Here is a 56,385-nt window from a genome sequence, read left to right as displayed (position 1 = left end):
CGACGGCACCACGTAGTCGGTCATCCGGGGGAACTTGTCCACCCCGTACACGGACAGGTGGCGGCCGGCGGCCCGCTCGATGACGCGCAGCTCGTCCACCCGCTCCGGCGGGCACGGCCCGGCCGAGGTCCAGGCCACGTTCGCCAGCTTGCCGAAGATGCCGTCGAGGTTCAGCTCGTTGGGCCGCACCAGGCGGTGGGAGAGCAGGTGCAACCGCAGGTACGCGTCGGCGGCGTCCTTGATCGGGTCGTCCAGCGAGCCGATCAGCGTGGTCACCTCGACGGTGCGCAGGCCGGGCAGTGCCCGCTCACCGATCGCGCCCGGCGGCAGGTCGAGCACGTCGGCCTGGTCCTCGCCGGGCACCAGCGGCAGCTCGCCCAGGCCCAGCTTGCCGGTCGGGTACCAGGCGTCGAGCATCTGGTCCTCGGCGGTGACGGTGGCCAGGCCGATGCCCCAGGCGGATGGTGCGGACGTCACGATGTCACCTTTCTCCTCCGGCAACGGCGTCCGCCGCTGCTCGCGGCCGCGGGCCTCGCCGAACGTGTTCCCTGGCCCGCCGAGGTTGACGGTACCGTGCGAGACATGCAGAACCCGTTGACCCCCGAGGTCCTGGCCGATCCGGTGGCGCTGACCCGTGCCCTGGTCGACATCGAGTCGGTATCCCTCAACGAGAAGGCGATCGCCGACTGCGTCGAGGAGGTGCTGCGCGGTGTGCCGCACCTGACCACCTACCGGCACTCGAACACCGTCATGGCTCGTACCGATCTGGGACGGGCGCAGCGCGTGGTGCTCGCCGGCCACCTGGACACCGTCCCGCTCAACGGCAACTTCCCCTCCTCCATGCGCGGCGACCTGATGTACGGCTGCGGCACCTCCGACATGAAGTCCGGGGTGGCCTTCGCGCTGCATCTGGCGGTCACGCTGCCCGACCCGCGCTACGACGTCACGTACTTCTTCTACGAGGCCGAGGAGATCGAGTCGAAGTACAACGGGCTCACCCTGGTCGCGCAGAGCCACCCCGAGTGGCTGGAGGCAGACTTCGCGGTGCTGCTGGAGCCGACGTACGGGATCGTCGAGGCGGGTTGCCAGGGCACCATGCGGGCGGTCGTCACCACGCACGGCGAGCGGGCCCACGCGGCGCGCTCCTGGCACGGCGTGAACGCCATCCACGGCGCGAGCGAGGTGCTGCGCCGGCTGACCACGTACGAGGCCCGCCGGGTGACCATCGAGGGCTGCGACTACCGCGAGGGCCTCAACGCGGTACGGATCACCGGCGGGGTGGCCGGCAACGTCATCCCCGACCGCTGCGACATCGAGATCAACTACCGGTACGCCCCGGACCGCGACCCGGCGGGCGCCGAGGCGCACCTGCGCGAGGTCTTCGCCGGCTTCGAGCTGGCGGTCACCGACGCGGCGGCCGGTGCGCCGCCCGGGCTGGACAACCCGGCGGCGCAGGAGTTCCTGGCGGCGGTCGGCGCCGCGCCGATCGGCAAGCTGGGCTGGACGGACGTGGCGCGGTTCGCGGCCATGGGCATCCCGGCGCTGAACTTCGGCCCCGGCGACCCGAACCTGGCGCACCACAAGGACGAGCACGTCGAACTGACCAAGATCCGGGACGGCGCGGCCACCCTGCACCGCTGGCTGGCCCCGGCCTGACGAGCTGAGATCCCGGGGGCCCGCTCCCACCGTGCGGGCCCCCGGGATCGTCAGACGCTCGTCGTCAGAGGCGCGTCCGCCTCGCCGGTCTCACCGGTGAGGTCGGACCGGTGGGTCTCCATCATCCGGGCGCGACGGCGCTCGGCCACCACGTCGCGGATCCGCCGCTGCATCTGACGGCGTATCCGGATCATCTCGCTGTTATTGATCAACGCAGGCTCCTCCCCCGAAGGCGCGTCGCCCGGGCATACCGGGTATGTGAATAGTAAGACGTACGTGCGACCGAATTAGTTGCCCGGATCCCAAAGATTTCTCCGGCTCCCGGGCCCGCGCGCCGCGCCGGTGCCGCTCTACTACGGTGGCCCCATGGGCGAGAGCAGGGGAATGTCGGCCGGGCGAGGCCAGTCGGGGGAGCGGAACCGGGGAGAACGGCACCGCGGCGCGGTCACGCTGCGAAACCGGGCGATTCCGACGAGTACGGCGGATCAGCGGCTCCTCGACTCCCGGGGCCGCAGCGACTGGAAGACCAAGGACGCCTGGCGCGCGCTGCGGATCCTCTCCGAGTTCGTGGAGGGCTTCGACACCCTCGCCGACCTGCCCCCGGCGGTGAGCGTCTTCGGCTCCGCCCGCAGCAAGCCGGACAGCCCGGAGTGCCGGATGGCCGAGGAACTGGGCGGCGCCCTGGCCCGGGCCGGCTACGCGGTGATCACCGGCGGCGGCCCCGGCGTGATGGAGGCCGCCAACCGGGGCGCCGGTGAGGCCGGCGGCCTCTCCGTCGGGCTCGGCATCGAGTTGCCGTTCGAGCAGGGCCTCAACGACTGGGTCGACCTGGCCATCGACTTCCGCTACTTCTTCGTCCGCAAGACCATGTTCGTCAAGTACGCCCAGGCGTTCGTGGTGCTGCCCGGCGGCTTCGGCACCCTGGACGAGCTGTTCGAGGCGCTCACCCTGGTGCAGACCCGCAAGGTGACCCGCTTCCCGGTCGTGCTGATGGGCACCGACTACTGGCGAGGGCTGCTCGACTGGCTGCGCGCCACAATGGCCGCCGAGGGCAAGATCGGCCCGGCCGACCTCGACCTGATCCGGCTCACCGACGACGTCAACGAGGCGGTCCGGCACATCGTGGAGGCCGAGGCGGTGCTCTCCGCCGAGCAGGAGGCGGTCCGCGAGGAGGCGGTCGCCCGGCTGACCGACGACCAGCGCGCCGCCGCCGAGGCTGCCCCCGAGGGCCCGGCGGGACGGAGCTGACCCGTGGCGAACGTCTGTGTCTTCTGCGCGTCCTCCCGTACCCTCGACGCCCGCTGGCTGGCACTCGCCACCGAGACCGGTGAGGAGCTGGCCCGGCGCGGGCACACGCTGGTCAGCGGCGGCGGCTGCGTCGGGATGATGGGCGCCGTGGTGCAGGGCGCGCGGGCGGCCGGCGGGCGCACCGTCGGCGTCATCCCGCAGTCCCTGGTCGACCTGGAGGTCGCCGACCTGGACTCCGACGAGCTGCTGGTCACCGACAGCCTGGCCAGCCGCAAGACGCTGATGGACGAGAAGTCCGACGCGTTCGTCGCGCTGCCCGGCGGCCTCGGCACGCTCGACGAGCTGTTCGAGGTCTGGACCACGGCCACGCTCGCCCTGCACGCCAAGCCGATGGTGATCGTCGACGTGGACGGGTTCTACCGGCCGCTGCTCGACTGGATCCGCGGGCTCGGCGAGCAGCGGTTCCTCAAGCCGGCCGCGCTGGACCTGCTGCTGGTCGCCGACAGCGTGCCCGCCGCCCTGGACCTGATCGACGCCCGCCTGACCTGACCGCCTCGCGCCCGCCTCCCGCCCCGCCTTCGCCTCCCGCTGGCCTTTCGCCTCGCCGATCGGTGTCAGCGGGGGTGGCGGTTGTCGCGCGACCTGGGATGAGCTGCGGCGCGCGGAGTGGACGTCGGTTTCCGGGTGTCGTACCGGCGTGGTGGGATGTCGGTGATGCAGGCGTACCGGTTGGTGCGCCGGCCCGGCGGCGCGGGGGCGGGGGTCACCCACGACGCCGGGGCGGGGCAGGGGGTGGGTCGGTCCGACGGGCCGGCCGAGGCGGAGCCGCGATCCGGGGGGTCGGCGGGCGATGCCGCGCACCCGGAAACCGCCCCGCCGCACCAGCCCGGGAGCACCTCGCCGAAAGCCGTGGCCGGACAGGGCACGAACGCTGATCCGGTGCAGGCCCAGGTGATCGCGCACACGGACGGGCCGATGCTGGTGGTGGGCGGTCCCGGCACCGGCAAGACGACGACGCTCGTCGAGGCGGTGGCCGCCCGGGTGGCCGAGGGCGTCGACCCGGAGCGGATCCTCGTGCTCACCTTCGGCCGGCGCGGCGCCACCGAGCTGCGCCACCGGATCGAGGCGCGGATCGCCGGGGGCGGACACCGGGTGATCCGGGAGCCGCTGGTACGGACGTTCCCGGCGTACGCGTTCGGGCTGCTGCGCCGCGCGGCGGCCGAACGTGGTGAGCCGTCGCCCCGGCTGCTCACCGGTCCGGAACAGGATCTGATCATCCGGGAACTGCTCGACGTGGTGGGGGAGGAGCCCGGCGACGACCCGGTCGGCTGGCCGGAGGACATGCGTCCCGCGCTGCGTACCCGGGCGTTCGCGCAGCAGCTCCGCGACCTGCTGATGCGTGCCGCGGAGCGTGGCGTCGGCCCGGTCGAGCTGGCCCGGCTGGGCGAGAGGCTGGGCCGCGCGGACTGGCCGGCCGCCGCGCGCTTCCTGCGGGAGTACGTGGCCGTGCTCGCCCTGCGCGACGTGAGCAACCGGGGTTCGGTGGCGTACGACCCGGCGGAGCTGGTGCGCGCCGCCACCGGCATGCTGCTCGACGATCCCGAGCTGCTCGCCGCCGAGCGCCGCCGTCTGTCCCACGTGTACGTCGACGAGCTGGCCGACACCGACCCGGCCCAGCTCGACCTGCTCGCCGTGGTGGCCGGAGGTGGACGGTCAGTCGTGGCGTTCGCCGACCCGGACTCGTCCACGTACGCGTTCCGCGGCGCAGACCCGGCGGGTGTGACCACGTTCCCGCACCGCTTCCGCACCGCCTCCGGTGCGCCGGCCGCACAGGTCACGCTCACCACCTCGTACCGGGCCGGGCCGGAGCTGCTGGCGGCCACCGCCCGGCTGGCCCGGCGGCTGCGCGGCCCGGCGGCGCACCGGCGGCTGCGCCCGCTGCCCGGCGCCCGGGCCGGGGCGGTGGAGGTGCGGACGTTCCGGTCCGCCACCAGCGAGTCGGCGTGGCTGGCGCACGCGTTGCGCGAGGCGCACCTGCTCGACGGTGTGCCCTGGGCCCGGATGGCGGTGCTGGTCCGCTCCACCGGCCGGCAACTGCCGTCGCTGCGGCGCGCGCTGCACACCGCCGGCGTGCCGACCGTCGTGCACGGCGAGGACCTGCCGCTGCACCTCCAGTCGGCGGTCGCCCCGCTGCTGCTCCTGCTGCGCTGCGCGCTCGAACCCGACCGGCTGGACGAGGAGGCGGCCGTCGCGTTGCTGCACTCGCCACTCGGTGGCGCCGACCCGCTGGCCGAGCGGCGGCTGCGCCAGGGCCTGCGGGCGCTGGCGCTGGCCGCCGGTGACCGCCGTCCCTCCGGTGACCTGCTGGTGGAGGCGTTGCGCGACAGGGCCGAACTGGCCACCATCGAGCGTCGCTGGGCCGCGCCCGCGCAGACCGTGGCGCACCTGCTCGCGACCGCCCGGGAAACGGCCGGTCGGCCCGGCGCCACAGTCGAGGACGTGCTCTGGGCGGTGTGGCGGGAGAGCGGGCTGGCCGAGCGCTGGGCCGGGGCGATCACCCGGGGGCGGGCGGCCACCGGCGAGCACGAGACCGCCCAGCGCTGGCGGGCCGAGGCCGCCGACCGGGACCTGGACGCGGTGCTCGTGCTCTTCGACGCGGCGGCCCGGTTCACCGACCGGTTGCCCGGCGCGCGTACCGAGGTGTTCCTCGACCACGTCCTCGGGCAGGAGCTGCCCGCCGACACGCTCGCCGCCGCCGCCGACCGGGGCGACGCGGTACGCCTGCTCACCGCACACGCCGCCAAGGGCCTGGAATGGGATCTGGTCGTGGTGGCAGGGGTGCAGGAGGGCGTCTGGCCGGACCTGCGCCTGCGCGGCAGCCTGCTCGGCTCGGAGCGGCTCGTCGACGTGCTCGCCGGTCGCGCCGACGGGGCCGGGCTGCGGGCCAGCCTGGTCGGGCAGACGTCCGCGCTCCTGGACGAGGAGCGGCGGCTGTTCCACGTCGCCATCAGCCGGGCGCGGCGGCGGCTGCTGGTCACCGCCGTCGCGTCCGCCGCGGTCGGCGGCGACGACCACGAGGAGCAGCCGAGCCGCTTCCTGCACGAACTGGCCGCCGCCGACCCACCCGCCACCGGCGGAACCGGCCCGAACCCGACCGGCCCGACCGGCCCGGCCACCCGAGGGCAAGCTTCGGACGGGCCGGTGCCGCACGGGGACGAGCATCCGCAGGACGGGTCGCCCGCCGCGCTCCCGGTCACCCTCCCGCCGCGTGGGCTCACCCTGTCCGCGCTGGTGGCGGAGCTGCGTACCGCAGTCACCGACCCGGCGACGCCGGTCATCCGGCAGCACGCGGCGGCGGGTGAGCTGGCGCGGCTGGCCGCCGCCGGGGTGCCCGGCGCGCACCCGGACGACTGGTGGGGGTTGCGCGGCCTGTCCGACGACCGGCCGCTTGTCGACGAGGGCGAGCCGGTGCGGGTCACCCCGTCGGCGATGGAGAGCGCGCTGCGGTGCAGCCTGCGCTGGCTGCTGGAACGGCACGGCGGCAGCGGCCCGGCGAGCGCTGCGCAGGGCGTCGGCAACCTGGTGCACGCCGCCGCCATGCTCGCGGAGGACGCGAGCGTCGACCGGGAGGCGTTGCTGGAGTACGTGGCCGCGCGGTTCGACGCGATCGAGCTGGCCGCCCGGTGGATGGCCGGTCCGGAGCGGCAGCGCGCCGAGGCGATGGTGGACAAGCTGCTGCGCTGGCTGGCCGGCAACCCGCGCCGGCTGCTCGCGATCGAGCACGAGTTCGCGGTCCGCCTCGACGATCCGTCCCGCCCGATCGAGCTGACCGGCCGGGTCGACCGGCTGGAGGTCGACGCCGAGGGGCGGCTCGTGGTGATCGACCTGAAGACCGGCAAGTCGACGGCGGTCACCGAGCGGGAGGTGGCCGAGCATCCGCAGCTCGGTGCGTACCAGGCGGCGGTGGAGGCGGGCGGGTTCGCCGAGTTCGGCGAGGAGCCGGGCGGCGCCGCGCTGGTGCAGCTCGGCACCGGCGCGCGTGACGCCAGGGAGCAGACCCAGGCGGCGGCCGGGGAGGGCCCGGAGGCCGGGTGGGCCACCGCGCTCGTGCGCCGTACCGCCGACACGATGGCCGCCTCGACGTTCGCCGCCGTGGCCAACTCCAAGTGCCGGGTCTGCCCGGTACGCACCAGCTGCCCGGTCTCCGGCCAGGGCCGCCAGGTGGTCGAGCCACCACCGGACAACCAGCCGTGAGCGCGAGGAGTGAGCCGGTTTTGCCAGCCCCGCAGTCGCGAACAAGGACCGGGCCATGACTGTTCAGCCGGCGCTGTTCGGCGCCTCCGCCACGCCCGCGCCGCGCGCCGCCGACGCCGGGCCCCGCTACACGCCTGTGGAGCTGGCCAAGCTGCTGCGGCTGCCCGCGCCGACCCGGGAGCAGGCCGCGATCATCGCCGCGCCGGTGGAGCCGCTGCTGGTGGTCGCGGGCGCGGGCTCGGGCAAGACCGAGACGATGGCCGCGCGGGTGGTCTGGCTGGTCGCCAACTCCTACGTACGTCCCGAGCACATCCTCGGCCTCACCTTCACCCGCAAGGCGGCGGGCGAGCTGGCGCACCGGGTCCGGACCCGCCTCGACCAGCTCATCCGGCGGCTCGGCCGGCAGGGGCGGGACCCGCACGACGACCCGCTGGCGGGCGAGCCGACGGTGTCCACCTACCACTCGTACGCCGGGCGGATCGTCACCGAGCACGGGTTGCGGGCCGGGTACGAGCCGACCACCCGGCTGCTCACCGAGGCGTCTCGCTGGCAGCTTGTCGATCTGCTGGTGCGCAACTACGACGGCGACATGTCCGAGGTGGACCGGATGCCGTCGACCATCACCGACGCCGTGCTGGCGCTCGCCGGTGAGCTGGACGAGCACCTGGTCGACCCGGACGAGCTGGCCGCCTGGACCGGCCGGTTCTTCGCCGACGTGCAGTCCCGGCCCGGCCGGGTCTACGCCGACGTCCGCAAGGCGCTCCAGCTCCAGCGGACCCGGCTGAAGCTGCTGCCGCTGGTGCGCGCGTACGCCCGGCGCAAGGACGACTTCGAGGCGATGGACTTCGCCGACCAGTTGGCCCGCGCGGCCCGGGTGGCCCGCGACCACCCCGGCGTCGGCGTGATCGAGCGGGACCGGTTCCGGGTGGTGCTGCTCGACGAGTACCAGGACACCAGCCACGCCCAGGTGGTGCTGCTCAACGCGCTGTTCGGCGGCGGCCACCCGGTCACCGCGGTCGGCGACCCGTGCCAGTCCATCTACGGCTGGCGCGGGGCCAGCGCGGGCACGCTCGACCGGTTCCCGGCCGAGTTCGCCCGCACCGACGGCAGCCCCGCCGACGTGCTCAGCCTGACCACGAGCTGGCGCAACCGGCCGGAGATCCTCGGCGTCGCCAACACGCTGTCGGTGCCGCTGCGGGCCGCCGGCGCGCGCGTGCCGGAACTGCACGCCGCGCTCAGCGTCCGCGACCCGATCCCGCACCGCACGCCGGGCGGGCAGGCCGGTGGCACCGTGCACTGCGCGCTGCTGGAGACGTACGCCGACGAGGCCGACTGGATCGCGGACAGCGTGCTGGCGGCCTGGCGGGGCGCGGCCGGAATGTCGGGTGCGCTGCCCGAGCACATCCCCGCCGACCGCCGCCCGACCACAGCGGTGCTGGTGCGGGTGCGCAGCCAGATCCCGGCGATCGAGGCGGCGTTGCGCGCCCGCGGGCTGCCGGTCGACGTGGTCGGCCTGGGTGGGCTGCTGGACACCCCTGAGGTACGGGACGTGGTGTGCACGCTGCGCGTGCTCGCCGACCCGACCGACGGGGCGGCGCTGCTGCGGCTGCTCACCGGCGCGCGCTGGCGGATCGGCCCGCGTGACCTGGTCGCCCTGCACCGCCGGGCCCGCGCGATCGCCCGCAGCCGCCGGGAGGTCACCGGCGACGAGGGCCCGGAGATCATCGTGGACGCGCTGGACGAGGCGACGCTCGTCGAGGCGCTGGCCGACCTGGGCCCGGCGCAGGCGTACTCGGCCGAGGGCTACGCGCGGCTGCGCTCGTACGGGATGGAGCTGGCGCTGCTGCGCTACCGGCTGGACCAGTCGCTGCCGGAGCTGATCGCGGACATCGAGCGGACCATCGGGCTGGACGTCGAGGTGGCGGTCCGGGCAGGGCGGGACGGCGCCGGGGACGCCGGGCTGGCCCGCGCCCACCTGGACGCGCTCGGCGACGTGGCGGCCCGGTTCAGCGGTGAGACGCCCGGCGCCACGCTCGCCGGTTTCCTCGCCTACCTGGCAGCCGCCGAGGACGAGGAGCGCGGGCTGGCGCCGGGCGAGGTCGAGGTGGTGGCCGGCGCGGTGCAGGTGCTCACCGCGCACGCCGCGAAGGGCCTGGAGTGGGACGTGGTGGCGGTGGCCGGGATGACCCGGGGCGTCTGGCCGGGGCCGGTCCGCAACTCCGACCACTGGCTGGGCGGGCTGGGCGTGCTGCCGTTCCCGCTGCGCGGCGACGCGGACGGGCTGCCCGAGCTGGCCCTGCCCGAGGCGGAGGACCAGCGCGCGGTGGCCCGGTCGCTCACCGAGTTCACCGACGCCTGGCGGGCGCACGACGAGCGGGAGGAGCGCCGCCTGGCGTACGTGGCGGTGACCCGCCCCCGCCGGCTGTTGCTCTGCTCCGGCTACTGGTGGGGGGAGGGGACGAAGCGGTTCCGCGGCCCGTCGGTGTTCCTGCGCGAGGTGCACGACGCCTGCCTGGCCGGCCCGGGCGGGCACGTGGTGGACGCGTGGACGCCCGAGCCGGCCGGGGACGCGGTGAACCCGACCACCGAGACGGTGCTGCGGGCCGAGTGGCCGGCCGACCCGCTCGGCGCCCGCCGGCCCGCGCTGACCGAGGCGGCGGCGCTGGTCCGCCGGTATCTGGCCGACCCGGAGGCGGCCCGCCGTGAAGCGGCCCTGATCGCCTCGACCGGCGCGGCGGATGATGCCGAGGTGACCCGCTGGCGGCGGGAGGCGGATCTGCTGCTCGCCGAGCGGGCGGAGCTGGCCCGGCAGGCCGAGGCGGTCGAGGTCGAGCTGCCCGGCCAGCTCTCGGTGACCCAGCTCGTGGCGTTGCGCCGCGACCCCGAGGCGCTGGCCCGGACGCTGCGCCGCCCGATGCCGGCCGAGCCCAACCCGTACGCCCGGCGCGGCACCGCGTTCCACGCCTGGCTGGAGCAGCGCTTCGGCGCCGACCGGCTCCTCGACGTGGACGAGCTGCCCGGCGCGGCGGACGAGGACGCGGCGCCGGACGAGGCGCTTGTCGAGTTGCAGGAGCGCTTCCTGGCCAGCGAGTGGGCCGACCGGGTGCCGGTGGAGGTGGAGGTGCCGTTCGCCACAGTCATCGCGGGAGTGGTGGTCCGGGGCCGGATGGACGCCGTGTTCGCCCGTCCGGGCGGGCGGTACGACGTGGTCGACTGGAAGACCGGGCGGCAGCCGGCGGGCCGGGAGGCCGACGCGGCGGCGGTGCAGCTGGCGGTCTACCGGCTGGCCTGGGCGGAGCTGGCCGGGGTGCCGGTGGAGCGGGTCGGCGCCGCGTTCCACTACGTGCGGGACTCCGCCACGGTCCGCCCGGCCGATCTGCTCGACGTGGACGGGCTGGCCGCGTTGGTGGCCGCCGTGCCGGAAATCCCGGGGGATCTTCCGCAGCACGCGAACCCGTGATACGTTAGCCGGGTTGCAGTTTTGGTTTCCAGAGACTCTGTGTGCGCCTGGCGGATTGTGGCCCCAGGCGCGCTTTGTTGTGTCCGGAGTTCTCCGGGCGGGGCGACCAGCAGCGACAAGCACGCCGCGTATTCCACGCGCGGGGTGCTCCTCTCCGGCCCGCAACACGTGCGGGCCGACCGTTCCGTCAAGGAGACGAAACACATGGCAATTGGCACCGTCAAGTGGTTCAACGCTGACAAGGGCTTTGGCTTCATCACCCCGGACGACGGCGGCGCCGACGTCTTCGCCCACTTCTCGGCGATCCAGACCTCCGGCTACCGGAGCCTGGACGAGAACCAGCGGGTCGAGTTCGAGGTGACCCAGGGCCAGAAGGGCCCGCAGGCGGAGAACATCCGCCCGCTCTGATCTTCGGATCAACCGGCACCACCACCGCGCCCTCTCGGGCGCGGTGCACGGGCCGGCCCGCCTCTGCTGGGCCGGCCCGTCCCTTCGGTTCGTGCTTGTGACCACCGGTGACGCCGGTGACGCGCCGTAACCCGGCGCCCCTCCTCGACACGTGCCGCGTCGAGGAAGGCTTTCCGCATGACCACGACCCTGCCCACGTTCGCCGCCACCGGCCTGGCTCCGGCGCTCATCTCCGAGCTGGCCGCGCAGGGCATCTCCGCGCCGTTCCCGATCCAGACGGCCACGATCCCGGACTCGCTCGCCGGCCGGGACGTGCTCGGCCGGGGCCGTACCGGCTCGGGCAAGACGCTCGCGTTCGGGCTGCCGCTGCTGCACCGTACGGCCGGCCGCCGGGCCCGCCCGGGCCGCCCGCTCGCGCTGGTGCTCGTACCCACCCGGGAACTGGCCGCGCAGGTCACCGCCGCGCTCACCCCGTACGCCGCCACGCTCGGACTGCGCTGCGCCACGGTGGTCGGCGGGCTCTCGCTGACCCGGCAGGCGGCCGCGCTGCGCGCCGGCGCCGAGGTGCTGGTCGCCACGCCGGGCCGGCTGCACGACCTGATCGACCGCGGGGACGCCCGGCTGGACCAGGTGACCATCACCGTGCTGGACGAGGCGGACCAGATGGCCGACATGGGCTTCCTGCCGCAGGTGACGAAGCTGCTGGAGCAGGTCGCGCCGGGTGGGCAGCGGATGCTCTTCTCGGCCACCCTGGACCGCGGCGTGGACCGGCTGGTCCGCCGGTTCCTGACCGATCCGGTGACGCACTCCGTCGACCCGGGCACCGCCACCGTCACCGCGATGACGCACCACGTGCTGCACCTGGAGGCGGACGACAAGCAGGCCGCGCTGGCGCACATCGCCGCCCGCGAGGGCCGCACCATCGTGTTCATCGCCACCAAGCACCGCGCCGACCGGGTGGCCCGCCAGTTGCTCGCCAAGGGCGTACGCGCGGCGGCGCTGCACGGCGGCAAGTCGCAGCCGCAGCGCACCCGCATCCTGGAGCAGTTCCGCACCGGTCAGGTCACCGCGCTCGTGGCCACCGACGTGGCGGCCCGGGGCATCCACGTCGACGGGCTGGACCTGGTGGTCAACGCCGACCCGCCGGCCGAGGCGAAGGACTACCTGCACCGGGGCGGCCGGACCGCGCGGGCCGGAGAGTCGGGCACCGTGGTCACGCTGGTGCTGCCGGAGCAGCGCCGCGACGTGGCCCGGCTGATGAGCACCGCGGGCATCAACCCCAAGACCACGCGGGTACGCCCCGGCGACGGCGAGCTGACCCGGCTCACCGGCGCCCGGGAGCCGTCCGGCGTGCCGGTGACCATCACCGCGCCCGCCGCCGCGCACCCCGCTCAGGCGACCCGTCCCCGCCGTCGCCCGCGCCGCCGCTGATCGCAGTCCCGCCTCTGCCCGGTCTCGCATCCGGGTAGCTCGCGTCCGGCCACCCGTGCCCGACCTGGCCGCGTCCGACCTGGCTGAGCGTCCCGGCTCGGCGGTCCGGCCGGCCCGGTCCTGAGTCGGGAATCAGTCGACTTTCGGTCGCCTGCCCGACTGCGCAACGGACATGTGTCCCCCATGCTGTCGCATGGGGGACCGGTCGGGGGGTCGGCCGGACGCGGAGGGAGTGGTCATGGCGGGGGACGTCGGCTCAGGCGGAGCGCGGGAAGTGCTGCTGGTGCTCGCGGTGGCGGGGGCCGGCCTGGCGCTCGCGGCGGTGGCCGCGTTCGGGCCCTGGCGGCCGTCGGACGGCGGCCCGGCGGATCGTGGCGCCGCCCGCAGCTTCACCTCCGGGATGAGCGCCCCGCACACTCGACAGCCGGGGGCCGTCCTCGACCCGGCGCAGCCGCCGGCGCCGTGACCGGACGAGCGTCAGGGCGCCGTGGCCCGGTCGCTCAGCAGGTCGGCGAGCGTGGTCCGGTCCACGACCAGGGCGATCGCGCCGTCGACCGCCAGCCACACGTCTCGCAGCCCGGTGGCCACGCCGTGGTAGCCGGTCCGGTCGGCGGGTATGCCCCGGACGCTGGTGATCGCGCCGCCCACCGCGCGCAGCACGTCGCCCACGCTGATCTCGGCCGGCGGGCGGGTCAGCGCGTACCCGCCCTCGGTGCCGCGGTGGCTGTTCAGCAGTCCGGCCCGCCGCAGGTCGAGCAGGATGCCCTGGAGGAAGCTGAGCGGGATGTCCTGGCTCTCGGCCAGGCTCGCCGCCTTGACCAGCTCGCCGCCGCCGGCTGCCGGGTCGCCGGGGGACCCGGCGGCGTCGGCGACGGCGAGCATGGCCCGGAGCGCGTAGTCGGCGCGCGCGGAGATGTACACGACGTCAGTTGCCGGCCTGGTCCAGCACGCCCCAGCGGCGGCGGATCGCCTTGTCGGCTGCGCCGAACGCGGTGTCCACGAGCAGGCCCACCACCAGGATGACGATCATGATGGCCATCAGGCGGGGCGCCTCGCTCAGCTCGCGTGCGTAGGTGAGCTGAGCGCCGATCGAGGTGCGGGTGGCGATGACCACCAGCAGCTCACCGGCCATCAGGCTGCGCCAGGCGAACGCCCAGCCTTGCTTGAGCCCGGCCACGATGGCGGGCAGCGCGGCCGGCGCGATCACGTACCGGTAGAGATTGAGCCCGCGGGCGCCCAGGTTGCGGCCGGCGCGGACCAGCAGCGGCGGCACGTAGTCCACGCCGTGGATGACGCCGTTGGCGACCGACGGCGCGGCGCCGAGCACCACCACGAAGAAGATCGCCTGCTCGCTGAGCTGGAACAGCAGGATGGCCAGCGGGAACCAGGCGATCGACGGCATTGTCTGCAACGCAGTGATCATCGAGCCGAGCGCGGCCCGGAGCACCTTGACCCGGGCCACCGCCAGGCCGAGCAGCAGGCCGACCGCGACCGCGGCGGCGAAGCCGACCGCCGCCCGCCGGGCGGTGGTGGCCAGGCCCTCCCAGAGCGCCGAGCTGAGCAGGTACTCGCCGAGGTCACCGAAGACCACCGCCGGGCCGGGTAGCGCCCACGGCTCCTTCCACCCGGACCAGACCACCGCCTGCCAGATCGCTACCGCGAGCGCGAGCGCGGCGAACTTGGGCCAGGTGGCCGACCACAGGCGGCGTACCGTGGACGGTCCCTTCTCCCGGCCGGCGATCTCCAGCGCGTCGAGTCCGGAGATCTCCGCGTCGGCCCGTGCCGACGCGGACATGGTGTCACTGGCCATGCCGGCCCACCTCCTTGCGCAGCCGGTCGGTGACCTCGGCGGCGATGGCCGAGACCTCCGGCGAGTCGATCCGCCGGGGGCGCGGCACGGCGACCTCGGTGGAGTAGATGATCCGGCCGGGCCGGCTGGAGAGCAGCACGATGCGGTCGGCGAGCCGGGCCGCCTCGCGGACGTTGTGCGTGACGAAGAGGACGGTGAGCTTGCGCTCGGTCCAGATCCGCTCCAGCTCGTCGTGCAGGATGTCGCGGGTCATCGCGTCCAGCGCGCCGAACGGCTCGTCCATCAGCAGCACCGGCGTCTCCAACGCGAGCGTGCGGGCCAGCGCGACCCGCTGCCGCATGCCGCCGGAGAGCTGGTGCGGCCGCTTGCGGCCGAACTCGGACAGGTGAACCGTGCGCAGCAGCTCGGCCACCCGTTCCTTGCGCTGGTCGCGGGGGAGCCCGCGCAGCTTCAGCGGCACCTCGACGTTGCCCTCGACGGTCAGCCACGGGAACAGCGCCGGCTCCTGGAACATCAGGCCCGGGGTGACGCCCTCGCCCAGCTCGACCGCGCCGCCGCTGGCCCGGTCCAGCCCGGCGACCAGGTTGAGCAGCGTGCTCTTGCCGCAGCCGGACGCGCCGACCATGCAGACGAACTCGCCCGGCGCGATGTCCAGCGACAGCCCGTCCAGCGCCAGAACCGCCTGCTCGCCCTGGCCGTACACCTTCGTCACGCCGCGCAGCGCGACCGAGCCGGTCGCGCTGCGCGGGGTCGTGTCCGTCGACGTCACGGCTGGCTGACCTCGGCCTTGCCCTGCGCCTTGAGCACCTCGTTGAGGTACTTCAGGTCGTAGAGGCCGTTGAGGTCGACCGGCTGGGTGAGCCCGACCGCGACCGCGTGGTCCAGGCCGGCCTTCAGCGACGACGGGATCGGGTCGTTCGTGAACTCCAGCGTCGGCCACGCCTGCTTGATCAGCTTGAGGTCCAGCGGCTTGCCGGTGATCTTGCCGATGTGGTCGGAGACGGCCTGCTGCGCCTCGTCCGGCTTGGTGTTGACGAACTCGTTCGCCGCGACCTGGCCCTCGACCAGCTTCTTCACCAGGTCCGGGTGCGCCTTGAGGAACTTGGTGCTGACCAGCAGGTTGGTGATGACGAACTTCTTGTCCGGCCAGAGGTCGCGCTCGTCGACGAGCACCTTGCCGCCGGCGTTCACCAGCCGGGAGACGAACGGCTCGGGCACCCAGGCGCCGTCGATCGCGCCGCTGCCGAACGTCTCGACCGTCTGCGCGTTCTCCTGCGGCACGACCTTGACGTCGCCGCCGCCCTCCTTGGTGGTCTCCAGGCCCTTCTCCTTGAGCCAGTAGCGCAGCGCCACGTCCTGGGTGTTGCCGAGCTGCGGGGTGGCGATCTTCTTGCCGCGCAGCTGCTCCACCGAGGTGATGCCGGGCTTGACCACGAGCGCGACGCCGCCGGACGCGGCGCCGGAGATGACCCGGACCGCCTCGCCCTTGGACTTGGAGAAGGCGTTCACCGTCGGGTTCGGACCGATGTACGTGGCGTCGAGCGCGCCGGAGAAGACGGCCTCGATGGCGGCCGGGCCCGCGTTGAACGTCTTGGTGTCCAGCTTGACGTCGCTGCCGAGCTTCTCGGCGAAGATCCCCTTCTCCACGCCGACCACGGCCGGGGCGTGCGTGATGTTGGGGAAGTAGCCCAGGCGCAGCGTTACCGGGCCGGACGCGGCGCCGGCGTCGCTGTCCTCGCCGCAGGCGGCGGTGGTGCCGAGCGTGGCCGCGCCGAGGGCGGCCAGGGCCGCGAGGGTGGCCAGGCGGCGCAGGGGAAGCCGTCTCATCGAATGTCCAATCCGCAGTATTCCTATTTAGTTGGTAGGAAGAGTGGGGCAGCTCGCGGGCGGCGTCAAGCCCTGTTTCCGGGCCGCCCCCCGCGACCTGGGATTTCCCGGTAATCCCACCTGTTCGGTGGAGAAGGCGTGGCCGGTCGGCCAGCCACCGGCACCGCCGTACGGTGGGCCACGGCACACCGGCGGTGGAGCCGGTACCGAGGCGCTAGTGTCGATCTCGTGCCGACGCGGAGAGCGAAGATTCCAGCGACGAAGTACCCGGTCGAACGGTTCACCCTCGACAACGGCCTGCGCGTGGTGCTCACGCCGGACCGCAGCGCCCCGGTCATCGGGGTGGCGGTGGTCTACGACGTCGGCATCCGCTCGGAGCCGGAGGGACGCACCGGATTCGCGCACCTCTTCGAGCACCTGATGTTCCAGGGCTCGGAGAACCTGGAGAAGCTGGCCCACTTCCGGCACGTCCAGGGCGCGGGCGGGACGTTCAACGGCTCCACCCACCTGGACTACACCGACTACTTCGAGACGCTGCCGGCAAACGCCCTGGAACGGGCGCTGTTCCTGGAGGCCGACCGGATGCGCGGCCCGCGGCTGACCGAGGAGAACCTGCGCAACCAGGTCGACGTGGTCAAGGAGGAGATCCGGGTCAACGTGCTGAACCGGCCGTACGGCGGGTTTCCCTGGCTGACGCTGCCCCCGGTGATGTTCGACACCTTCCCCAACGCGCACGACGGCTACGGCTCCTTCGTCGACCTGGAGTCGGCCACCGTTGCCGACGCCGCCGACTTCTTCCGCGGCTACTACGCCAGCGGCAACGCGGTGCTCGCGGTCAGCGGTGACATCGACGTGACCGAGGCGACCGAACTCATCGAGCGGCACTTCGGGGACGTGCCGGCCCGGCCCGCCCCGCGGCGGCCCGACTTCGCCGAGCCCGACCTGACCGCCGAGCGGCGCAGCACGTACACCGACGCGCTGGCCCCGCTCCCGGCGGTGGCCGGCGCGTGGCGGGTGCCCGACCCGATCGACGACTTCACCGGTTACCTGCCCTATGTGGTGCTGGCCGAGGTGCTCACCGACGGCGACGCCTCCCGGCTGGTCGAGCGGCTGGTGCAGCGCGACCGGTCGGTGACCAGCCTCGGCGGGTACGTCGGGTTCATGGGCGACCCGTTCGACGTGCGCGACCCCACCGCGCTGCTGCTCCAGGCGCACCTGCCGCCCGGCGGTGACGTGGACAAGGTGCTGCGCACCATGGACGAGGAACTGGACCGGCTGGCGACCGACGGGCTGACCGAGGGGGAGCTGGCGCGTACCCAGGCCCGGATGGCCACCCACCTGCTGCGCGACACGGACGCGGTGCTCGGCCGCGCGCTGCGGATGGCGGTGCTGGAACAGCAACGCGGCGAACCCGGCCTGCTCAACGACCTGCCCCGGCTGGTCGGCGAGGTGACCGAGGAGCAGGTCCGCGCCGCCGCCGCCACACTGCGGCCCGAGCGCCGCGCGTCCGTCGAGGTCATTGCCGGAGGTGGGCGGTGAGCGCGAGGAGTGAGCCGGTTTTGCGAGCCCCGCAGTCGCGAACGGAGATGGCCCAGTGACTACGACCACCGTCCGGCCGCTGCCGGCGCTCGGTCCCAACCGCCGCCTCAAGGTGCCGAAGCAGGCCGAGCGCACGCTCCGCAACGGCCTCACCGTGATCGCGGTACGCCGCTCCGCCGTACCGCTGGTCGAGCTGCGGCTGTGGATGCCGTTCGGACGTACCCACCTGGCCCGTGGCGCGATGCTGGCGCAGACCATGCTCTCCGGCACCGAGGCGCACAGCGCCACCGAGCTGGCCGCCGAGTTGCAGAAGGTCGGCGGCGGGCTGACCGCCGGTGTCGACCCGGATCGGCTGATGCTTTCCGGCGCGGGCCTGGTCACCGGGCTGGACCGGATGCTGGAGCTGCTGGCCGAGGTGCTCACCGGCGCCGCCTACCCGGCCGACTGGGTGGAGACCGAGCGGGACCGGCTGGTCGACCGCATCCAGGTCGCCCAGAGCCAGCCGTCCCACCTGGCCCGCACCGCGCTGCTCAAGCGGGTGTACGGCCGGCACCCGTACGCGGTGCAGACGCCCGACCCGGACCAGGTCCGGGCGGTCCGCCCGGCCGCGTTGCGCCGGCTGCACGCCGAGCGGGTGCACCCCGCCGGCGCGGTGCTGGTGATCGTCGGCGACGTGGCGCCGGAGCGGGCGCTGGACGCGGCCGAGAAGGCGCTCGCCGGGTGGCGCGGTGACGGCCACATCGCCGAGCTGCCGCCCGCGCCGCCGCTGGAACCCGGGCCACTGCTGCTCGTCGACCGGCCCGGCTCGGTGCAGTCCTCGGTACGCCTCGCGCTCCCGGCGGTGCCCCGTACGCATCCGGACCACGCCGCGCTGCAGCTCGCCAACCTGATCTTCGGCGGCTACTTCTCCTCCCGCTGGGTGGAGAACATCCGCGAGGACAAGGGCTACACGTACGGGCCGCGCTCGCTCGTGGAGCACTCGGTGGCCGGTTCGCTGCTCGTCGCCGGTGCCGAGGTGGCCACCGAGGTGACAGCGGCGGCGCTGGTGGAGACGACCTACGAGCTGGGCCGCCTGGCGACTGTGCCGCCGAAGCCCGACGAGCTGGATCAGGCCCGCCAGTACGCGCTCGGCACGCTCCAGCTCGGGATGTCCACCCAGGCTGGTCTCGCGTCGCTGACCAGCGCGTACGCCGGCAACGGGCTGCGGCTGGACTTCCTCGCCGAGCACGCCGCCCGGCTGGCCGCCGCGACGGTGGACGACGTGGCCGAGGTGGCCGCCCGTTACCTGGCGCCGGCGCGCGCGGTCACCGTCGTGCTCGGCGACGCGGCGCGGGTGGCCGACTCGCTCGCCGCGCTGACACCGGTGCGTACGGAATCGGCATGAGCGGCGAATCCGCGCCGCCGCTGGCCCGGTCCACGCTCGACCGGGCCGCGCACCGGCGTGCCGACCCGGCCTGGCTGACCGAGGCGTGGGAGCGGGCCCGGGTGCTGGTGCTCGACTCCGCCGCCGAGGGGAGGGCGCTGGTCCGGGGCGCGGCGGCCCCGCCGGAGCTGGTCCTGGTCGCTCCCGGTGAGCTGACCGAGGTGCCCCGGTCGGTGCCGATGTTCCTCGGCGTCGAGCCGGACGGCGTGCCGGTCTTCGCTGTGGACGGGCCGCTGCCGGTGCTGCCGGACACCCGTCCGGCCCACCTGCGCGAGGTCGGCCATCTGATGACCGACCGGGACGCGGGCCTGTTCACCACCGGGCTCGCGCTGCTCAACTGGCACCTGCGGCACGGCTACTCGTCGACGACGGGCAAGCCGACCCGCGCCGACGAGGCCGGCTGGTCGCGGATCGACCCGCACGGTGACCGGGTCTGGCCGCGTACCGACCCGGCCATGATCGTGCTGGTGCACGACGGGGTGAACGGCCCGGACGGCCGCTGCCTGCTCGGCAACAACGCGACATGGCCGCGCACCCCGGGCATGCGCCGCTATTCCTGCCTGGCCGGATACGTCGAGCCCGGCGAGTCGGCCGAGGCCGCCGTGCTCCGCGAGGTCCGCGAGGAGGTCGGCGTCCCGGTCGACGAGATCGCGTACGTGGGCAGCCAGTCCTGGCCCTTCCCGGGCTCGCTGATGCTGGGCTTCCTGGCCCGCGCCGACGCGGACGCGCCGATCCGGGTCGACCTGGCCGAGATCGCGCACGCGCGCTGGTTCACCCGCCGGGAGATCGGCGCGGCGCTCGCGGACGAACCGGTGCCGGTCGGTGGGGGAGACCGGCTGGTGTTGCCGCCGCCGTCGTCGATCGCGTTGTTCCTGGTGCACCGCTGGCTCGACGGCCACTGCTGACCACCTGCCCGGGCGCCGAGATGGACGCGGCCCCGACCCGGGCCGTCGTTGCCGCGACGGCCGCGGGCCGGGAACACGTTCCGTCGTGGCCGGGTGTGGCGGGGAACGGCGAGGGAGGCCGGTCCGGCCGGCGACGGACGTGAGCGTCCGGTCATCCACCGTCCCAGCGGCACTGGTGCCAGGCGGCGGGCTCCTCGATCGGCAGCACCTTGACCCGGTGCCGGCCGGCGCGTACCGCCCCGACGGCGGACAGCGCGCGGGCGAGCAGGAGGGCGGCGTCCCGGTCCTCGGCGTGGACGACCTGGCGGCGGGGTTCCGGCGTGCTCTTCTCGTCCCGCAGCCGGCGACCGCCGGCCCAGGCGGCGGCGATCTCGGCGTCGACGGCGGTACGGATCTCGGTGCGGACGATCAGGAACCGCATGGTGTCCCCCGGACAATCGGCGGTTACACGCTGGAACTTCCACGTCACTCCCGCGTCATGTTACGCCGATGTTTCCGCCCGGCAAGGGAAACGCACCACCTCGACCGATCGGGGGATCCCAGGTCAGCACCGTTGTCGAGGACGGACAGGTGAGGGGGCCGCCGGTTCGCGCCGACGGCCCCCGTGGTTCGCCGGATCAGTCCAGATCGAACTGACCGCTCTTGGTGCCGGCGAGGAAGCCGAGCCAGCCGGCCCGGTCGAACAGCAGGACCGGTCCGCTCGGGTCCTTGCTGTCCCGCAGCGCCACCGTCGCCGGCCCGGAGTCGAGCGGCGCGACCTCCACGCAGTTGGAGGTCTGGCTGCGGGTGCTCTTGCGCCAGGCGGCGCCGGCGAGCCGTGCCGAGAGGGCGGTCGTGCTGGTGCGGGTCTCGTTCATGGTGCTTGCTCCTGGTGAGGTGCTCCGATGGGGACGAGCGGCACCCGCGCGGGCAGCGTCCGTGTCGGATCACCGCTCCTTGGTGAGGCGCCCCGAGTCCCGGCGACGTTGGGCCGGCGCCGTTGCCGGCCCGTACGCCACCGTGGACTCGACTGCCGTGCCGGTCAGCCGTCCTGTCGCCTCGATCAACCAGGAGAGGGTGTCCGATGCGGAGAGCGCCGACGAGCATAGCCACTCGAACACCACTTTATAGCGATTTAGGGTGTTTGCCTCGGTCGACATGACGTCGGTGAACCCACCTTCGATGGCGAGCGTCTCTGGATCGAGGGGATCGGCGAACCGGTAGACCGAGAACGCGGTCGGCGGAAGGAACCAGTCACCGACCCGGGTGTCCCGCAGCAGCAGGCGCAGCGTCACGTTCGGAAGCTGCGCCATCTCGCACAGGTGGACGAGCTGCTCGTGCAGCACCTCCGGCGGCCCGGCCCGGCGGCCGAGCGCGGCCTCCTCCAGCACCGCCGTGTAGCGGGGCACGTCGGGGGAGCGGGTCAGCAGCGACTGGCGGGCCTGCCGGGCGCGTACCTCGGTCTCGGGATCCTCGCTCTCCGGGTCGCCGGCGTCGGCGGCCACCTGCGCTGCGGACATGATCCGGTGCCGGGCGTACCCGGGCGTCTGCAACAGCCCCGGCACCAGCACCGGGTTGTACTCGGAGATCTCCGCGCAACCGCCCTCCAGCTCGGCGAAGGCGCGCTGCTGCTGGGTCATCACCGGGAAGTTGCGCAGCCAGCCGCGCATGTCGCCGGCCTCGTGGGTGATGCCGGTCAGCTCGGCGCGCTGCTCCTCGTCGGCGCCGTAGAGCGTCAGCAACGCGTCCACGTCGTCCGGGTCGGGACGGCTGCGGCCGTTCTCCAGGCGGGACAGCTTGGATGCGGAGGCCCAGCCGATCCGCTCGATGACCTGGTCACCGGTCAGACCGGCCTGTTCGCGGAGCCGGCGCAGCTCGGTGCCGAGCCGGCGACGGCGCAGAATCGGGCCTGGTACGGCAGGAGGCACGGCGTCCTCTTTCCCGTCGACCGTCGCTTGACGCAACGGTAACTGTATGAAATTCGCCCCCCACGGTCAGTATGGACGGCGCGACCGGCGCCGGAGGTTCCGGCGAGGGCGTGTCACGTGACAAAAAGAGGACTGTGGAGGGCGTCTTCACCTGCGCCCGCCCCCGACGCGCCCTGGTGGCGCACCCCCTCCGGAGGGAATCGATGCGCACCGTCCTGCGCCGCCCCGACTTCCGTCTCCTCTTCGCCGCGCTCGTCGCGAGCATGGCGGCGGAGTCGGTCCTGCTGCTCGCCCTGGCCGTCTGGGTCAAGGACCTGACCGGTTCGGACAGCATGGCCGGGGCGACCATCTTCGCGGTCATCGCGCCGATGGCGCTCGCCCCACTGGTCGGCTGGGTGGTCGACCGCTGCCGCCGGCGACCGTTCTTCATCGCCGCCAACCTGGTCGCGGCAGTGCTGCTCAGCCCGCTGCTCGCCGTCCGGGACCGGTCCGACGTCTGGGTGATCTACGTGGTCGCCGCGCTCTACGGGCTGTCATACATCACGCTCGCCGCCGTGCTGAACGGACTCATCCGGCATCTGGTCCCGGCCGAGCTGCTGGCCGACGCGAACGGACTGCTGCAGACCGTCCGGCAGGGCCTGCGGCTGATCGGGCCGCTGACCGGGGCCGGTGTCTACGCCGTGGTGGGCGGATGGTTGCTCGTCGTCATGGCCATGACCGGCTTCCTGACGGCGGCGGCGGTGGTCGCGCGGCTGCGCGTCGTGGAGGGCACACCGCCACGGCCGGCCCGCCGCGGTCCGTCCGAGCTGAGCGCGGGGCTGCGCCACCTGACCGGCGAGCCGGCGCTGCGCCGGGCGCTGCTCGGGTACGGGCTCGGCTCGCTGGTGATGGGCTTCACCGAGTCGCTGATCTTCGCGTACGTCGATCTGGGCCTGCGCCGCGACGCCGCGTTCGTCGGCGTGCTCGTCATGGTGCAGGGCGTCGGCGGCCTGGCCGGCGGCCTGTTCTCGGCCGCCGTGGTCCGCCGGTTCGGCGAGGTCGGCGCGCTAGCCGCGGGCGTGACGTTCTTCGGACCGGCCGCGCTGGCGCTCGCGTACCCCCGGTTGTGGCTCGGGGTGGTGGCGCTGCTGCTGGCCGGCCTCTCGCTGCCGCTGACCATGGTGGGGTTGAACACGCTGATCCAGCGGCGGACCCCGCCGCGGCTGCTGGGCCGGGTCACCGCCGCGTCCGAGGCCCTGGTCAGCGGTCCGCAGGCGCTCTCCATCGGCAGCGGTGCGCTGCTCGTCGGCGTGTTCGACTACCGGCTGCTGTTCGCGGTGGTGGGGGTGGTCACCACGGCGGCCGGCCTCTACCTGTGGCGGGGTCGCGGGCTGACCACGCCGGTCGCGGCGCCGGTCCGGATCCCGGCGCCCCGGCGGCCGGCCGACGACGGGGTGCTCAGCCGCGGGGGGTCCTGAACGCGACGAGCGGCCGCACCCGATCCGGGTACGGCCGCTCGCGGCGTCGCGGGAGATCAGCCGGGCAGCGCGGCCAGGTGCTGCTTGACCTGGGTGATCGAGGGGTTGGTCAGGGCGCTGCCGTCGGCGAAGCGCAGCGTCGGGACGGTCTGGTTGCCACCGTTGACGCCCATCACGAAGTCCGCGGCCGCGGGGTCCTGCTCGATGTCGACCACCTCGTACGCGATGCCCTCCCGGTCGAGCTGCGACTTCAGCCGGTGGCAGTAGCCGCACCACGGGGTGGAATACATCGTCAGCATGGTCTGCTCCTCCAGGGGGTGACTCGCGCCCGGTCCGATCAGGCCAGGCTAACCGCTGCAACGTCGGACGATGCTGGGATGATTCCCTGCTGTGGGTGTTCACTCAGGTGCGGAACGGGTGCTGGCCGGACTGGATCCGGAGCAGCGGTCCGCGGTCACCGCCCCGGCCGGGCCGGTCTGCATCCTGGCCGGCGCCGGCACCGGCAAGACCCGGGCGGTGACGTCGCGGATCGCGTACCGGGCGCTGACCGGCGACATCGCCGGTCGCCACGTGCTGGCGGTCACGTTCACCGCCCGTGCCGCCGCCGAGATGCGAAGCCGTCTCACCGTGCTCGGGGTGCAGGGTGTGCAGGCGCGCACGTTCCACGCCGCGGCGCTGCGGCAGGTCCGCTACTTCGCGCCCCGGCTGCTGGCCGGGCGGGCCATGCCGGAGCTGCTGGACAGCAAGGTGCGGGTGGTCACGCTGGCCGCCGCCAAAGTCGGCCTGCGCGCCGACCGGGCCGCCGCGCGGGACCTGTCCGCCGAGATCGAGTGGGCCAAGTCGTCGCTTGTCGAGCCCGGGGAATACGTGGTCGCCGCGGCCAAGGCGCTGCGCGAGACGCCGTACGAGCCGGCCCGGGTGGCCGACGTGTTCGACGCGTACGAGCGGCTCAAGCGCGGCAACGGCGTGATCGACTTCGAGGACATGCTGCGCGCGGCGGTCTGGGGCATCGAGGAGCACCCGGACGTGGCCGAGCAGGTGCGTAACCAGTACCGGCACTTCGTGGTCGACGAGTACCAGGACGTCAACCCGCTCCAGCAGCGGCTGCTGGAGGCGTGGCTGGGCGGCCGGGACGACCTGACGGTGGTCGGCGACGCCAGTCAGACGATCTACTCGTTCACCGGGGCCACCTCGTCGTACCTGGTCGACTTCCCCCGGCTGCGTCGGGGCGCGACTGTGGTCCGGCTGGTCCGCGACTACCGCTCCACCCCGCAGGTGGTGGGGCTCGCCAACGCGGTGATCTCCCAGGCCCGGGGCGCCGAGGCGCGGCTGCGGCTGGAGCTGCACGGCCAGCGCCGGCCCGGCCCGGAACCGGAACTGCGGATCTTCACCGACGAGCCGGCCGAGGCGAACGCGGTCGCCGCCCGCTGCCGGGCGCTCGTCGCGGGCGGCACCCCGGCGCGGGAGATCGCGGTGCTGTTCCGCACCAACGCGCAGTCCGAGGCGTACGAGAAGGCGCTCTCCGAGGCCGGGGTGCCGTACGTGCTCCAGGGCGCGGAGCGGTTCTTCGAGCGGCCCGAGGTGCGCCAGGCGATGATCGCGTTGCGCGCCGCCACCCGGTCGGCCGACCCGGGGACCCCGCTGCCGGCCGCCGTGGTGGAGGCGCTCACCGCCGTCGGCTGGGCGCCCGACGCGCCCCCGCCCGGCGGCGCCGCCCGTGAGCGGTGGGAGGCGCTCGCCGCGCTGGTCCAGCTCGCCGAGGAGTACGCGGCGGAAGCCGAGGACGAGCCCGGCCTGACCGGCTTCACCGAGGAACTCGCCCGGCGGGCCGCCCAGCAGCACGTGCCCACCGTCGAGGGGGTGACGCTCGCGTCGCTGCACTCGGCGAAGGGGCTGGAGTGGGACGCGGTGTTCCTGGTCGGGCTGGCCGAGGGCACGCTGCCCACCACGTACGCGAAGACAATGGAGCAGGTCGAGGAGGAGCGGCGGCTGCTCTACGTCGGGATCACCCGGGCGCGGGAGTGGCTCTGGCTGTCGTACGCCACTTCGCGCTCGCCCGGTGGCCGGTCCCGGCGGCCGTCGCGGTTCCTGCCGCAGCTCGACCGCTCCGGCGGCGGGGAACGGGCCCGCGGCGGGGAACGGGCCGGCGGCGCCGGACCGGCGCGGCGGGCCGAGCGGCGCCGGCCGCAGGTGGTCTCCTGCCGGATCTGTGGCGCCACGCTGCTCGCCGGCGCGGACCGCAAACTGGGCCGCTGCCCGACCTGCCCGTCGGACATCGACGATGAGCTGTACGAGCGCCTGCGCGAGTGGCGGCAGCGGGTGGCCGGCGCGCAGAAGGTGCCGGCGTACGTGGTCTTCACCGACGCCACGCTCACCGCGCTGGCCGAGCGGAAGCCCGGCCGCACCGAGGAACTGGTGGCGATCGCCGGGATCGGGCCCCGAAAAGTGGGGCTTTACGGCGATACGGTGCTGGCCCTGGTGGCGGGCTCCACCGTGGACGAGGTCTGCCCGCAGAAAACTTTCGAAATCTAGCCTTAAATCGTTTGCCCTCCCCCGAGGGCGAGGAATAGCCTCAGGACACACCTCGCGAGCGGCGTCGTTCTGGCTGCTCAAGGGGGATGAGTCCGTGGTCGGCACGAGGAGAGTAGGGAGGTGGCACCAATGAAGATCTTCAACTATGAGCGTCTCGCGGCGATGCCGTCTGCCGTCGCTCCGCTGTCGGCTGTCCGGGTGGCCCTCGCTGCTCGACCGTCGGTTCCGCAGGTGCACCAGGTCCAGGTTCAGGCCGAGCTGAACCTGACCGTTGCGCCGATCGCCGGAGTCGAGGGGACCAGTGGCTTCGCGGGCATGGGCATCGATGGCGCCAAGAAGCGCACGGATGTCCGCGGCGTTCCACCTCGAGGTAGACCGGTCTGATCCATCAGACGCCGGCTCACCTCGAGGCCGCGGAACCCGCTACCGGGATCCGCGGCCTCAGTTTTTTGTCCCGCCGAAGTACGTCGGAATGCGATCCACGAGATCGAAGTGAGAGAGAGGTGACCGGAGGATGAGTCTGGCGTTGGCCCCACTCGACGTGAGCGTCGAGGTGGAGGCGAACCTGCCCTGCCGGAAGTTCGACCCCGACCTGTGGTTCTCCGACTCGCCCGCCGAGCTGGAGCTGGCCAAGTCGCTCTGCGGGGACTGCCCGCTGCGCGTCGAGTGCCTGGCCGGCGCGGTCGAGCGAGCCGAGCCCTGGGGCGTCTGGGGCGGCGAGATCTTCGAGCGTGGCGCGGTCGTCCCGCGCAAGCGGCCCCGTGGCCGTCCGCGCAAGGAGGACCTCGCCCGTGACGCGCAGCTCCGGGTCGAGGCGGAGGCGCGACTGGCGGCCAGCGGGCTGTCCGAGTCGCGGAACTCCGTCCGGCTGGCAGCCTGACACACCTACGAACCGAGCCCGACCGATGCCGGTGTCCCTCCACCGGCCGACCTGAGAGAGAAATTCTGATGCTGAACCTGCCGAACGGATTCGAGATGCAACTACTCCACGAAGCGTTGTCCAGGGCCCGAATGCGCCGGCCTCAGGCCGGTCGCACCACCACGAGCACTGAGGCAACCCGTTCCGCCCGTAACGTCGCCATGCGGAGTCGCAGCCAGTCGGCCCGCGACCTGGGCGTTCTGTAGAACGAACACATGAGGAAGGGGCGGTGACCGACAGGTCACCGCCCCTTCGCCGTTCCTCGGCGCAGGATGGTGCTCAGGGCACCGGCGCGAAGCCCGGCAGCCAGCGTTCCAGGATCGACCGGTAGGACGCCTTCGCCTCCAACTGGCAGAGCACACCGATCGAGCCCAGCGTCACCCGGTGGATCATCAGGTACGACGGGGGCAGGTTGAGCTGGCGGCTGAGCTGGTAGGCGGGGGAGCGCGGGCTGGCCAGCCGGGTCGCCTCGGCGCGCAGCCAGGCCCGGGTGAAGCGGAACTCGTCGGCGGCGATCGGCTCCAGCATCGGGCGGAGGAAGTCGAGCACCGACGGGGCGTCGATCGACTCGGTACGGCTGACGAAGCCCTCGGCGCGCAGCCCCTCCACCACCGCGTCGGCGTCCCCGCGCAGCGCCAGCGCCGCGATCCGGCCGATCGGCTCCGGGGTGCCCTGCGGCATCCGGGCCACCGCCCCGAAGTCGATCACACCGAGCCGCCCGTCCGGGAGCAGCCGGAAGTTGCCCGGGTGCGGGTCGGCGTGCAGCAGCCCGGCCCGCTCCGGCGCGGACAGGTGCAGCTCGGCCATCAGCCGGCCGGCCTCGTTCCGCTGCTCCTCGGTGCCCTCCCGGATGATCTGGGACAGCGGGATGCCCTCCACCCACTCGGTGATCAGCACCCGCGGCGCGGCGTCGAGCACCTCCGGGATGAAGATGTCCGGGTCGTCGGCGTACGCGGCGGCGAACGCCCGCTGCGACTCCGCCTCCAGCTCGTAGTCCAGCTCCTCGGTGATGCGTTCGCGCAGCTCGGCCAGGAGCGGCTTCACGTCCAGCCCCGGCTGGATGGCCCGGAACATGCCGCCGAGCCGGGAGAGCTGCTTGAGGTCGGCCAGCAGGGCGTCACCGGCCCCCGGGTACTGGATCTTCACGGCCACGTCCCGGTGGAGAGGGCCACCGGCCGGGCCGTACCCCGGGTCGCGCCAGACCGCGCGGTGCACCTGCCCGATGCTCGCCGCGGCGGCCGGAGTGTCGTCGAACTCGACGAACCGGTCGCGCCAGTCCGGGCCGAGTTGCTCGGCCAGCACCTTGTGCACGGTGGCCGCCGGCAGCGGCGGCGCGGCCTCCTGGAGTTTGGTGAGCGCCTGCCGGTAGGGCGCGGCGACCTCCTCGGGCAACGCCGCCTCGAACACCGAAAGGGCCTGGCCGAACTTCATCGCCCCGCCCTTGAGCTGCCCGAGCACGCTGAACAACTGCTCGGCGGTGCGCTGCTGGATCTCGGCGGAGATGACGTCGGACGCGAGGCCGGTCATCCGCTTGCCCATGCCGAGCACGGTTCGACCGGCGAACCCGAGCGGCAGGGCGGCGAGTTTGGCGGTGCGGGACACGGCCCGGCGCGGGATGTCGGTCACCCGGCCATTGTTACCGACTCGGGGCCTCCGCTGCTGCCGTGCGGCGGGTAGCGACCGGCACCGACCGGATCGGGCGACGCCGGCAGCAGTCACAGGAGGGGTGCGGCGGCCACCGTCGGTGACGGACACGGCCGGGACCGCGGATCTCCACCGCGCCGCCGAGCGTCTCCGGCTGGCCGCCGTCGAGCTGGGCCAGCACCTCCGCCGTCGCGAAGGCCGCCGCGGCGAGCCCGGTGGCGACGGCGCAGGCCCGCTCGCCCCGGTCGGCGGCGAGCTGGGCGGCCAGCGCGGGCCAGTCCGGATCCCGGTCGCCGCGATGCAGGTCGAGGCAGCGCAGGCAGGGACCGGCGGGTGGGCGGACCAGCGGACCGATCACCGGTACGCCGCCGCGCAGATCGAGCAGCAGATGCGGCTGGCGCCGGCGGGCGTAACCGGTGGCGAGCAGTTCCGCCGGACGGTCGACGCCGAGCTGCACCACCAGGTCCGGCCGGGTTCCCCGCAACGGGGCGGTGACCGTGCCGGGCGCGCACCGCTCCAGCGCCGCGCGTACCGCCGGTGCCAGCGGCCGGCCCAGCTCCGCGGTGGTCAGGCCGGTCCCGGCCAGGTCGCCGGCGCCGACCGGGCCGGCCAGATCGGGTACGACGTGCCCGACGCCGGCCTGGGCCAGCGCGACGGCGACCGTCGCGCCGAGCCGTCCCGTGCCGGTGACCAGCACCCGCGCGCCCCGGCGGCGGCGCAGCAGCCGAGCCGGGGTGCCGGGCAGGTCGGGTGACGCGAGCGCCAGCGCGGCGGCCTCGGCGGCCAGCCGGGCCCGGGCCGATCCGGTGAGGTCACGGGGGAGCAGCGCCTGCGCCGGCACCACCAGTCCGTTGTCCCGGAGCGTGTCGAGCAGGGCGCGGGCCTCGTCGGACGGGATCCGGGCGGCGCCCGCCTCGGCGAGCACGGCGCGTTCGCTGCGGGTGCCGTCGAGCAGGTCGAGCAGGCGGGCGGTCCCGGGCGAGGAAATCTCCAGCAGGAACGCCCGGCCGGGCTGCTCGCCGAGCTGGAGCGTGTGCCGGTCGCGCCAGAGCCGGGTGAGGCCGGGCAGCAGGATGGGGCGGACGAGCGGTGTCGGATCGGTCACGCAACTCATCGTGACCGTCTCCACGCGATCCGTCACTCGTTGTCCACAGCCGCGCGTGCCGTGGCCAGCGTTGTCCACAGGATCTCGCCGGTTTTCCACAACCAGCCGGTAGTTGTGTCGGCTACGCGACGGGGGAGGGCGGCCACCGGCCGCCCTCCCCCGTGTGTCCTACGGGTCAGACCTTGGCCTTGCCCAGGATGCGGTTCACTGTTGTGCCGCATACCGGGCACTTGCCCTTTGCCATGTTCATGCCGGTCTTCGAGACCTCCACGTGCCCCTCGAAGTCCCGCTTCTCCTTGCACTTCACGCAGTAACCGTTGTAGGTCTGGGCCTGGTCGGCCACGGTAGCCTCCTCGTCTCGTCCGCCGGAGGTGTCCGGCGGGTCTCCCTGCGGCGGCCCACGCGTGGCACCGGCGCCGGGGGTTCTCCGCGGCCAGTCACCTGACCGTGGTTGGCGGACCCTACCCAGGTCTGGGCGGTTCCATGTCAGCTGTACGCCGACTCTGTGAGCAAGTCGACGTCGAGAGTGTGCATGCCGAGTAACGTCGGATAAGTCAGTTTCGCGCGGACACGCCGGATGAAATGCGCCCAGCTCCCCTTCGCGCCGCCCCGCCGACCGTCACCCGTCGTAGATCACTTAACGTGAACAGGGCCGGTCAGGTGATGGTCAGCTACCGTCGCAAAGAATTTTTTCCGGACTCCGGACAATCAACCGCCATTTTCCGGGCGCGTGTCGTCGTGTTGACTCTTGCGGAGCCCTGGTCAGTACGCATTAGCTTTCCCTCGTGACAGTCAACCGAGGCTGCGCGGACCGGTAATGGCCGTGACGCGGAAGCCCGTCGTCGAGGTGCGGCGCAGCCAGCGTCGGCGGCGCACGGTGTCCGCGTACCGGGACGGGGAGCGCGTCGTCGTGCTGATTCCCGACCAGTTCTCCCGGGCCGAGGAGAGCGAGTGGGTCGACCGGATGCTCGCCCGGCTCGCCGCCCGTGAGGGCCGGCTGACCCGCTCGGACGCCGAACTGCTCGCCCGCGCCGCCCGTCTGATCGACCTCTACCTGACCGAGTACGGATCGGCCGCCGTGCCGGCCAGCGTCCGCTGGGTGACCAACCAGAACGGCCGCTGGGGCTCCTGCACGCCCGCCGACCGCACCATCCGGCTCTCGCACCGGGTCCAGGACATGCCCGACTGGGTGATCGACTACGTGCTGCTGCACGAGCTGGCTCATCTCATCGTGCCCAGCCACAACGCCGAGTTCTGGGCGCTCGTCGCCCGCTATCCGAGATCGGAGCGGGCCCGCGGCTACCTGGAGGGCGTTGCCGCCACCGCAGCCGTCCCCTGACCACCCCTGGCCGCGGCCGGCGTCTGGTCCGCTCCGTCGCGCCGACGTCATGATCGAGGGCGGACCCGGCCGGCGGTGGGGTTAAGGTCAGCGGATGTCGCGACGTGTGGTGGTGGCGCTGCTCGGCCCGGTGACCTGGTCGCCGCCCGGAATCGATCCGACGCGCTGGCGTACCGCGCTCGCCGAGGACGTGGTGGACCTGCTGGCCACTCTGAACGAGGTGGAGACCGCGGTGGCGGTCACGGCCCGGGACCGATGGCTGGCCGACGCCGTGGTCTGGCCCGGCACCCAGGTGTACGAGGTGGCCGAGCCGACGCCGAACGCGGTGTTCGCGGCGTTGGCCGGGGAGTCGTCCGCGCATGGATCCGAGAGCGCGGCGGCTCGGGGCCGGGTCGTGGACACCGGTGACCGGGCGGCCCACACGGGCGGCTACGACCAGGTGGCTGTGGTGGCGGCGGACGCGCCGGACGTGCCCGGGCTGACGCTCGGCAAGCTGCTCCGGCCGCTCACCACCCGGCCGGTGGCGGTGGCCCCCGCCGAGGGAGGCGGAACCGGGCTGCTGGGGGTGGCGGCGCGGCTGCCCGTACCGGAGTGGTTGCCGGCGCTGGATCTGGACACGACCGAGCCGGCCGAGGTGCGGCGAGCGGCGCCGAGCCCGGGGGACGTGGCGGTCACCGCCGGCTGGCGCCGGATGCGCGGCCCGGCCGACCTGACCGCCCTCGATCCGGCCGTCGAGGGCTGGGAGGCCACCCGCGCCCTGCTGTCCGGCCACCCCGTCTGACACCCCGCCGGGCGGCGGGGCGGGGCCGGGGGCGCAGACGCGGACGGGGCCCGCACGGTGATCCGTGCGGGCCCCGTCGCGTACGCGTCAGCGCTTGTCGTCGTCCTCGCCCGGGGCCTTCTCCTCCGGGGCGCCCGGTGCGGAGAAGTCGAAGTTCGCCAGCTCGTCGTCGAGATCGGTGCTCGTCGTGGCGAACGCCTCCGGCGCGGCGAAGTCGTCGTCGGAGGGCAGCAGGTCCGGGTGGCCCCAGACCGCGTCCCGGCCGGCGATGCCGCGGTGCTCGGTGAGCGCCGCCCACAGCACCGACGCCTCACGCAGGCGACGGGGCCGCAGTTCGAGGCCGACAAGCGCGGCGAACGTCTGCTCGGCCGGGCCACCCGCCGCGCGGCGGCGGCGGAACGCCTCGCCGAGGCGTACCGCGTTGGGCAGGCGGTCACCGGCGGCCCTGTCGACGACGTGGCAGACCCAGCCCTCGACCAGCGCGAGCACGGTCTCCAGCCGGGCCAGCGACGCCTTCTGCGCGGGCGTGTCCTCGGGCGTGAAGATGCCCTCCAGCGCGATCGCCTGCATCGACTCCGGGTCGGTCGGGTCGACCCGGCCCATCGCCTCCTCGATCGCCTCCCGGTTGACCCGGATGCCCGCGGCGTAGTTCTCCACCGCCGCCAGCACGTGCCCGCGCAGCCACGGCACGTGCTGGAACAGGCGCTGGTGGGCGGCCTCGCGCAGGGCCACGTACAGGCGTACCTCGTCCTCGGGCAGCTCCAGGCCCTCGCCGTACACCTTGATGTTGGCGGGAACGAGCGCGGCGGTGCCGGCGGGGCCGAGCGGCAGGCCGATGTCGCCGGCGGAGAGCACCTCGGCGGCGAGCGAGCCGAGCGCCTGGCCGAGCTGGCCGCCGAAGAGGGCGCCGCCGAGTGTGGCGACCATCGACTGCATCGGGCCGAGCTGGGCGCGGGCCTCCGGCGGCACCAGGTCGCCCATCGCGCCGACCATCCGGCTGGCCACCGGGTCGCAGAGCTTGCGCCACACGTCGAGCGTCTTGAAGATCCACTCGTTGCGGTTCCAGGCGACCGAGCTGCGGATGCCGGAGGGCCACGAGGTCGCCGGCTCCAGCCAGAGGTCGGCGATGCGCAGCGCCTCCTCGACCGCGTTGCGTTCGAACGGCGACACCGCCGGGTCGCCGGCGGCGGCGAGCTGACTGGCGGCTACCTGCCGGGCGAGGTCCCAGTTGACCGGTCCGCTGCCCGGCGCCGAGAGCAGGTGCTGCAACTGCGACATGAACTGCTGCATCGCCGCGGGATCGTTGGGGTCTGGTGGTTGACCACCCGGGAGCGCGAAGCCGAACGGAATATCAGGCACGACGTCTACGGTACGCGGGCCCCGCCGCAGGTCGTGCCACTCGGCGTTGCGCTGAGGGCGAAGTCCGCCGGTCACCGCGCCGGATGGCGGGGGACGGATCGGTACGCTCTGGCGCATGAGACGTCGCGGCGTGACCGTCCTGCTCGGTGCCCTGCTCACCGCCCTGCTCAGCGTCGGCGTGCTGAGCGTGCCGCTGCCGTACGTGGTGCTCGGCCCCGGTCCGACGGTGAACACGCTGGGCCGCGAGGACGGCAAGGAGGTCATCCAGGTGACCGGCCGCGCGACGTCCACCTCCGCCGGTCAGCTCCGGCTCACCACTGTCGGTGTGCAGCCGACGGTGCGGCTGCGGTCGGCGCTGGCCGGATGGTTCTCCTCGGACGAGGCCGTGGTGCCGCGGGAGCTGGTCTACCCGCCGGGGGAGTCGCAGGAGGAGGTCGAGAAGCGCAACGCGGAGGACTTCCAGAACTCGCAGACCAGCGCCGAGACGGCGGCGCTGCGCCAACTGGGCTACCCGGTCAAGGTGCTGGTCAAGGCGGTCACGGCGGGCGGCCCGTCGGTCGGCGTGCTGCGGCCCGACGACGTGCTCACCTCGGTCGACGGGGTGCAGGTGACGAGCGCGGCCAAGCTGACCGAGCTGATCCGGTCCAAGCCGGCGGGCACCGCGCTGAAGATCGGCTACAGCCGGGGCGACACCCCGGGCACCGCCACGGTGACCAGCCGCGAACAGGACGGCCGGCCGCGGATCGGCGTGGAGATCGACCAGCAGCAGCCGCACCCGTTCAACCTCAAGATCGACCTGGGTGACATCGGCGGTCCCAGCGCCGGGCTGATGTTCTCGCTCGGCATCATCGACAAGCTGGAGCCGGCCGACCTCACCGGTGGAAAGATCATCGCCGGTACCGGCACCATCGACGACGAGGGCCGGGTCGGCCCGATCGGCGGCATCGCGCAGAAGCTGGTCGGCGCCAAGGACGCGGGCGCGAAGGTGTTCCTGGTGCCCGCCGACAACTGCGCCGAGGCGGTCCGCAACCCGCAGCCGGGCCTGCCGCTGCTGAAGGTCGCCACGCTCGACGAGGCGTTGAGGGCGCTCGAAGCGTTGCGGTCCGGGGGACAGCCGACGCGCTGCTGAGGCGGGCCGGCCTGCGGCCACCGGGCGGATCGTGACGTGACCTTGACCCGACGTGCTCAGGAACACCCCGTACTCTTGGTGCCTGGTCGGAGCCGATCACATCGAGCGTGCGGAGCCAAACAGTGGTCATGCGTAGCAGTCCCTTACCGAGGATGAGCCGGCGCGGACGCGTCACCATTGGTGTCCTGATCGGGGTGTTCGTCTTGTTCACCCTCCTCGGGTGGGGCGTCAACGCCTGGACGGACTGGCTCTGGTTCGGCGAGGTCCGCTACACCCAGATCTTCACCGGCGTGCTCGTCACCCGGCTGCTGCTGTTCCTGGTGATCGGCGTCGGCATGGCGCTGATCGTCGGCGGCAACCTCTGGCTGGCGTACCGGCTGCGGCCCCGGATGCGTCCGCACTCGGCCGAGCAGGCGACCCTGGAGCGCTACCGGATGCTGCTGAGCCCGCGGCTCGGCACCTGGATCGCGCTCGCCGCCGCCGTCGTCGGGCTGTTCGCCGGCCTCTCCGCGCAGAGCCGGTGGGCCCAGTGGCTGCTGTTCCGCAACGGCGGCGACTTCGGGGTGAAGGACCCGGAGTTCGGCGTCGACGTCGGCTTCTACGTCTTCCAGCTCCCGTTCTGGCGCTACCTGCTCGGCGTCGGCTTCACCACCGTGGTGCTGTCGCTGCTCGGCGCGCTCGCCGTGCACTACATCTTCGGCGGGGTGCGGCTCCAGGGCGTCGGCGACCGGATGACGAACGCCGCCCGGGCCCACCTCAGCTCGCTGGTCGCCGTGTTCGTGCTGCTCAAGGCCGTCGCCTACGTGCTGGACCGGCGAGCCATGCTGCTGGAGTACAACGAGGGTGCCAAGCTCTACGGCGCCGGCTACGCCGACGTGAACGCGCTGCTGCCGGCGAAGGAGATCCTCGCCTGGATCTCCATCGTGGTGGCCCTGGCGATCATCGTGTTCTCCAACGCGGTCATGCGGAACCTGGTCTGGCCGGGCATCTCGCTCGCCCTGCTCGGCGTCTCCGCGGTGGCGATCGGCGGCATCTACCCGTGGGCGGTGCAGACGTTCGAGGTCAAGCCGAGCGCCCGGGACAAGGAGGCGCCGTACATCGAACGCAGCATCAAGGCCACCAGGTCCGCGTTCGGCCTCGACGGCACGAAGACCACGCCGTACGCCGCCAGCAACCTCGTGCCACCCGCCAGCCTGGCCACCGACACCTCGGTGGTGTCGAACATCCGGCTGCTCGACCCGCAGCTCGTCTCCGAGACGTACACGCAGCTCCAGCAGGTCCGTGGCTTCTACGACTTCGGCTCGAAGCTGGACATCGACAGGTACTCGGTCAAGGACAAGACCTCCGACTACGTGGTCGGCGTCCGTGAGATCAACTACGGCGAGCTGACCGACCAGCAGAACAACTGGATCAACCGCCACACCGTCTACACCCACGGGTACGGCCTGGTGGCCGCCCCGGCGAACCAGGTGGTCTGCGGCGGCCAGCCGTACTTCGTCTCCGGCTATCTGGGCGAGAAGGCGCAGGAGGCGTGCTCCGCGCCGACCGAGGAGATCCCGGCCCAGCAGCCGCGGATCTACTACGGCGAGCGGATGGAGGCGGGTGACTACGCGATCGTCGGGCAGAACGGCGACCGTAACGTCGAGTTCGACCGGCCCACCTCCACCGGCGGTGAGCAGTACTACACCTACACCGGCGAGGGCGGCGTCAAGATCGGCTCGTTCCCGCGCCGGCTGCTCTACGCGATCAAGGAGCAGGAGTCGAACTTCCTGCTCTCCGAGGCGGTGAACGAGAACTCGAAGCTGCTGTACGTGCGTAACCCGCGCGACCGGGTGGAGAAGGTCGCGCCGTTCCTCACGCTCGACGGCGACCCGTACCCGGCGGTGGTCAACGGGCGTGTCCTGTGGATCATCGACGGCTACACCACCGCGGCGACCTACCCGTACGCCGAGCGGGTCAACCTCCAGGCCGAGACGACCGACGAGCTGACCGGCCGGGGCACGTTCCAGCTCGCCCGGGAGAACGTCAACTACATCCGCAACTCGGTGAAGGCGACAGTCGACGCGTACGACGGCACGGTCAAGCTCTACTCGTACGACGACACCGACCCGGTGCTCAAGGCGTGGAACAAGGCGTTCGGCGGCGACCTGGTGCTGCCCAAGGGCGACATCCCGGCGGAGCTGGCCGAGCACTTCCGCTACCCCGCCGACCTGTTCAAGGTGCAGCGCAACCTGCTCACCAAGTTCCACGTCACCGACCCCGGCGACTTCTACTCCGGCCAGGACTTCTGGCAGGTGCCGAACGTGCCGGACGCGCCGGACAGCGGGCAGAAGCAGCCACCGTACTACCTGTTCACCCAGTTCCCCGGGCAGGAGGGGCCGCGCTTCCAGTTGACCTCCGCGGTCACCCCGAACGGGCGGCAGAACCTGGCCGCGCTGGTCTCCGGGTCGTACATCGACGGGCAGCCGAGACTGGAGGTGCTGGAGCTGCCGGACCAGACCCGGATCTCCGGGCCGACGCAGGTGCACCAGCAGATGACGAACAACGGCGACATCCGGCAGCAGCTCAACCTGCTCTCCTCCAACCAGGCGCAGGTGCAGTACGGCAACCTCCTCTCGCTGCCGTTCGCCGACGGCATGCTCTACGTCGAGCCGGTGTACGTGAAGAGCAGCAGCCAGGACGCGTACCCGCTGCTGCAGAAGGTGCTGCTCTCCTACGGTGACGGCGGCTCGTACGTGGTGCTCGCCAACAACCTCAGCGACGGCATCAAGCAACTCGTCGAGCAGGGCAAGCGGGCGCCGAACAACAACCCGCCGCCCAGCACCGACGACACCCCCACGCCGCCGCCGACCGGGGGCGACAACAACAACACGCCGCCGATGAGCGGGGAGCTGACCCAGGCGGCCGCCCGGGTGCAGACCGCGATCGGCGAGGTCAAGGCCGCGCAGGCGTCCGGTGACTTCGAGCGGTACGGGCGCGCGCTGAAGGCGCTGGACGAGGCGATGAGCGCGTTCCAGCAGGCCCAGGCCGCGGCGAACAGCTCGGGCAACCCGGCGCCGTCGGGCAGCGTCTCGCCACCGGCGCCGACCTCACCCGCGCCGTCACCGGGCGGCTGACGCCCTGACCGACACCACGAGCCCGTGGTCCGGGACCGCAACGGTCACCCGGACCGCGGGCTCGTCCCGTCCCGTCGAGCGGACGCCCCGGGCGGCGCCGCCACCGGTGGGTACCCGTTTTGCGCCTCCCCTGGGCGATGCGCTACGGTTGTCGAGCCGACGCGGGGTGGAGCAGCTCGGTAGCTCGCTGGGCTCATAACCCAGAGGTCGCAGGTTCAAATCCTGTCCCCGCTACTCGTGACGAAGGGCCTCGGAGTTCTCTCCGGGGCCCTTCGCCGTTACCGACCCCTGCTCGGGCTCACCCGGGGCGCAGAAGCAATCCCAGGCTGCTTCCGGGGGTCACGGTCCTCTCCTCCTCACGGTCGCGCGCGGCAAGGTGAAGGGCGCGCTCCCGTACTCCGTCCCGGTTCGGCCAGCGGTGTCGGGATGATGCCCGCCGGCCCTCCGGGGACGCCCGCGACGGAGCGCGGCCGGGATCGGGTACCCGGCTGATCTCCAGGATCGGAGTGCGATAAGCTATGTGAGCCGACGCGGGGTGGAGCAGCTCGGTAGCTCGCTGGGCTCATAACCCAGAGGTCGCAGGTTCAAATCCTGTCCCCGCTACCAAAGTTCAGGCCCGGAATCCACGGATTCCGGGCCTGAACTCATTCCGGGGTCGTCTCGGTGAGGGCGAGCAGCCGACAGCAGGACGCCGATCAGCGCCACGACGAGCGTGCCGGGCAACTCGGCGACATCCACTCCGTCCGCCGTGCCCGGGTTGCGGGTCTCGGCGAGGATGGGGGCATGTCTGCATGGAACAAGTGGTGGGGCCGCCTGGGCGCGGTCCTCGGTACGGTCGTGCTCTCGGTCTTCGTGCCGGTCGCGGCCTGGGCGTCCACCGGCACCGGCGAGATCGTGGTGGAGGCGGCACGCCGGCGCTCCCGCGGTGGGTTCGGCATCGTCGGCCTGCTCTGCTGCCTCGTGGTGGTCGGCGGCATCGTGCTGCTCGTGTTGCTGCTCACCCGCGGACGCCGCAACCGTCCCCCGCGCTGACGCGGATCCGCCCCACCCCCGGCGCGGGGGTGGGGCGGGCTACCGGGCCAGGGCGGTGTTGGCCTGCGCCATGAAGCGGGAGGTGGCGGTGCGGGCGCCGGCCCGCTTGGCACGGATGCTCTCGGCCGCCTCGATCAGCAGCGTGCGCACCTCGGCGTGCCCCTTGGGCGGAGGTGCGGGCGACGGCCCGGCCAGATCCTCCAGCTCGGCGCCGAGCGCGGCCATGCGCCTCTCGGCCCGGCCGGTGACCTCCTCGGCGACGAACGAGCGCACCTGCTTGCTGGCGTTCAGGCCGCGTTCCAGGCCGAGGAGACGGCCGGCCGCCACGTTCGTGGTCAGGAAGTCGAGCACGTCCACCACCGCCCCCGGGTGGCGGGTGCCCCGGAAACCGGCCCAGTACATCGACGCGCGCGGCCACTGCGCGGCGGGCGTACCCGGGAAGGCGACCGCGCCCAACTCGTCGTCGGTCAGGCCCTGCAGCTCCGGCAACTGGTGCGACCAGGCGAAGGAGGCAGCGGCGTGCCCGGTGACCACGAGCTGGCGGGCCAGCTCGCCGCTGTCGGCCTGCTCGACCAGGGCGGCGCTCGGTGTGGCCCGGTCGAAGCGCGCCACCTCCCAGAACTCGAACCAGGCGAGCAGTTCGGCGGAGCCGAACCCGAGCTGCCGCCCCTGGTACAGCTCGCTGCCCTGGCCCCGCAGCCACAACCAGAACGCCCGGTAGTCGCCGGAGGCGTCCATGGTGCCGGCCACCCGGTTGCCGGAGGCGCGCGTGACGCGGGCGGCCCAGGACGCGTACTCCTTCCAGGACATCCCGGTACGCGGCTCCGGCTGGCCCAGCCGGCGCAGCAGCCGGCGGTTGAACACCAGCGCCGCGCTCGTCTGCGCGGCCGGCACACCGACCGTCCGCTCGTCCACCTGGCCGTAGCGGGCCAGTTGCTCCGGCACCTCGCGCAGGTCGAGCCGCTCGTCGGCGACATACCGGGTGAGGTCGAGCAGGATGTCCCGGCCGGCGTACTCGGCGAGCAGGGTGTCGTCGATCTGGAACAGGTCCGGCGGGTTCCCGCCGGTGGCCTGGGTGGCGATCCGGTCGTAGTAGCCGCCCAGCCCTTGCCAGGTGACCCGGAAGCTGACCCGCGGGTTCTGCTGCGAGTACAGCCGTAGCGCCCGCTCGGTGGCCGCGGCCCGGCGGGCGCCGCCCCACCAGAACACGGACAGCTCGACCGGGCCGTCGTCGGCGGCCACCTCGTCCGGGCTGCATCCGGCGAGCACCGGCAGCCCGGCAGCCAGCGGCAGCCCGGTGAGCGCGCCGAGGAACCGTCGCCGGTCGAACCCGGGACGGGGTACGGACTGCACAGCGCGCACGGGTCTCTCTCCGAAGGTGGGGTGGACGGATCATTTCACCGGCCCCCGGCCGGGTGTCAACGCCGGGCGTCCGTGCCGGGCGGACGGCGACGGGCACGCCGGGCGGCCCGCGCCGGTCATGGTGTACTAGCGCCGTGGAACTTCTGCACTCGGGCAAGGTCCGGGACGTCTACGCCGACGGCGACGACCTGATCCTGGTCGCCACCGACCGCGTCTCCGTCTACGACGTGGTGCTGCCGACCCCGATCCCGGACAAGGGCCGCCTGCTCACCGCGCTGTCGCTGTGGTGGTTCGAACAGTTGTCCGACCTGGTGCCGAACCACGTGATCTCGGCTACCGACGTGCCGGCGGAGTTCGCCGGCCGGGCGATCCGCTGCCGGCGGCTGGAGATGGTGCCGGTCGAGTGCGTGGCGCGGGGCTACCTGACCGGCGGCGGCTTCGCCGAATACCAGCGCGCCGGCTCGGTCTCCGGGGTGCCGCTGCCCCGCGGCCTGGTCGAGGCGTCGATCCTGCCCGAGCCGATTTTCACCCCGTCGACAAAGGCGCCGAAGGGCGAGCACGACGAGCCGATCACGTACGAGCAGGTGGTGGACAAGGTCGGGCCGGAGGTGGCGGAGCGGCTGCGGCAGATCACCATCGACGTCTACCGGCGCGGCGCGGAGATCGCCGCCGAGCGGGGCATCCTGATCGCGGACACGAAGCTGGAGCTGGGCTGGGCGCCGGACGGCACGCTGGTCCTCGGCGACGAGGTGCTCACCTCCGACTCGTCCCGGTTCTGGCCGGCCGAGTCGTACCAGCCGGGCCGCTCCCAGTTCTCCTACGACAAGCAGTACGTGCGGGACTGGGCCACGGCCGGCGGCTGGGACAAGCAGCCGCCCGCGCCGGAGGTGCCGGCCGAGGTGATCGAGGCGACCCGGGCCCGTTACGTCGAGGTGTACGAGAAGCTCACCGGCAACCGCTGGCACTGACGCTCAGTCGGCCCAGTCGAGCGTGCGCTGGACCGCCTTGTGCCACTGGCGCAGCTGGCGCTCCCGGTGCTCCGGGTCCATCGTCGACTCCCACTGCGCGTCCGAGCGCCACTTCTCGCGCAGCGTGGCCAGGTCGGGCCAGAACCCGACTGCCAGACCGGCGGCGTACGCGGCGCCGAGGCAGGTCGTCTCGGTGATCCGGGACCGGACCACCGGCACGTTCACCACGTCGGCGAGGAACTGCATGAGCAGTTCGTTGCCGGTCATCCCGCCGTCGACCCGCAGCCGCCGCAACGCCACGTCGGAGTCGGCGTTCATCGCGTCCACCACCTCGCGGGTCTGGAAGGCGGACGCCTCCAGCACCGCGCGGGCCAGATGCCCCTTGGTGATGTAGCCGGTCAGCCCGGCGATCACGCCCCGGGCGTCGCTGCGCCAGTGCGGGGCGAACAGGCCGGAGAAGGCCGGCACCACGTAGCAGCCGCCGTTGTCGTCGACGGTGCGGGCCAGCTCCTCGACCTCCGCTGCGGTGGAGATCAGGCCGAGGTTGTCGCGCAGCCACTGCACCAGCGAGCCGGTGACCGCGATCGCGCCCTCCAACGCGTACGCCGCGGGCTGGCCCTCGATCCGGTACGCCACGGTGGTGAGCAGGCCGTGCCGGGACGGTACCGGGCTGGCGCCGGTGTTGAGCAGCAGGAAGCTGCCGGTGCCGTAGGTGCACTTGGCCTCGCCGGGCTGGAAGCAGGTCTGCCCGAACAGCGCCGCCTGCTGGTCGCCGAGCGCGCTCGCCACCGGCACTCCGGCCAGCACCCCCTGGGCGGTGCCGTACACCTCGGCCGAGCTGCGGATCTCGGGCAGCACGGCGGCCGGGATCCGCAGCGCGTCGAGCAGCTCCGGGGCCCAGTCGAGCGTCTCCAGGTCCATCAGCATCGTGCGGCTGGCGTTCGTCACGTCGGTGACGTGCCGGCCGGTCAGCTTCCAGATCAGCCAGCTGTCCATGGTGCCGAACAGCACCTCGCCGCGTTCGGCGCGCTCGCGCAGACCGTCGACGTGGTCGAGCAGCCAGCGCAGCTTCGGGCCGGCGAAGTAGGTGGCGGGGATCAGGCCGGTGCGGGTCCGCAGCCGCTCCTCGTCGTACGTCTCGGTCAGCTCGCGCAGCAGCGGGCCGGTGCGGGTGTCCTGCCAGACGATCGCGTTGGCCACCGGGCGACCGGTCGCCCGGTCCCACACCACCGTGGTCTCCCGCTGGTTGGTGATGCCCACCGCGGCCAGCGCCTCGGTGCTGATGTCGGCGCCGGTCAGCGCCTCGCGCACCACGTGCTCGACGTTCGTCCAGATCTCCTCGGCGTCGTGCTCGACCCAGCCGGGCCGGGGGAAGATCTGCCGGTGCTCGCGCTGGGCCACGGCGACGATCTCACCGGCCCGGTCGAAGACGATGCAGCGCGAGGACGTGGTGCCCTGGTCGATGGCGGCGACGAACTCTGCGGTCACGGCAGCACCGTACCCGCCGCGACCGCCCACCGTCTTCCTCCGGCGACCCGTACGATCATCAGACGTGCGTGACATTGCCGTGTTCAGCGGGACCGCCCATCCGGACCTCGCCACCGAGATCTGCGCCCACCTCCACGTTCCGCTGCACCCGGTCCGGGTGTCCCGGTTCGCCAACGACTGCCTTGAGGTGCAGTTGCAGGCGAACTGCCGGGAGCGCGACGTCTTCCTCATCCAGCCGCTGGTGCCACCGGTGCAGGAGCACCTGGTCGAGCTGCTGCTCATGATCGACGCGGCCCGGGGCGCCTCGGCCGCGCGGATCACGGTGGTGCTGCCGCACTACGCGTACGCCCGGTCGGACAAGAAGGACGCGCCGCGCATCTCCATCGGCGGCCGGCTCGTCGCCGACCTGCTCACCTACGCCGGCGCGGACCGGGTGCTGGCCATGACGCTGCACTCGCCGCAGGTGCACGGCTTCTTCAGCGTCCCGGTGGACCACCTGCACGCGCTGCGCGAGCTGGCCGCCCACTTCAAGGGGTACGACCTGAGCAACGCGGTGGTGGTCTCGCCGGACCTGGGCAACGCCAAGGAGGCCGCCGCGTTCGCCCGGATGCTCGGCACGCCCGTCGCGGCCGGGGCCAAGCAGCGCTACAGCGACGACCGGGTGCAGATCAGCACGATCATCGGCGACGTGACGGACCGGGACGTGATCGTGCTGGACGACGAGATCGCCAAGGGCAGCACCGTGATCGAGCTGATCTCGCACCTGCACGAGCGGCGGGTCCGCTCGATCCGGCTGGCCTGCACGCACGGCCTGTTCTCCAGCGGGGCGCTGGAGCGGCTGAGCGCACAGGAGGGCGTACTGGAGATCGTCTGCACGAACACGGTGCCGATCCCGGCCGAGAAGCGGGTGCCGAAGCTGGGGGTGCTGTCGGTGGCGCCGGCCCTGGCCGAGGCGATGCGGCGGATCCACAACGGGGAGTCGGTGAGCGCCCTGTTCGGCTGACGGCCCTGGGTCAGCCCTCCAGTGGGCCGGTGACGGGCTGCCGGATGGTGAGCGCGGCGGTGATCCGGACGACGGTGCCCGCGTCGCCGCTGTCCACCTCCATCGAGTCGCTCAGCTCCCGGGCCAGCCAGAGACCCCAGCCGCCGGCGGTGTCCGGCGCGGGCCGGTCCCGGTCGCGCAGCCGCCGTTCGCTGATCCCGGGCCCGTGGTCGGCGACCTCGCAGACCAGGTCGTCGCCGCGCTGCCAGAGCCGCAGCCAGCCCTGCCCGCCGCCGTGCCGGACCGCGTTGGTGATCAGTTCGTTGACCGCCAGCACGAAGTCGTCCAGCCGTTGGCCGGAGAGGCCCGCGCCGTGCGCGTGTGAGCTGACCGCGTGCCGCAGCCCGGTCACCTGCGCCTGGTCGAAGGCCGTGGCGAGAAGCAGGGAAGGTTCGATGGGCACAACCGTACGCGGTGCGGGGAGTTCTGCGTTTGTCATGACCCCGTCCCGACGATGGTTGTCGACGACTTTCGCGGCATTTCCACCGTACGTCAGGGTTTCTCGGGCCGCACCCCCGGGGTGCCCTGGACCGGCTGTGACAGGGTGACGCACATGCCGTCGTCCTCCGGCCTTGAGGGCCCGTTCTGGCGATCGATAGCGGTGTTCCGCTTCGCCGCGCTCGCGTACGTCGGACTGGTCGTGCTGCGCGACGCGGGCCGCTACGCGCACCCGGTCGCCGCGGGCGGTGTCCTGCTGGCGATGCTGGCCTGGAGCGGCGTGACGGCGGCCGGGTACGGCCGGCCGGCCGGGCGGCGCTGGCCGCTGCTGCTGACCGACCTCGGCGTGGTGCTGGCGCTCATCCTGGTCACTCCGTGGGTGGTCGGCAGCGCCGCGCTCGCCGCCGGGGTGCCGATGCTGACCGCCGCCTGGCTGGCCGGGCCGGTGCTCGCCTGGGCGGTCGCCTGCGGGCGGCGTGGCGGCGTGATGGCCGCGATCGTGCTCGGTGGCGCCGACCTCGCCACCCGGGACCGGATCAGCCCGTCCGCGCTGACCGGTGCGATCCTGATGCTGCTGGCCGGTGTGGTGGTCGGGCACGTGGCGCGGCTGGCGGTGGAGGCGGAGGAGCGGTTGCAGCGGGCGGTGGAGCTGGAGGCGGCCACCCGGGAACGGGAACGGCTGGCCCGCGACATCCACGACTCCGTGCTCCAGGTGCTCGCGCTGGTCCGGCGACGTGGCGCGGAGCTGGACGGCGAGGCGGCCGAGCTGGCGCGGCTGGCCGGCGAGCAGGAGGCGGCGCTGCGAGCGCTGATCGGCCGGGCGGGGGCGGCGCCGGACCCGGCCGGGGCCGAGCAGGACCTGCGTGACCTGATCGACAGGTACGCCTCGGCCACGGTCGGGGTGGCCGCGCCCGCCACACCGGTGCCGCTGCCGGCGCGTACCGCCGGTGAGCTGGCCGCGGCGGTCGGCGCGGCGCTCGACAACGTGGCCCGGCACGCCGGCGGGCGGGCCTGGGTGCTGATCGAGGACGAGGAGGAGACGGTGACCGTCTCGGTACGCGACGAGGGACCGGGCATCCCGGAGGGGCGGCTGGCGGAGGCCGCCGCGCAGGGCCGGCTCGGGGTGGCGCAGTCCATCCAGGGCCGGGTGGCGGACCTGGGCGGGGAGGTGCGGATCGCCTCCGTGTCCGGCGCCGGCACCGAGATCGAGCTGGTCGTGCCGAGGAGCCGCGGATGAGCGTCCGGGTGATGGTGGTCGACGACCACCCGATGTGGCGCGAGGGCGTGGCCCGCGACCTCACCGAGGCGGGCCATCAGGTGGTGGCGACCAGTGGTGAGGGGCGGCAGGCGGTACGGGTGGCCGCGGCGGCCCGCCCCGACCTCGTGGTGCTCGACCTCCAGTTGCCGGACATCTCCGGCGTCGAGGTGATCCGGGGCCTGCGCGCCGCGCTGCCCGACGTGCGGGTGCTCATGCTCTCGGCCAGCGGGGAGCCGCAGGGCGTGCTCGACGCGGTCAAGGCCGGCGCCACCGGCTACCTGGTCAAGTCGGCCGCTCCGGCGGAGTTCCTGGACGCGGTGCGCCGTACGGCTGCCGGTGAGCCGGTGTTCACGCCCGGCCTGGCCGGACTGGTGCTGGGGGAGTACCGGCGGCTGGCCGCCGCGCCGCCCGACCCGGACGACGACGCACCCCGGCTCACCGAGCGGGAGACCGAGGTGCTGCGCCTGGTGGCCAAGGGGCTGTCCTACAAGCAGATCGCCGACCGGCTGGGCCTGTCCCACCGGACCGTGCAGAACCATGTGCAGAACACCCTGGGCAAGCTCCAGTTGCACAACCGGGTCGAGCTGACCCGGTACGCCATCGAGCGGGGCCTGGACGACTGAGCGGTCAGTGCGCCTCCGGCGGCCGGGTCTCGTGCACCGCCAGCTCCTCCGCGCTGGCCCCGCCGCCGGCCGCGCCGGCGTCGTAGGCGACGTTGTCGGTCTCCTGGTCGGTGTGCGCGCCCTCGTCCGGCTCGACCAGCCGGCCCACCTGGTGGTCGGCGACGGTGCCGAGCTGCCCGTGGTCGTACACCGAGACCGGGGAGTTCGGGTCCGAGACCGGGCCCGGGTCGATCACGTCGGCGTCGAGCTGGGCCCGGGCGGCGGCCTCCTCGCTCTCCGCCTCGGCGGCGATGGCGGGGTCGACCGGGCCGGCGAGTGGATCGTCGGCGGGGCGCTCGTACCGCTCGCGCTGGAGCTTGTAGTCCAGCGACTCGCCGTCGAGCTGCTCCTCCGCCGTGGTGCCGAACTGGTCCACGGCGACCGGCGTGCGGTCACCGGGCAGCTGGGCCGGCTCGGGGCCGTCCGCCTCGCGCCCGGTCAGCACGTCGTCGTTCGCGGTGGAGTCGTCGTCGGCGGTGTCGGGCAGGCCCTCCGCCTCGGGATCGGACACGGGGGTGGGGTACTCGTCGTCGCGCATGCTCGGGATCTACCCACTGCGCTCCCCGCCCTAACCGCAACCGGCCGGGTGGATCGGGAGCAACGGGGCGAAAAGGTGCCTCAGTTGCGGAATGTCACCTCGTCCTCGGCGTACAGCACGCACCACACCACCTTGCCGTCGGGCAGGGCGGTGCTGCCCCAGCGCCGGGCCACCGTGTCGATGAGCAGCAGCCCTCGTCCGCCCACCGAGTCCGTCGGCGCCGCCCCCCGGTACGCGGGCCGGCCGGTCGAGTGGTCCCGGACGGCCAGGTGCAGCGCGCCGCCGCGCGGGGCCAGCCGGAGCGTCATCGGGGTGACGGCGTGCGCCACCACGTTGTTGACCATCTCGGTGACCGCGATGCAGGCCGGCTCCGCCAGCTCCGGCAGCCCCCATCTGGCGCACCCGTCGGTCACCAGCACCCGCGCCTCGCGGGCGGCCTCGACCACCGGGGGCAGTTCGGCGTCGAGCGGCTCGGGCGGCGCGTCCGGCGGCGGCGCGGCCGGATCGAGCAGCAACTCGGCGGCGGGCCAGTCGGCGACCGCCCGGCAGACCTCGTCCAGCGCGTCGCGTGCGCCCGGATCGGTGATCCGCACTCCGGACAGGTCCACCAGCAGCACCCCGGGGCGCTGCCACAACCGGGTGAGCAGCGCGTCCCGCACGGTTTCCACCTCGGACCGGTCGAGCACTCCGGTCAGCCGGACCGTCGGGGAGGAATCGTGGGTCTCCACCAGGCAACGCGCATCCGTCGGCATGATCGTCCCATTGTGCACGTCGGTCCGCGCCCGCGCACCGGTCCGGTCGACGGGACTCATGGCCGACCGGTCCGCGACCGGCGGCTGAGCGCCGCCACCGTGCCGGCAGCGGTGCCGGCGGCCAGCCCGACGGCCGCGGTCAGCCGTAGCACCTGACCGCGCCGGCCGGACCACCCGTCGGTCCGCTCCGCGGCCGAGTCCGGCGTGAACACGGCGCCGGAGGAGTCGGCGCGTACGCCGGGGCCGAACTGGGTGCGCGCGGTGTACCAGCCCAGCACCCGCTCGGCCACCGCCGGCGCGAGCCGCCACTGGAGCCCGATCAGCCGGGCCGCGCCGCCCGCGTACGCCTCCCGCCGGGGCCGGCGCAGCAGCTTGACGATCGTCTCGGCGACCATGTCCGGCGGGTACACCGGCGGCGGCGGGGTCAGCTCCCGGCCGGAGTGGTTGGCCGCGTGCCGGAAGAACGGCGTGTCGACGGTGGCGGGCAGCACCGTGCAGACCGAGATGTTCCCCCGCCCGGTCACCCGCAGCTCCTGCCGTACGGTGTCGGCCAGCCCGCGGATCGCGTGCTTTGTCGCGTTGTACGCCGACTGGTACGGCATCGCCACCTCGGCCAGAACCGAGGCGTTGTTGACCAGCACCCCGCCGCCGGCCGCCTCCAGCCGGGGCAGCGCGGCCCGCGTCCCGTACACGGCGCCGAGCAGGTTCACGTCCACCACCCGGCGGAACTCGGCCACCGGGATCTCGTCGAACAGCCCCACGGCGCCCACGGCGGCGTTGTTGATCCAGGCGTCGATCCGGCCGAACTCGGCCACCGCCCGCTCGGCCAGCCGCTCCACCGCCGCCGGGTCGGTCACGTCGGTGGGCGCCACCAGGGCCTGCCCGCCCAGTTCCCGGCAGAGTACGGCGACCCGGCGCAACGCGGACTCGGTCCGGGCGGCCAGCACGAGGTTGGCACCCCGACGGGCCAGCGCGTACGCGGTGGACGCGCCGATCCCGCTGGAGGCGCCGGTGACGACGACAGTGGCGTCGGAGAGGCTGCGGGTGAGCGGCATTCCCTGTCGGTACCCCCGGCCCGGGCCGTCATGCCGACCGATCCGCCGCTGATCGGGTTCGGTCGGCTGTCCCGTCGTCCCGGACGGCCGTGGTCGGGTGACCCCGATCTGTCAGGTTTGGGCGCACCAGGCCTGGGTTAATGGGACGCTCTGACCGGAGACCCCGCTCGCGAGAACGCATGGAGGTGCACCATGCGCGTCGGCCTTGTATGCGCGCACGCCGGCTCGTCCACCGACGGTCCCACCGTCGGAACGCAGGAGCATGTCGCGCGCGTGGCGGCGGAACTCGCCGCCCGGGGCCATGACGTCCGCGTCTACGAGCGCCGTGCCGCGTCCGCCCAGCCCGCCCTGACCGAACTCGACGGCTACCGGGTGGAACGTGTCCCGGTCGGCCCCCCCGACACGCTCTCCACCGCCGAACTGGTCCCCTTCGTCGCCGAGTACGGCCGCTGGCTGGCCGGGCAGTGGGCCGGTGACTGGACCCCCGACGTGGTGCACGGGCACTACTGGGTCGGCGGGCTGGCCGCCGCCCACGCGGTACGCGCCACCGACATCCCGGTGGTGCAGACGTTCCACTCGCTCGGCGTGGAGCAACTGCGTCACCTCGGCCGTGACTACACCGGGCCGGGGGAGCGCATCCCGCTGGAGCGGGCGCTGACCCGGGCCGTGGACGCGGCGGTCGCCCAGTGCAACGACGAGGTCGACGAGCTGACCCGGATGGGCCTGCAACGCACCGCCGTGGCGATGGTGCCGACCGGCGTGGACACCGGCTGGTTCCACCCGGACGGTGAGGCGGCGCCCCGGGACCAGCGGCCCCGGATCCTCTCCGTCGGCGGGCTCGCGCCCGGGCACGGCCAGGATGACCTGATCCGGGCGATGCGGCTGGTCGGTGACGCCGAACTGGTGATTGCGGGCGGCCCGCCGGCCGAGCGGCTGGACGGGCACGCCGAAGCGCGCCGCCTGCGCGAACTGGCCGAACGCGCGGGCGTGGCGGAGCAGGTGAAGCTGGTCGGCGCGGTGCCGCACGACCAGATGGCCACCTGGTACCGCTCCGCCGACGTGGTGGCCTGCACGCCGCACTACGCGGCAGCCGGGCGGGTGTCGCTGGAGGCGATGGCCTGCGGCGTGCCGGTGGTCGGGTACGCCATGGGCGGCATCGCCGACGCGGTGGTGGACGAGGTGACCGGCAAGCTGGTGCCGCCGGGTGACGTACGCACGCTCGGGGTCACGCTGCGCCGGCTGCTGTCGGACAACGCCGGGCGGTTCGCGTACGGGCACGCCGCGGTGGACCGGGTCCGGTGCAGCTACACCTGGGAACGGACCGCCACCGCGCTGGAGCGCCTCTACGAGCGGGTGATCGGCCGGCGCCGTCCGGCCACCCCGACCGAGCCGACGGCGCCGGTCGAGGTGACAGCGCCGGTCGAGGTGACAGCGCCGGACGAGGTGGTCGTCTCCGAACGCGGGCCGGTCGAGGCGGCCTGAAGCGGCACCAGCCCGGCGCCCACCGCCGCCTTCCGGCGGTCGCGGGCGCCGGTGTGGTGGTGCTGCGGTTCGGCGTACCGAGTCAGGCCGACCACCGCCGCGAGCGTCACCAGGAAGCCGAGTCCGGCCAGCCATTCCCGGCCGGGCCAGATCTTGTCGTTGAGCAGCAGCAGTCCGACGATCGCCGCGGGCACCGCGCCGGCCGCGTCCATCGCGGCCACCGCCGCCGTGGTCGACCCGCGTTGCATGGCCAGCCCGAGCAGGAGCTGACCGATCACCGAGTGGACGATCAGCAGGTAGAGCAGCGGATCGCGGACGAACGCCTCCACCGATCCGGCCGAGGCGAGCGGACGGGCCGCCACCGCCGCGGCGGAGAACGCCATCCCGGCGAGCGAGCCGAGCACCACGGACCCGAGCGCGCCGTGCAGCCGGGCGGCGAAGAAGCCCGAGCCGGCGATCGCCGCCACCGCCACCGCCAGGCCGACCAGCCCGGCGGTGCCGAGCTGTCGTGACGGCGCCGGCTGCGCCGACAGCACGAGCGCGGTGATGCCGGCGAACAACAGCACCAGCAGGACCATCTCGGCGGCCGGCAGCCGCCACTTGAGCACCAGCACGCCGAGTACGGCGGTCACCCCGAGCCCGGCCGCCACGCTGGCCTGGACCAGGAACAACGGCAGGTCCCGGCGGGCCAGGAAGGCCAGCACGAAGCCGACGACCTGGCAGGCCAGGCCGATCAGGTAGGTCCGGTGCCCGGCGAGGCGCAGCAGCAGCCCCGGGTCGAACGTGTGGTGCACGGTGGTCCGCGCGGCGGCGATCGACTGAAGGAGGTTGGCGAAGCCGTACGCGATGATCATCGCCGCCAGGAAGCACCAACCAGAGGAAACCACCTGGCGAGGATAGAGGCTCTCCCCGGGTCAGCGCTCGGCTGGACGGCCGAGCCGGGTCAGGATGTCGTCGTGCAGCGCGCCGTTGCTGGCCACGGCGCTGATGTCGGCGGAGTCCACGCCGGCCGGTGCGGGCCGCCCGGCCAGGTCGGTGATCCTTCCGCCGGCCTCGGTGACGATCGGCACCAGCGCGGCGATGTCCCACAGCGACAGTTCCGGCTCCACCATCACGTCCAGTGCTCCCTCGGCCAGCAGCATGTAGCCGTAGAAGTCGCCGTACGCACGGCTGCGCCAGGTGTCGCGCATGAGCTGGAGCACCGCGTCCAGCCGGCCGGCCTGTTCCCAACCGGTCAGCGACGAGTAGCAGAAGCTCGCGTCGGCGAGCTCGGTGACGCCGGAGACCCGGATCGGCGTGCCGTCCGTCGGGCCGGTGCCCGCGAACGCGCCCGCGCCGAGCGCGCCCCACCAGCGGCGGCCCAGCGCCGGGGCGGAGACCAGGCCGAGCACCGGCCGGTCGTGTTCCAGCAGCGCGACGAGCGTGGCCCAGACCGGCACGCCCCGGACGAAGTTCTTCGTGCCGTCGATCGGGTCGACCACCCAGCGCCGCCCGTCCGGTCCGGCCGGCGGCTGCTCGCCGTACTCCTCGCCGAGCAGGCCGTCGGCGGGACGGTGGGCGGCCAGCAGCGCGCGGATCTCCCGCTCCACGGCGGTGTCGGCGTCGGAGACCGGGGTCAGGTCCGGCTTGGACTCCACGCGCAGGTCGAGCGCGCGGAAGCGGGCCGAGGAGACGGCGTCGGCGGCGTCGGCGAGCAGGTGGGCGAGGGCGAGGTCGTCGGCGTACCCGGTCATGTCCGACACGCTAGCGGCGGCGGCCCGACCCGCGACGGCGGGTCGCCGCCGGTCCGCCGATCAGGAACCGGCGAGCGGGTCGCCGGGGTTGCGCTCCGGCTCGCGCGGGTCGCCCTCGCCGCTGCGGGAGGCCAGCAACCGGCGGTACGAGGCGAGCCGGCGGGCGTCCGCCTTCCCGGCGGCCACCCAGGCGTCGAGCGCGCAGTCCGCCTCGTCGCCGGTGTGCGGGCAGTTGGCCGGGCAGTCCACTGTCGCCTCGACCAGGTCCGGGAAGCCGTGCAGCAGGCTCTCGGCGGACACGTGCGCCAGCCCGAAGCTGCGTACCCCCGGGGTGTCGACGATCCAGCCGGTGTCGCCGTCGGCGCCGGGCTCGGCGGGCAGGCGCAGCGCCACCGCGCTGGTCGAGGTGTGCCGGCCCCGGCCGATCGCGCTGACCGTGCCGACCGCCCGTTCGGCGGCCGGGACGAGGCGGTTGACAAGCGTCGACTTGCCCACCCCGGAGTGGCCGACCATGACCGAGACCCGGCCGGCGAGCAGCGCCCGCAGCGCGGCCAGGTCGGAGTCCGGGCGGATCAGCACGTACGGCAACTCCAGCTCGGTGTAGTAGCCGAGCACCGCCTCCGGGCCGCCCAGATCGGCTTTGGTGAGGCAGAGCAGCGGCTCGATGCCGGCGTCGTACGCGGCCACCAGACAGCGGTCGATGAAGCCGGTACGCGGCGGCGGGTCGGCGAGCGCGCTGACGATCACCAGCTGGTCGGCGTTCGCCACCACCACCCGTTCCAGCCGCCCCTCGGCGGTGGTCTCGTCGTCGTCGGCGGTACGCCGCAGCACCGAGGTCCGTTCGGCGATGCGCACGATGCGGGCCAGCGCGCCGGACGCCCCGGAGGTGTCCCCGACCAGTCCGACCAGGTCGCCCACCACCACCGACTTGCGGCCCAGCTCGCGGGCGCGCATGGCGGTCACGAGCGGCGCGTCCGGCCCTGCCCCGGACAGCACGCACGTGTAGCGGCCCCGGTCGACGGCGATGACGAAGCCCTCGACGGCGTCGGCGTGCCGGGGCCGGGTGCGCGTACGCGGGCGCGACGACCGGCCCGGTCGGATCCGGACGTCGTCCTCGTCGTACTCGCGCCGCTTCGTCGTCAGGACGTCCCCCCGCTGTCAGTTCTTGCCGGTCACCATCCCTGACCATAGTGCCGGGAACTCCGGCATGGTCTTGGAGGTGCACGCCACGTCGTCGACCTCGATGCCGGGGACGGCCAGCCCGGCCACCGCCGCCGCGTGCGCCATCCGGTGGTCGGCGTACGTCTGGAACGTGCCGCCGCGCAGCGGACGGGGCCGGATCTCCAGCCCGTCGTGGGTTTCGGTGATGTCCGCGCCGAGCGCGGTGAACTCCTTTGCCAGCGCGGTCACCCGGTCGGTCTCGTGGCCGCGGATGTGGCCGATGCCGGTGAGCCGGGACGGGCCGTCGGCGAGCAGCGTGAGCGCGGTCAGCACCGGGGTCAGCTCGCCGACGTCGGAGAGGTCGGCGTCGAGCCCGCGCACCCTGCCGGTGCCCCGCACGGTCAGGCCGTCGGTGCCGAGGCTCACCTCGCCGCCCATCCGGTGCAGCAGCTCCCGTAGCCGCTCGACCGGCTGGAGGCTGCTGTGCGGCCAGCCCTGTAGCGTCACCTCGCCGCCGGTGACCAGGGCGGCGGCGAAGAACGGCGCGGCGCCGGACAGGTCGGGTTCGATCTCCCAGCCGCGCCCGGACAGCGGGCCCGGCTCGACCGTCCAGACGTCCGGCGTGGTGTCGTCGACGGCGGCGCCGGCGGCGCGCAGCATCTGCACCGTCATCCGCACGTGCGGCGCGGACGGCACCGGCGGCCCCTCGTGCCGGACCACGACGCCCCGGTCGAAGCGGGGCGCGGCGAGCAGCAGCCCGGAGACGAGCTGGCTGGACGCGGAGGCGTCGATCACCACGTCGCCGCCGGTCACCCGGCCCGCGCCGAGGACGACGAGCGGCAGGCTGCCGGCCGGGGGCGCGTCGATGCGGACGCCGAGCGCGCGCAGCGCGCCGATCAGGGGCCCGAGCGGGCGGGTCCGGGCGTGCGGGTCGCCGTCGAACGTGACCCGACCGGCGGCCAGCCCGGCCACCGGGGGCAGGAAGCGCATCACGGTGCCGGCCAGGCCGACGTCGACGTGCGCCGGGCCGGCCAGCGGATGCGGGCGGACCAGCCAGCGGTCGTCGTCCGAGATCGACACGTGGGCGCCGAGCGCACGCAGCCCGCCGGCCATCAGTTCGGTGTCCCGGGCGCGCAGCGGCCGGGCGAGTGTCGACGGCCCGCCGGCCAGCGCGCAGAGCACCAGGGCCCGGGCGGTCATCGACTTGGAACCGGGCAGGCGCAGCGTCGCGGCGACCGGGTCGCTCGCGGTCGGCGCGGTCCACGGCTGCGGGCACGTCGCGATCGGATTGCTCACGGTCACATTCTGCCAAGCGCGCGGCCCGGTGGAAGCGTTCGTCGCCACTGCTCCCGTTGGGCGGGACAGCCGGAACTTCCGAATGCCGCTAGCGTGGGCGCCATGTGCGGGAGGTACGCCACGACCCGGAGCGCCGCCGACCTGAGCGCGCTGTTCGAGTCGGCCGACGAGACCGGCGGGGTGGCGCCGGACTTCAACGTCGCGCCGACCGATCCGGTGCCGCTGGTCCGGCTCGCCCCGGAGGGGCACCGGCTGCTCTCCCTCGGCCGCTGGGGCCTGCTCCCGCAGTGGTCGCGCAGCGCCGCCGGGGCCGCCCGCATGATCAACGCGCGGGCCGAGACGGTCGCCACCAGCCGGGCGTACGCGCCGTCCTTCGCCCGCCGCCGCTGCCTGGTCCCCGCCGACGGGTGGTACGAGTGGGTCCGCCTCGCCGACGGCGGACGTCAGCCCTACTTCATGACCCCGCGGGACGGCTCTGTCCTGGCCTTCGCGGGCATCTGGTCGGTCTGGGAGGCGGCCGGTGCGGCCCGGCTCACGTTCAGCGTGCTCACCACCGCTGCGGTCGGCGAGCTGGCCGAGGTGCACGACCGGATGCCGCTGCTGCTGCCGCCGGAGCGCTGGGGGGCCTGGCTGGGCCCGGCCGAGGAGCCGGCGGAGCTGCTGGCGCCGGACGCCGGCCTGCTCGCCGGGCTGGAGATCCGGCCCGTCTCCCGGGCCGTCGGCGACGTCCGCAACGACGGCCCGGAACTGATCGCGCCGGTGGCCCCGGCAGGCGTCGAGACGGTCGCCGAGGCGACCCTGTTCTGATCACGCTCCGCCACATCGGCGTGTACCTTTTTGCCGGGTTTGCGCCGGAAAGTCGGCCGGATGTTCAGTCACTTTCATTGAAGACTCTTGTCCTTACGTATGCGAATGCGATAGAACACAGCGCCGGTGATGGGCGTCTGTTCGCACGGGGCGAATGACATTCATCGATCTTGCAGAGATCTTCGCCGGTTCCCACGGGGGAGGTGGGTGAATTGACACGGGCACGCATGCCCCGTCCGCACGAGGTAGCCGCCGCGCGGCGCGATCCGCGACTGCTGCGGGCGCTTGACGAACGACGCCAGGACGACGCCTGGCGCACCAGGGGCACCTGTCAGAACGTCGATCCGGAGACGTTCTTCCCGGCGCCGAACGAGCCGGCCGACGCCGCCGTGGCGCTCTGCCGCACCTGCGACGTCCAGGGCTCCTGCCTGGCCTGGGCGCTGGAGGTGGGCGACTGCCACGGCGTCTGGGGCGGCACCACGCCGCGTGAGCGGCGAGCCATGCTGGTGGCCTGGCGCAGCGAGGTGCAGCCGGATCCGGACGCGCTCGACGACGCCGGCCCGCCGGTGCGCGATCGTCTGCTCACGCTGGTTCCGCTGAGCTGATCCCGACGTCGCCCGTGGCCCGCCGCGGTGGGCCACGGGCGACGTGGGGCGTTTCCGCGCCCGGCCGCCGGTGGGCCGCCCGCCCGCGCAGAATGGGCCGGTGCGGCACGATGACGAAATCGACACCCCGCGAGGCCCCGCCCGGCTGCGGTTCGACCCGCCTGCCGGCGGCGCGACGGTGCTGGTGCTCGGGCACGGCGCCGGCGGTGATGTGGACGCGCCGGACCTCACCGCGGTACGGGACTCGGCGCTCGCCGCCGGGGCCGGGGTGGCCCTGGTGACCCAGCCGTACCGGGTGGCCGGGCGCCGCGCGCCCGCCCCCGCCGGGCACCTCGACGAGGCGTGGACGGCGGTGCTGGCCGAGCTGCGCCGTCGTGCCCCGCTGGTACGCCACTGGGTGGTCGGGGGCCGGTCCAGTGGTGCCCGGGTGGCCTGCCGCACCGCCGTCGCCGTCGGGGCGGCCGGAGTCGTGGCGCTGGCGTTCCCGCTGCATCCGCCGGGGCGACCGGAGCGTTCCCGGGCCGGCGAACTGCGTACCGGGCTGCCCACGCTCGTCGTGAACGGCGACCGGGACCCGTTCGGCGTGCCCGAGCCGGGCCCCGGCATCGAGGTGGTGGTCCGGCCGGGGGAGCGCCACGACCTGCGCGGCGATCCGGCCGGGACGGCCGCCGTCGTGCGGGACTGGCTGCGCGTACACGGATGGTCGTCCTGACCGGGCGGCGCGCGCCGTGACCGTCCGCCGCGGCGGGTCGTTGCACCGGTTGGTGCCGGCCGCCCGGTTCGGGCGTGCCGGGGCCGCCCTCCCAGGCCCTTCCTGGTCCCAGCGTCGGTCGCGGCCGAGGCCGGGACCAGGATCGGGTGGGGCCGGAGGAATGCCGCACCCCGCACCTCGCGTTACCCCCTTGGACGACGACAGAGCCAGCGGCGAGGGGGGTGACCGGTGCGGATCGAGACACGGAGCCGGGAACGGGACGAACGGGACGAGCACCAGCTCCGGCGGCTGCTCGACGCGCCGGAGTGGCCCGCGGCGGCGTCGGTCGTGAGCACCGGCACACACTCCGGAAGTGAATCTGCCGGCAAGTGGGTACGCGTATCCTCGGCGGGAAAGCATCCGACGCGAGGGGATGTGCGGTTGACCACCGAGAAGACGGACGAGCGCAGGGCCCGCTTCGAGCGGGACGCGATGCCCTTCGTCGATCAGCTCTACGCTGCCGGGCTGCGGATGACCCGCAACCCGGCGGACGCGGAGGACCTGGTTCAGGAGACGTACCTGAAGGCGTACGCCGCCTTCCACCAGTTCGAGCAGGGCACGAACCTGAAGGCCTGGCTCTACCGGATCCTGACCAACACCTACATCAACACCTACCGCAAGCGGCAGCGCCAGCCCATCCAGGCGCCGACCGAGGAGATCACCGACTGGCAGCTCGCCGAGGCCGAGTCGCACACGTCCAGCGGCC

General features: G+C 73.6%; 52 protein-coding genes, 2 tRNA genes and 1 pseudogene (2 of these 55 running past the window's edge). 31 read left to right on the top strand and 24 right to left on the bottom strand.

Going from position 1 to position 56,385, the window contains the following annotated elements:
• Positions 1–477: the beginning of a 2,3,4,5-tetrahydropyridine-2,6-dicarboxylate N-succinyltransferase gene (gene dapD, locus ACFYON_RS20525; protein ID WP_354871664.1), read on the bottom strand. 483 nt of this gene lie to the left of the window's left edge; only the first 477 of its 960 coding nucleotides appear in the window; the start codon lies at positions 475–477; the stop codon falls past the left edge of the window.
• A 105-nt stretch (positions 478–582) separates the two neighbouring features.
• Here dapD and dapE point away from each other — a divergent pair, with 105 nt between their 5' ends.
• A complete protein-coding gene (gene dapE / locus ACFYON_RS20520; protein WP_354871661.1) occupies positions 583–1,656 on the top strand; it encodes a succinyl-diaminopimelate desuccinylase in 1,074 nt (357 codons plus the stop codon).
• Positions 1,657–1,706: 50 nt separating this feature from the next.
• On the opposite strand, the gene ACFYON_RS20515 is transcribed toward dapE, so the two are convergent.
• A complete protein-coding gene (locus tag ACFYON_RS20515) occupies positions 1,707–1,868 on the bottom strand; it encodes a hypothetical protein (protein ID WP_354871659.1) in 162 nt (53 codons plus the stop codon).
• Positions 1,869–2,022: 154 nt separating this feature from the next.
• Between ACFYON_RS20515 and ACFYON_RS20510 the strand changes: the two genes are divergently transcribed.
• The 7 genes from ACFYON_RS20510 (at position 2,023) to ACFYON_RS20480 (ending at position 12,923) form a co-directional block, all read left to right on the top strand.
• Positions 2,023–2,904, top strand: coding sequence for a TIGR00730 family Rossman fold protein (locus ACFYON_RS20510; protein WP_387188238.1), 882 nt, complete (start codon positions 2,023–2,025; stop codon positions 2,902–2,904).
• A gap of 3 nt (positions 2,905–2,907) precedes the next feature.
• Positions 2,908–3,453 (top strand): TIGR00730 family Rossman fold protein, encoded by a 546-nt coding sequence (locus ACFYON_RS20505; protein ID WP_354871656.1) that lies wholly within the window; start codon positions 2,908–2,910, stop codon positions 3,451–3,453.
• 165 nt (positions 3,454–3,618) lie between these two features.
• Positions 3,619–7,158 (top strand): ATP-dependent DNA helicase, encoded by a 3,540-nt coding sequence (locus ACFYON_RS20500; protein ID WP_354871717.1) that lies wholly within the window; start codon positions 3,619–3,621, stop codon positions 7,156–7,158.
• Positions 7,159–7,213: 55 nt separating this feature from the next.
• Positions 7,214–10,618 carry a UvrD-helicase domain-containing protein gene (locus ACFYON_RS20495; RefSeq protein ID WP_354871654.1) on the top strand — a complete coding sequence of 1,135 codons (3,405 nt, stop codon included), beginning with the start codon at positions 7,214–7,216 and terminating at the stop codon, positions 10,616–10,618.
• Between the two features lie 204 nt (positions 10,619–10,822).
• On the top strand, positions 10,823–11,026 hold the full coding sequence (locus ACFYON_RS20490) for a cold-shock protein (RefSeq protein ID WP_013288421.1): 204 nt from the start codon (positions 10,823–10,825) through the stop codon (positions 11,024–11,026).
• Positions 11,027–11,203: 177 nt separating this feature from the next.
• A complete protein-coding gene (locus ACFYON_RS20485; protein WP_354871651.1) occupies positions 11,204–12,457 on the top strand; it encodes a DEAD/DEAH box helicase in 1,254 nt (417 codons plus the stop codon).
• 238 nt (positions 12,458–12,695) lie between these two features.
• Positions 12,696–12,923, top strand: coding sequence for a hypothetical protein (locus ACFYON_RS20480; protein ID WP_354871649.1), 228 nt, complete (start codon positions 12,696–12,698; stop codon positions 12,921–12,923).
• Positions 12,924–12,934: 11 nt separating this feature from the next.
• On the opposite strand, the gene ACFYON_RS20475 is transcribed toward ACFYON_RS20480, so the two are convergent.
• Genes ACFYON_RS20475 through ACFYON_RS20460 form a run of 4 tightly spaced genes read right to left on the bottom strand, consistent with a single transcriptional unit; the run spans position 12,935 to position 16,094 of the window.
• On the bottom strand, positions 12,935–13,378 hold the full coding sequence (locus ACFYON_RS20475; protein WP_354871647.1) for an Rrf2 family transcriptional regulator: 444 nt from the start codon (positions 13,376–13,378) through the stop codon (positions 12,935–12,937).
• 4 nt (positions 13,379–13,382) lie between these two features.
• Positions 13,383–14,267 (bottom strand): ABC transporter permease, encoded by an 885-nt coding sequence (locus ACFYON_RS20470; RefSeq protein WP_354871645.1) that lies wholly within the window; start codon positions 14,265–14,267, stop codon positions 13,383–13,385.
• Entirely contained in the window at positions 14,257–15,036 is a 780-nt protein-coding gene (locus ACFYON_RS20465; protein WP_354871643.1) for an ABC transporter ATP-binding protein, read from the bottom strand. Before ACFYON_RS20465 ends, ACFYON_RS20470 begins: the two co-directional genes overlap by 11 nt.
• Entirely contained in the window at positions 15,033–16,094 is a 1,062-nt protein-coding gene (locus ACFYON_RS20460; RefSeq protein ID WP_355095174.1) for an ABC transporter substrate-binding protein, read from the bottom strand. The genes ACFYON_RS20465 and ACFYON_RS20460 overlap by 4 nt, the downstream gene beginning before the upstream one ends.
• A 228-nt stretch (positions 16,095–16,322) precedes the next feature.
• Here ACFYON_RS20460 and ACFYON_RS20455 point away from each other — a divergent pair, with 228 nt between their 5' ends.
• The 3 genes from ACFYON_RS20455 to nudC are packed head-to-tail and all read left to right on the top strand — an operon-like array spanning position 16,323 to position 19,961.
• A complete protein-coding gene (locus ACFYON_RS20455; RefSeq protein ID WP_354871639.1) occupies positions 16,323–17,633 on the top strand; it encodes a pitrilysin family protein in 1,311 nt (436 codons plus the stop codon).
• Between the two features lie 55 nt (positions 17,634–17,688).
• Positions 17,689–19,017 (top strand): pitrilysin family protein, encoded by a 1,329-nt coding sequence (locus tag ACFYON_RS20450; protein WP_354871636.1) that lies wholly within the window; start codon positions 17,689–17,691, stop codon positions 19,015–19,017.
• Positions 19,014–19,961, top strand: a complete 948-nt coding sequence (gene nudC, locus ACFYON_RS20445) for an NAD(+) diphosphatase (RefSeq protein ID WP_354871633.1) — start codon at positions 19,014–19,016, stop codon at positions 19,959–19,961. The genes ACFYON_RS20450 and nudC overlap by 4 nt, the downstream gene beginning before the upstream one ends.
• Before the next feature lie 151 nt (positions 19,962–20,112).
• On the opposite strand, the gene ACFYON_RS20440 is transcribed toward nudC, so the two are convergent.
• The 3 genes from ACFYON_RS20440 to ACFYON_RS20430 form a co-directional block, all read right to left on the bottom strand.
• Positions 20,113–20,382, bottom strand: a complete 270-nt coding sequence (locus tag ACFYON_RS20440; protein WP_354871631.1) for a hypothetical protein — start codon at positions 20,380–20,382, stop codon at positions 20,113–20,115.
• 196 nt (positions 20,383–20,578) lie between these two features.
• Positions 20,579–20,818, bottom strand: coding sequence for a DUF397 domain-containing protein (locus tag ACFYON_RS20435; RefSeq protein WP_354871628.1), 240 nt, complete (start codon positions 20,816–20,818; stop codon positions 20,579–20,581).
• A 69-nt stretch (positions 20,819–20,887) separates the two neighbouring features.
• A complete protein-coding gene (locus ACFYON_RS20430; RefSeq protein ID WP_354871626.1) occupies positions 20,888–21,868 on the bottom strand; it encodes a helix-turn-helix transcriptional regulator in 981 nt (326 codons plus the stop codon).
• A 203-nt stretch (positions 21,869–22,071) separates the two neighbouring features.
• On the opposite strand from ACFYON_RS20430, the gene ACFYON_RS20425 reads away from it, so the two are divergent.
• Positions 22,072–23,325, top strand: a complete 1,254-nt coding sequence (locus ACFYON_RS20425) for an MFS transporter (RefSeq protein ID WP_354871625.1) — start codon at positions 22,072–22,074, stop codon at positions 23,323–23,325.
• A gap of 56 nt (positions 23,326–23,381) precedes the next feature.
• Here the strand turns inward: ACFYON_RS20425 and ACFYON_RS20420 are convergent, their stop codons facing one another.
• The gene (locus tag ACFYON_RS20420; RefSeq protein WP_354871623.1) at positions 23,382–23,624 is read right to left on the bottom strand and encodes a mycoredoxin; all 243 of its coding nucleotides are present in this window, start codon (positions 23,622–23,624) and stop codon (positions 23,382–23,384) included.
• Positions 23,625–23,715: 91 nt separating this feature from the next.
• Between ACFYON_RS20420 and ACFYON_RS20415 the strand changes: the two genes are divergently transcribed.
• The 3 genes from ACFYON_RS20415 (at position 23,716) to ACFYON_RS20405 (ending at position 26,737) form a co-directional block, all read left to right on the top strand.
• Positions 23,716–25,857: an ATP-dependent DNA helicase UvrD2 gene (locus ACFYON_RS20415; protein ID WP_354871621.1), complete on the top strand. Its 2,142-nt coding sequence runs from the start codon at positions 23,716–23,718 to the stop codon at positions 25,855–25,857.
• Between the two features lie 129 nt (positions 25,858–25,986).
• On the top strand, positions 25,987–26,241 hold the full coding sequence (locus tag ACFYON_RS20410; RefSeq protein WP_184688293.1) for a hypothetical protein: 255 nt from the start codon (positions 25,987–25,989) through the stop codon (positions 26,239–26,241).
• A 130-nt stretch (positions 26,242–26,371) separates the two neighbouring features.
• Positions 26,372–26,737 carry a WhiB family transcriptional regulator gene (locus ACFYON_RS20405; RefSeq protein WP_091422217.1) on the top strand — a complete coding sequence of 122 codons (366 nt, stop codon included), beginning with the start codon at positions 26,372–26,374 and terminating at the stop codon, positions 26,735–26,737.
• A gap of 318 nt (positions 26,738–27,055) precedes the next feature.
• On the opposite strand, the gene ACFYON_RS20400 is transcribed toward ACFYON_RS20405, so the two are convergent.
• From ACFYON_RS20400 to ACFYON_RS20390, 3 genes are all read right to left on the bottom strand, one after another.
• Positions 27,056–28,402: an AarF/ABC1/UbiB kinase family protein gene (locus ACFYON_RS20400; protein ID WP_354871617.1), complete on the bottom strand. Its 1,347-nt coding sequence runs from the start codon at positions 28,400–28,402 to the stop codon at positions 27,056–27,058.
• A gap of 10 nt (positions 28,403–28,412) precedes the next feature.
• Complete coding sequence (locus tag ACFYON_RS20395) at positions 28,413–29,534, bottom strand: TOMM precursor leader peptide-binding protein (protein ID WP_355047443.1); 1,122 nt, start codon at positions 29,532–29,534, stop codon at positions 28,413–28,415.
• 166 nt (positions 29,535–29,700) lie between these two features.
• A complete protein-coding gene (locus ACFYON_RS20390; protein WP_007464795.1) occupies positions 29,701–29,868 on the bottom strand; it encodes a DUF5679 domain-containing protein in 168 nt (55 codons plus the stop codon).
• Between the two features lie 474 nt (positions 29,869–30,342).
• On the opposite strand from ACFYON_RS20390, the gene ACFYON_RS20385 reads away from it, so the two are divergent.
• The gene (locus tag ACFYON_RS20385; RefSeq protein ID WP_354871615.1) at positions 30,343–30,864 is read left to right on the top strand and encodes a M48 family metallopeptidase; all 522 of its coding nucleotides are present in this window, start codon (positions 30,343–30,345) and stop codon (positions 30,862–30,864) included.
• Between the two features lie 94 nt (positions 30,865–30,958).
• Entirely contained in the window at positions 30,959–31,645 is a 687-nt protein-coding gene (locus ACFYON_RS20380; RefSeq protein WP_357708223.1) for a hypothetical protein, read from the top strand.
• Positions 31,646–31,732: 87 nt separating this feature from the next.
• On the opposite strand, the gene ACFYON_RS20375 is transcribed toward ACFYON_RS20380, so the two are convergent.
• Positions 31,733–33,004 carry a zinc-dependent metalloprotease gene (locus tag ACFYON_RS20375; protein WP_354871610.1) on the bottom strand — a complete coding sequence of 424 codons (1,272 nt, stop codon included), beginning with the start codon at positions 33,002–33,004 and terminating at the stop codon, positions 31,733–31,735.
• A 115-nt stretch (positions 33,005–33,119) separates the two neighbouring features.
• On the opposite strand from ACFYON_RS20375, the gene ACFYON_RS20370 reads away from it, so the two are divergent.
• The 5 genes from ACFYON_RS20370 (at position 33,120) to ACFYON_RS20350 (ending at position 38,281) form a co-directional block, all read left to right on the top strand.
• Positions 33,120–34,133: a PDZ domain-containing protein gene (locus tag ACFYON_RS20370; RefSeq protein ID WP_354871607.1), complete on the top strand. Its 1,014-nt coding sequence runs from the start codon at positions 33,120–33,122 to the stop codon at positions 34,131–34,133.
• A 128-nt stretch (positions 34,134–34,261) separates the two neighbouring features.
• Positions 34,262–37,249 (top strand): UPF0182 family protein, encoded by a 2,988-nt coding sequence (locus ACFYON_RS20365; protein WP_354871604.1) that lies wholly within the window; start codon positions 34,262–34,264, stop codon positions 37,247–37,249.
• 160 nt (positions 37,250–37,409) lie between these two features.
• Positions 37,410–37,483, top strand: a tRNA-Met gene (locus ACFYON_RS20360).
• A 295-nt stretch (positions 37,484–37,778) separates the two neighbouring features.
• Positions 37,779–37,855 (top strand) — tRNA-Met (locus tag ACFYON_RS20355).
• Positions 37,856–38,032: 177 nt separating this feature from the next.
• Entirely contained in the window at positions 38,033–38,281 is a 249-nt protein-coding gene (locus ACFYON_RS20350) for a hypothetical protein (protein WP_354871602.1), read from the top strand.
• A 39-nt stretch (positions 38,282–38,320) separates the two neighbouring features.
• Here the strand turns inward: ACFYON_RS20350 and ACFYON_RS20345 are convergent, their stop codons facing one another.
• The gene (locus tag ACFYON_RS20345; protein ID WP_354871600.1) at positions 38,321–39,643 is read right to left on the bottom strand and encodes an extracellular solute-binding protein; all 1,323 of its coding nucleotides are present in this window, start codon (positions 39,641–39,643) and stop codon (positions 38,321–38,323) included.
• A 134-nt stretch (positions 39,644–39,777) separates the two neighbouring features.
• On the opposite strand from ACFYON_RS20345, the gene ACFYON_RS20340 reads away from it, so the two are divergent.
• Positions 39,778–40,611: a phosphoribosylaminoimidazolesuccinocarboxamide synthase gene (locus ACFYON_RS20340; protein ID WP_387189145.1), complete on the top strand. Its 834-nt coding sequence runs from the start codon at positions 39,778–39,780 to the stop codon at positions 40,609–40,611.
• Between the two features lie 3 nt (positions 40,612–40,614).
• Here the strand turns inward: ACFYON_RS20340 and glpK are convergent, their stop codons facing one another.
• Complete coding sequence (gene glpK / locus ACFYON_RS20335) at positions 40,615–42,099, bottom strand: glycerol kinase GlpK (protein ID WP_387189146.1); 1,485 nt, start codon at positions 42,097–42,099, stop codon at positions 40,615–40,617.
• Between the two features lie 64 nt (positions 42,100–42,163).
• Between glpK and ACFYON_RS20330 the strand changes: the two genes are divergently transcribed.
• Positions 42,164–43,102: a ribose-phosphate pyrophosphokinase gene (locus ACFYON_RS20330; RefSeq protein WP_355047211.1), complete on the top strand. Its 939-nt coding sequence runs from the start codon at positions 42,164–42,166 to the stop codon at positions 43,100–43,102.
• Positions 43,103–43,112: 10 nt separating this feature from the next.
• Here ACFYON_RS20330 and ACFYON_RS20325 read toward each other — a convergent pair whose 3' ends face one another.
• On the bottom strand, positions 43,113–43,580 hold the full coding sequence (locus ACFYON_RS20325; protein WP_354871591.1) for an ATP-binding protein: 468 nt from the start codon (positions 43,578–43,580) through the stop codon (positions 43,113–43,115).
• Between the two features lie 114 nt (positions 43,581–43,694).
• On the opposite strand from ACFYON_RS20325, the gene macS reads away from it, so the two are divergent.
• Positions 43,695–44,816 (top strand): MacS family sensor histidine kinase, encoded by a 1,122-nt coding sequence (gene macS / locus ACFYON_RS20320; RefSeq protein ID WP_387189147.1) that lies wholly within the window; start codon positions 43,695–43,697, stop codon positions 44,814–44,816.
• Positions 44,813–45,460, top strand: coding sequence for a response regulator transcription factor (locus tag ACFYON_RS20315; protein WP_354871587.1), 648 nt, complete (start codon positions 44,813–44,815; stop codon positions 45,458–45,460). The genes macS and ACFYON_RS20315 overlap by 4 nt, the downstream gene beginning before the upstream one ends.
• A 4-nt stretch (positions 45,461–45,464) precedes the next feature.
• Here ACFYON_RS20315 and ACFYON_RS20310 read toward each other — a convergent pair whose 3' ends face one another.
• The 3 genes from ACFYON_RS20310 to ACFYON_RS20300 all read right to left on the bottom strand — a co-directional run bounded on the left by ACFYON_RS20310 (position 45,465) and on the right by ACFYON_RS20300 (position 47,844).
• Complete coding sequence (locus tag ACFYON_RS20310; RefSeq protein WP_354871584.1) at positions 45,465–46,037, bottom strand: DUF5709 domain-containing protein; 573 nt, start codon at positions 46,035–46,037, stop codon at positions 45,465–45,467.
• 80 nt (positions 46,038–46,117) lie between these two features.
• Positions 46,118–46,789, bottom strand: a complete 672-nt coding sequence (locus ACFYON_RS20305) for an ATP-binding protein (RefSeq protein ID WP_354871582.1) — start codon at positions 46,787–46,789, stop codon at positions 46,118–46,120.
• 56 nt (positions 46,790–46,845) lie between these two features.
• Positions 46,846–47,844, bottom strand: coding sequence for an SDR family oxidoreductase (locus ACFYON_RS20300; protein WP_387189148.1), 999 nt, complete (start codon positions 47,842–47,844; stop codon positions 46,846–46,848).
• Positions 47,845–48,036: 192 nt separating this feature from the next.
• On the opposite strand from ACFYON_RS20300, the gene ACFYON_RS20295 reads away from it, so the two are divergent.
• Positions 48,037–49,326, top strand: a complete 1,290-nt coding sequence (locus ACFYON_RS20295; protein WP_387189149.1) for a glycosyltransferase — start codon at positions 48,037–48,039, stop codon at positions 49,324–49,326.
• Here the strand turns inward: ACFYON_RS20295 and ACFYON_RS20290 are convergent.
• The 4 genes and pseudogenes from ACFYON_RS20290 to aroA all read right to left on the bottom strand — a co-directional run.
• Positions 49,284–50,180 (bottom strand): annotated as a pseudogene (locus ACFYON_RS20290) (hypothetical protein); the annotation flags it as partial. The gene ACFYON_RS20295 and the pseudogene ACFYON_RS20290 sit on opposite strands and share 43 nt — an antisense overlap.
• Before the next feature lie 60 nt (positions 50,181–50,240).
• On the bottom strand, positions 50,241–51,059 hold the full coding sequence (gene hisN / locus ACFYON_RS20285) for a histidinol-phosphatase (RefSeq protein ID WP_355047212.1): 819 nt from the start codon (positions 51,057–51,059) through the stop codon (positions 50,241–50,243).
• A 60-nt stretch (positions 51,060–51,119) separates the two neighbouring features.
• Positions 51,120–52,055, bottom strand: coding sequence for a ribosome small subunit-dependent GTPase A (gene rsgA, locus ACFYON_RS20280; protein ID WP_354871571.1), 936 nt, complete (start codon positions 52,053–52,055; stop codon positions 51,120–51,122).
• A 162-nt stretch (positions 52,056–52,217) separates the two neighbouring features.
• Positions 52,218–53,516 (bottom strand): 3-phosphoshikimate 1-carboxyvinyltransferase, encoded by a 1,299-nt coding sequence (gene aroA / locus ACFYON_RS20275; RefSeq protein WP_354871568.1) that lies wholly within the window; start codon positions 53,514–53,516, stop codon positions 52,218–52,220.
• 102 nt (positions 53,517–53,618) lie between these two features.
• Here aroA and ACFYON_RS20270 point away from each other — a divergent pair, with 102 nt between their 5' ends.
• From ACFYON_RS20270 to ACFYON_RS20255, 4 genes are all read left to right on the top strand, one after another.
• Positions 53,619–54,323 (top strand): SOS response-associated peptidase, encoded by a 705-nt coding sequence (locus ACFYON_RS20270; protein ID WP_354871566.1) that lies wholly within the window; start codon positions 53,619–53,621, stop codon positions 54,321–54,323.
• Positions 54,324–54,535: 212 nt separating this feature from the next.
• Positions 54,536–54,928: a WhiB family transcriptional regulator gene (locus ACFYON_RS20265; protein WP_354871564.1), complete on the top strand. Its 393-nt coding sequence runs from the start codon at positions 54,536–54,538 to the stop codon at positions 54,926–54,928.
• A gap of 100 nt (positions 54,929–55,028) precedes the next feature.
• Positions 55,029–55,640: an alpha/beta family hydrolase gene (locus tag ACFYON_RS20260; protein WP_354871561.1), complete on the top strand. Its 612-nt coding sequence runs from the start codon at positions 55,029–55,031 to the stop codon at positions 55,638–55,640.
• A gap of 228 nt (positions 55,641–55,868) precedes the next feature.
• Positions 55,869–56,385: the 5' portion of a sigma-70 family RNA polymerase sigma factor gene (locus ACFYON_RS20255; RefSeq protein ID WP_354871559.1), read on the top strand. It continues 293 nt past the right edge of the window; only the first 517 of its 810 coding nucleotides appear in the window; it begins with the start codon at positions 55,869–55,871; its stop codon lies beyond the right edge, outside the window.

The organism is Micromonospora sp. NPDC005686, assembly GCF_042871665.1.
Lineage (GTDB): Bacteria > Actinomycetota > Actinomycetes > Mycobacteriales > Micromonosporaceae > Micromonospora.
The sequence above is the reverse complement of the archived record's forward strand: the minus strand, read 5'-3'. Positions and strand labels throughout refer to the sequence as shown.

Excerpts from the sequence above, each read along its gene's own strand:
- dapE (WP_354871661.1), top strand. The coding sequence starts at position 583 with ATGCAGAACCCGTTGACCCCCGAGGTCCTGGCCGATCCGGTGGCGCTG.
- ACFYON_RS20510 (WP_387188238.1), top strand. The coding sequence starts at position 2,023 with ATGGGCGAGAGCAGGGGAATGTCGGCCGGGCGAGGCCAGTCGGGGGAG.
- ACFYON_RS20500 (WP_354871717.1), top strand. The coding sequence starts at position 3,619 with ATGCAGGCGTACCGGTTGGTGCGCCGGCCCGGCGGCGCGGGGGCGGGG.
- ACFYON_RS20495 (WP_354871654.1), top strand. The coding sequence starts at position 7,214 with ATGACTGTTCAGCCGGCGCTGTTCGGCGCCTCCGCCACGCCCGCGCCG.
- ACFYON_RS20490 (WP_013288421.1), top strand. The coding sequence starts at position 10,823 with ATGGCAATTGGCACCGTCAAGTGGTTCAACGCTGACAAGGGCTTTGGC.
- ACFYON_RS20485 (WP_354871651.1), top strand. The coding sequence starts at position 11,204 with ATGACCACGACCCTGCCCACGTTCGCCGCCACCGGCCTGGCTCCGGCG.
- ACFYON_RS20480 (WP_354871649.1), top strand. The coding sequence starts at position 12,696 with ATGGCGGGGGACGTCGGCTCAGGCGGAGCGCGGGAAGTGCTGCTGGTG.
- ACFYON_RS20470 (WP_354871645.1), bottom strand. The coding sequence starts at position 14,267 with ATGGCCAGTGACACCATGTCCGCGTCGGCACGGGCCGACGCGGAGATC.
- ACFYON_RS20460 (WP_355095174.1), bottom strand. The coding sequence starts at position 16,094 with ATGAGACGGCTTCCCCTGCGCCGCCTGGCCACCCTCGCGGCCCTGGCC.
- nudC (WP_354871633.1), top strand. The coding sequence starts at position 19,014 with ATGAGCGGCGAATCCGCGCCGCCGCTGGCCCGGTCCACGCTCGACCGG.
- ACFYON_RS20440 (WP_354871631.1), bottom strand. The coding sequence starts at position 20,382 with ATGCGGTTCCTGATCGTCCGCACCGAGATCCGTACCGCCGTCGACGCC.
- ACFYON_RS20435 (WP_354871628.1), bottom strand. The coding sequence starts at position 20,818 with ATGAACGAGACCCGCACCAGCACGACCGCCCTCTCGGCACGGCTCGCC.
- ACFYON_RS20425 (WP_354871625.1), top strand. The coding sequence starts at position 22,072 with ATGCGCACCGTCCTGCGCCGCCCCGACTTCCGTCTCCTCTTCGCCGCG.
- ACFYON_RS20420 (WP_354871623.1), bottom strand. The coding sequence starts at position 23,624 with ATGCTGACGATGTATTCCACCCCGTGGTGCGGCTACTGCCACCGGCTG.
- ACFYON_RS20410 (WP_184688293.1), top strand. The coding sequence starts at position 25,987 with ATGAAGATCTTCAACTATGAGCGTCTCGCGGCGATGCCGTCTGCCGTC.
- ACFYON_RS20405 (WP_091422217.1), top strand. The coding sequence starts at position 26,372 with ATGAGTCTGGCGTTGGCCCCACTCGACGTGAGCGTCGAGGTGGAGGCG.
- ACFYON_RS20395 (WP_355047443.1), bottom strand. The coding sequence starts at position 29,534 with ATGAGTTGCGTGACCGATCCGACACCGCTCGTCCGCCCCATCCTGCTG.
- ACFYON_RS20385 (WP_354871615.1), top strand. The coding sequence starts at position 30,343 with ATGGCCGTGACGCGGAAGCCCGTCGTCGAGGTGCGGCGCAGCCAGCGT.
- ACFYON_RS20380 (WP_357708223.1), top strand. The coding sequence starts at position 30,959 with ATGTCGCGACGTGTGGTGGTGGCGCTGCTCGGCCCGGTGACCTGGTCG.
- ACFYON_RS20370 (WP_354871607.1), top strand. The coding sequence starts at position 33,120 with ATGAGACGTCGCGGCGTGACCGTCCTGCTCGGTGCCCTGCTCACCGCC.
- ACFYON_RS20365 (WP_354871604.1), top strand. The coding sequence starts at position 34,262 with ATGCGTAGCAGTCCCTTACCGAGGATGAGCCGGCGCGGACGCGTCACC.
- ACFYON_RS20350 (WP_354871602.1), top strand. The coding sequence starts at position 38,033 with ATGTCTGCATGGAACAAGTGGTGGGGCCGCCTGGGCGCGGTCCTCGGT.
- ACFYON_RS20325 (WP_354871591.1), bottom strand. The coding sequence starts at position 43,580 with ATGACAAACGCAGAACTCCCCGCACCGCGTACGGTTGTGCCCATCGAA.
- macS (WP_387189147.1), top strand. The coding sequence starts at position 43,695 with ATGCCGTCGTCCTCCGGCCTTGAGGGCCCGTTCTGGCGATCGATAGCG.
- ACFYON_RS20315 (WP_354871587.1), top strand. The coding sequence starts at position 44,813 with ATGAGCGTCCGGGTGATGGTGGTCGACGACCACCCGATGTGGCGCGAG.
- ACFYON_RS20310 (WP_354871584.1), bottom strand. The coding sequence starts at position 46,037 with ATGCGCGACGACGAGTACCCCACCCCCGTGTCCGATCCCGAGGCGGAG.
- ACFYON_RS20305 (WP_354871582.1), bottom strand. The coding sequence starts at position 46,789 with ATGCCGACGGATGCGCGTTGCCTGGTGGAGACCCACGATTCCTCCCCG.
- ACFYON_RS20300 (WP_387189148.1), bottom strand. The coding sequence starts at position 47,844 with ATGCCGCTCACCCGCAGCCTCTCCGACGCCACTGTCGTCGTCACCGGC.
- ACFYON_RS20295 (WP_387189149.1), top strand. The coding sequence starts at position 48,037 with ATGCGCGTCGGCCTTGTATGCGCGCACGCCGGCTCGTCCACCGACGGT.
- hisN (WP_355047212.1), bottom strand. The coding sequence starts at position 51,059 with ATGACCGGGTACGCCGACGACCTCGCCCTCGCCCACCTGCTCGCCGAC.
- ACFYON_RS20270 (WP_354871566.1), top strand. The coding sequence starts at position 53,619 with ATGTGCGGGAGGTACGCCACGACCCGGAGCGCCGCCGACCTGAGCGCG.